Below are 41,712 nucleotides of genomic sequence, written 5' to 3'. Positions count from 1 at the left end.
GGGCGGGGGGCGGGGCGCCCCGCCCCCCCCGCCGTGCCGCCAGCGCCCGCAGCAGCGGCAGGGCGCGGGCGGCGGGGTTGCCTTCGGCCAGGGCATCCAGCGCGTCCCCGGGCGGCGCGGCCGGCGTCGGCGCGGCGACATGGCGCAGCGTGATGCCGGCCAGCGTGCCTGCATCACGCTCCGGCCGCAGCACGAGGGCGGCGGCGAAGCCCGGCCCGGTCGGCCGCACCGCGGCGAGCGGCACCGGCAGCGGCAGGTCATAGGCGCAGAGCAGCACCGAGGCGCCCCGCGCCGCGACCGCCATCACCGCCGCCAGCAGCCCCGCGGCGAAGCTGCCGTCATGCCCGCCGAGGCTGACCGAAGGCGCCGTGGAGCCGACCGAGATATGCCAGTAGCCCGCCGCCGAATTGTGGACGGAGTTGTGGAACTGCGTCGGCGAGAGGGCGACCCCCGCTGGGTCGTGCAGCGCCTCCAATATGCCGCCGACCACCGCGCCATCGCCATTGCTGCTCGCGAAGACGGTCTCGAGCGCCGCCCGGTCCCCGATCCCCGCCGTCGCCTCCGCCGCAACGGCGAGGGCCAGCCGCACCGCCGGGCTGGTCCGGCGCCGCTCCGTCGGTGGCAGCAGGGCAGGGGGTGGCGGCACGACCTCGCACGCGCTCCAGGGCACGATGCCGGCCAGGGCGGCCTCGCTCGCCGCCCAGCCCGGCAGGCCGGCGCCGAGGACCGCGACCCCCGCGATCCAGCAATTCACGCGGCTCGGCCGATCAGCAGGCAGCAATTGCTGCCCCCGAAGCCGAAGGAGTTGCTGGCGACGCGCCGCACCGGCCGGGCCTCGTTGGCGATGGCGACGGCGCTGCGGAATTCCGGGTCCCGCTCGGCGACGCCGAGGCAGCCGGGCACCAGCCCGTCCTCCAGGCAGAGCATGGCGATGACCGCTTCCACCGCGCCGGAGGCGCCGAGCGCATGCCCCGTCCAGCCCTTGGTCGAGCTGCAGGGCACGCCATCCCCGAAAAGGTGGTGGACGGCGCGGTCCTCCATGGCGTCATTGGCGCGGGTGCCGGTTCCATGGAGGTTCACATAGTCGACCTCCCCCGGCGTCAACCCCGCCGCGTCGAGGGCTGCCCGCATGGCCCCGACGGCGCCGAGCCCCCCGGGATGCGGCGATGACATGTGGTGCCCGTCGCTGCTCGCCCCGGCGCCGAGCAGCAGCGGCGCGCCGGGCGGGGCATGCTCCGGCCGGGTCAGCAGGACGAGTCCGGCCGCCTCGCCGATGGAGATGCCGTCGCGGTCGGCGGCGCAGGGCCGCGTAGGCCGCCCGCGGCTGAGCAGTTCGAGCGAGGCGAAGCCGTGCAGCGTCAGCCGGCAAAGGCTATCGACGCCCCCCGCCACCACCGCATCGGCAAGGCCCGAGGCGATCAGCGAGGCTGCCTCCAGCATCGACCGCGCGCCGGAGGTGCAGGCGGTGGAGACGGCGAAAGCCGGGCCGCGCAGGCCGAGCCGCGCCCGCACATAGGCTGGCAGGCTCTGCAGGTCATGCGAGCCGGCGTAGTCGAAGCTGGCCGGAAGGGCGCCCGCGCCGTCGCGCCGGCGATAGGCCTGCTCCGTCTCCTCGATCCCCGCCGTGCTGGTGCCGAGGACGACGGCGACGCGCTCAGGCCCATGCCGCGCCACGGCGGCGGCGACCGCCTCCGCGAAGCCATCGCTGCCGAGCGCCATCTCCGCCAAGCGGTTGTTGCGGCAGCTGAAGCGGGCGAGGCCGGGCGGCAGCTCCACCGCCTCCACCCCCGGCACCTGGCCGACCCAGATATTCTCCGGCCCGCCGGGGAATTCACTTGGCCGCAGCCCGCCCTCCCGCGCGTGCAGCGCCTGGCGCAGCGGCGCGACGCCAGCGCCGAGGGCGGTGACGGCGGTAGCGGCCGCGAGGCTCAGCGGCCAAAGGCGGGAGCGGTCAGGCATGGGGAAGGGGCCTCGGAGCCATGGCGCAGGCGAGGAGGAAGGCGCTCGCCACGCCGAGCGAGACCGTCAGCCCAATCCCGTGCAGCACCGGCGTTCCACAGAAGGCGAGCAGCCCGAAAGTGAGCAGGGTGGAGACGGCGCAGTTCAAGATCGCTCCCATTGTGTCGTCGGTCGCGTCACCGGCGAGGAAAAGAGAATAGTCAATCGCCAGCCCCGCGAGCAACAGCAGGGAGGCGAGGTGGAACAGCGTCAGCGCCTCGCCGAGCAGGGTGAGGGCGGCGAGGGTGACGAGCAGCGCCCCGCCGATCGGCCCGGCGACCCGCAGCGCCCGCCCCGGCGAGCGGAGGCCGAGCGCAAGCAGGCCGAGCACCAGCACGCCTCCGGCCAATGCCCAGAGCAGGGTCGCGCGGCCATAGGCATCGAGCAGCCCCTCCGTCTCTGCCTTGACGTCGATGAAGAGGATGCGCGGGTCGCCGAGGCGCTGCGCCACCGCGGCCAGCGCCGCCGTGTCCCGCGCCCCCTCGGCGAGGGCGACGCCCACCATTGCCTCGCCCCGGCGGGAAAGCAGGGGGGAGAGGCGGGCGGCGAGGGTCGGCGCCCCGGCGGCGAGGCCGGCGGCGTCAAGCGGTGGCAGGACGCGGCTCTCGCCAAGGGCGGCGAGAAAGGGGGCGAAGGCGGTCGGGCGGAAGGGCAGGCCCGTCATCGCCTCGCGGAGCGCCGCTTCCGCCGCTTCGGGCGTAGGCAGTGCGGCCTGCCGGGCACGCTGCGTCGCCTCGGCGGGCAGGTAGCGGCTGGGAAGGTCGATGCCCTTGAGCGCGGTGCCGAGCAGCGGCGCCAATGCCTCGCCCAGCCGCTCCGAAGCGGCCAGCACGTCGCCCTCCGTGCCGGGCCCGAGGGCGAAGAGCACCCGCACATCCGGCGCGCCGAGCTGGCGGCGCAGCGTGGCATCCAGCGCCTGGGCCTCGCGCGGCACCGGGCTGAGCGCCGAAAGATCGCGCTGCCAGGCCGGGCCGCCGAGCGCCGCCAGCAGTAGCCCCGCGCCGACCGCCACCCCAGCGGCAAGCCGCCTCCGCCCCCGTAGCGCGCCGAGCACTGCGCGGACCGGCCAGGGCAGCGGCCGCGCCGCGATCCGCGCCCCGGGCAGCAGCCAGGGCAGCACCCAGCGCGTCGTGGCGGCCGCCGCCAGCAGCCCCGTCCCGGCGAAGACGCCGAGCTGGACGAGGCCGGGGAAGCCGGAGCCGAGCATCGCCGCCAGCCCCGTCGCGGCCGCGGCAGCGGCGAGGCGGAGCGTCGGCCAGATGCGCCGCGCGGCCGCCGCCAGCCCTTCCTCCGGCCGGCGCAAGCTCGCCAGCAGAATTGGATAGTCGACGGTGACGCCGAGCATCGTCATGCCGAAGCCAAGCGCGATGCCCTGCACCTTGCCGTCGAAGGCCAGTGCCGTCATTGCGAAGCCGGCGACGGTCCCCGCCGCCAGTGGCACCGCGACCAGGCCGAGCAGCATCAGCGAGCGGTAGCGCCAGAGCAGGAAGGTCGCGAGCAACCCGCCCGAGGCCAGGGTGATGAGCCGCACATCGGCCCGGATCGACGCCGCTGCCTCGCTGGCGAAGACGCCCGGCCCGCTCAGCAGCAGCCGCGCCGGGCCTGGCTTCGCCGCATCGAAGGCGGCGCGGAAGGCGGCGACGGCCTGGCCCTGGGCTTCCGCATCCAGCCCCGCCCCGCCGCGGGCGCGGGCGATCAGCAGGGCCCGTGGCGGCCCCTCGGCGGCAAACCAGGCGCCATCCCGCACCTCCAGCCGGCTTTCGGCCAGGAAAGCACGGGCCAAGCCGAGGAAGGCTCCGGTCGGGTCGGCGAAGCCGAAGCGCGCCAGCAGCGGCGAGGCGGCACTACGCAACCCTTCCAGCAGCGCCTCCAGCTTCGGCCGCAGCGCGGCGGCGGTGAAGGCCTCGGGCCGCGTTTCTGGCGAGAGCAGGTAGCGGTAGCGGAAGAGCAGCGCCTGCTCCGCCTCGTTGAGCGTCACCGTCCCGTCGCCGACGAAGTCGAACAGGCCGGAGGCGCGCAGCCCCGCCGCTGTTTCCCGTGAAACCCTCGCAAGCTCCGCCGGCTCGGCGCCCTCGATCCCGGCAAGCAGCAGGGTAGTGGCTGCGCCGCTCTGCAATTCGCGGAACAGGAAGGCGCTGGCCGGGCTGCGGCCGGCAGGCAGGGACTCGGCGAGGTCGGCCCTGACGCCGACCAGCGCCCCAAGTCCCCCGCCCAGCGCCGCCAGCAGCAGCAGCGCCGTAAGGAGGCGCCTCACGGGCCGATCTGCATGCGCGTCACGCCGCCGCCGCCCTCGGTCTCGATGCTCCGCACCTGCGGGCCGCGGCCGCTGACGGTGATGCGCTGCACCGCCGCCCGCAGCCGGAGGGAAAGCGGGCTGAGCACCATCCGCCAGGGAGTCTCCACCCCTTCCGGGGTGAAGCCGATCTCGTAATAGCGATGCAGCGCGGCCAGGTCGCCGGCCAGCGTGCCGCGCACCGCCTCGACCAGCGCCCGCATCTCCGGCTGCTCCTCCAGGCCGAATTCGCGGCGGATGCCCCGGTCGGGCCGCTCGTAGAGCAGCCGCCCGCCCTCGACCCGCAACACCTCGTCGATGGGGGAGGTGGTATGCTTCTCCAGCCGGTCCGGCGCCTGCCAGCGCAGCGTTCCCTCGCTCGGCAGCGGCAGGTCGAGTTCGGGGATGGCCTTATCCTCGGTGAAGCGCGCCTCGGAACGCGGCTGGGCGGCGAAGCCCTGCATCAGCCGCGCGAGCGCCGGGTCCTCCGCCCGCGCTGGCGTCGCGAGCGCGAGGAGCAGCAGCAAGGCCCATCTCACCGCCCACGCTCCTGCCAGAAATCGTAGAAGTTGAACCAGTTGTACGGATGCCGCCGGCAGACCGCCTCGACCCTCGCTGCGAAACGGCGGACGCGCTCCTCGACCAGCGCCTGCCGCCCGGCACGGCCGGGCGGCGTGGCATCGGCGAAGGGCTCGAACCGCACCTCGTAGTGCCGCGGCCCGCGCCAGAGGCCGAAGGCGAGCATCACCGGTGCGCCGAGCACGGCAGCCAGCACATGCGGCCCGGTCGGCAAGGGCGCCTCCTGCCCGAGGAAGGAGACGGGCTGCATCCGCTCGCCGCGCGGCGCCCGGTCGGCCAGCAACCCGACCAGCCCGCCGCGTTCCAGCACCTCGCGTGCGCGCAGCATCGCATCGGTGGTGCCGAGGGGGATCACGACCTCCTGCCGCTTCGCTCCGCCGAGCGCGTCGAACACGGCCTTCAGCCGCGCCGCATTCGCCTCATGCATGAGCACGGCGACCTCGACCGGGCTGCCGGCATCGGCGACAGCCCGCAGCGCCTCGAAGCTGCCCATATGCGCCCCGAGCAGCAGGCAGCCGTGGCCCTCGGCGATGCGCGCCTTCAACGCGTCGAGTCCATGGACATCGATGCGGTAGCGTCCGGTGCGCCCCGTCACCAGGAAGGCGCGGTCGAGGATGGTGGAAGCGAAGGCGAAATAGAGCCGGAAGACATCGCCGAACCCTGCCTTGCGCCCCAGCGCCCGGCCGAGGAAGCGCCGCGCCACCCGCCGCTGCCGGGGCGAGAAGAGCATGAAGTAGAAGGCGATGGGGTAGAGCAGCGCATGGCCCGGCCACCAGCCGATGGTGTGCACCAGCCAGACCATGAAGCGGGCGAGGCGCACGCTGCCCCGCTCCGGCGCATCGACCCATTCTAGGGCGCCGGTGCGCATGCCAGCTCCCCGGACAGCACCGTCCTGCCGCCGCTCACGCAGGTGAAGCCGACCCGTCCGCCGACGCGCGGGACGAGGCTGATCTCGACCGCATCTCCTGGCAGGACCGGGGCGGTGAACTTCGCCCGCAGCAGATGCGCCTGGCCGAGCCCCGCCGCCTGCAGCACCGCATCGAGCAGCACGACGCCGGGCAGGATCGGCCGGCCGGGGAAGTGCCCGGCGAAGGCCGGATGGTCCGCTGGCGCCTCGAAGCGGGTGGTCACGGCGCCGCCATGGCCAGGCGCAGCCCGTCCAGCGCCGCGCGGGTCAGCTTGCCGAGGCCGTTGCGGGGCAGGGCGGGCACCAGCACCAGCGGCCGGGGCAGGAAGACCGGCTCCAGCCGCAGCCGGAGCGCGGCCAGGATCTCCTCCGTGGTGCGTCCCGGCGCCACCGCATAGGCGCTGAGCCGAGCGGCCGGGTTGCGCTCGATATCTTCCGGCGCGACGAAGACGCCGTCCTCGACGCCCGCTACCTCCGCCAGCACGCGGTTGAGCTCGGCCAGCGAGGCCCGCCGGCCGCCGAGCTTCACGAGGTCAGCCCGCCGCCCGAGCAGGCGGAAGCGGCCGCCCGGCGCCGGCTCCACCGCATCGGTGAGCGGCACGGCACCGAGGCCGGGCACATGGACGTCGCCTTGCCCCATGCGGATGCCGGAATAGGGCAGCCAGTCCGGCTCCAGCGCGGTGCGGCGGCTGGCCATGGAGCCGGCCTCGCTGGCGCCGTAGATCTCGAGCATCGGCGCGCCCCAGTCGCGCTCCACCGCCTCGGCCATGTTCATGGCCAGGGGGGCGGTGGCCGAGATGACGGCGGCGAGCGTCGCCGGCCGGCGATGCTCGGCCAGCAGGGCGCGGAGGTGCAGCGGCGTCGTCACCAGCAGCCGGCGCTCCGGCAGAGCATCCAGCGCATCCAGCACGTCGGATGGGAAGAAGGCTTCCCCCGCGTGGCAGGCGAGCGCGGCCTGCAAAGGCAGCATGATGGTGGTCTCGAAGCCGTACATGTGCTGCGGCGGCACGGTCGCCAGCACGCTGCTCGCGGCTCCGTCGCCGGGGCGGAGGGCGAAGCGCTCGGCGGCGGCCAGCGCCGCGGCGACCAGCGCGTCCCAGGGCTTGAGATGCGCCGTCGGCTGGCCGGTGGAGCCGGAGGTGAAGGCGATGGCGGCCAGTTGCCGGGCGGGCAGCATCGGCGCCGGCCCCGTCCACTCCTCCGCTGTGTCGTCCTCGACGAGCACCAGCGGCAGCCCTGAGGCGACCGGCTTGTCCGTCAGCAGATAGGCCCCTGGATAGGCCTCGGCCAATGCCCTCAACCGGTGCGGCGAGGCATCGGCATTGAGCAACGTCGGATGCCCCCGCATCAGCGCGGCGACGAAGCCGAGCAGCATGCGGTAGCGGTCGGCGCAGAGATTGATCGCATGCCCCGTCGCCGGCAGCCGCGCGGCCAGCGCCCGCGCTTCGCCGAGCAGGCGGCCGACCGTCATCGGCCCAGCCGGACGGTAGCAGATCACCTCTGCCGTCCCGCGGTTGACGAGCGGCAGAGCCGCCTCAGGCCGCATGGCGGACCAGCCCATGCGCGAGCCCGATCGCCCGCAGTGTCCGCAGCGGCGTCGCCCGGCCGAGTTGCGGGAAGCGCCGGTTGCGCAGCCCATGCTCGCCGAGGAAGAACAGCGCGCAGACCAGCAACTCGGCGAGGGCGAGCGGCGTGTCGTTCCGTTCCATGGCGGCGAGGGCGGCATGGGCCAGGGCGAAGCCGCCCAGCAGCAGCGCCCAGGCCAGCGTCAGCGCCCGCGTATAGCTGCCCTCCGGCGGCCCAGCCCAGTCGAAGCGGCTGTAACGGGCGATCAGCGGCTCCCGCCCCGGCAGCAGCGTCAGGCCGAAGCGCAGCGCGACGGCCGCATTGCCGAGCGCCGCCGCCACCGGGTTGCCCATGAGCAGCACTGCCAGGACGACCGAGGCGGCGGCCAGCAGCAGCAACCGGAGGAGGCTGCGTCCGCGCGGCATGCGCTCAGCGCGTCCGGTGCTTTTCGATATGCGCCGTGAGGCTCCGCAGGGAGGCGAAGATGCGGTGGTTGCGCTCGTCGTCGGAACGGAGCTTCACGTCATAGGCCTTGGAAACGGCCAGCGCCATCTCCAACGCGTCGATGGAGTCGAGGCCGAGCCCCTCGTTGAAGAGCGGCGCCTCCGGCTCGATCGCCTCGGGCGCGACCTCGAGCGACAGCGCGCTGACGATCAGCCGCGCCACATCGAGCTCCTGCGGGGTGAGGCCGGAGGCAATGGCAGTCGGGGTCATGGTGCCGTCAGGCATGGAGCCGTGAAACCTTGCTGGTGCGCTGGTGTTAACGGGCGTTGCTCAATCTCACACTCGATATCAGACGGTTACCCGCCGAGGCAAGGAAGTGGGCGACACAGTTCGCGGAACATCCGACACGAAACCGTCTGCCTCACCGTTCCGCCGCCAGCAGCACGTTCGGCAGGGGCGTCCCTTCCCAGCAGGGTGTGACGGAGACGGCGAAGCCCGCCGCCCGGAAGGGTGCCGCCAGCACCTCCATCGGCAGCGGGGCGATGGCGTTGCCGTCGCCCCGGACGAGGCGCCCGGCCCGCTCCATCGCGAGGCCAAGGATGCTGCGCCAGCCGCGGGCCGGGTCGAAGGCACGGATCAGCACCTGCCGCCGCGCCCGCGCCGCCACCGCCGCCAGTACCGGCCGCTGCGCCTCGGCGGGGAGCTGGTAGAGCACGTCGATCAGCAGCGCCGTATCGCAATCCGGCACGCTGTCCGCAGTGAGGTCAGCTGTCGTGAAGCGGGCCGGCAGCCCCGCCGCCGCCGCTTGGGCTTCGGTGATCTTGCGCGCATCGCGGTCGAGGCCGATCACCTCCCGCGCCCGCCCCGCCATCAGCAGGGCGAGGCCGAGTTGCCCCCGGCCGCAGCCGAGATCGGCCACCACCCCGAAAGGCTTGGCCGCCGCCCGCTCCAGCACCGCCCGGCTCACCGGATCGGTGCGCAATTTGCCGCCGACATAGCCGCGGGCGAAGCGCGAGGCGCCGGCGTAGAGCCCCGCCACCTCCCGCGCCAGCGCGGCGCTCATGCCGGACGCTCGGCCATATAGGCGCGGAACAGGCCGAGCTGCGTTTCGCAGCGCGCGCCCTCGAGTCCGGCCGTCCGCAGCGCCTGGAGGATGGTCGCGGGCGGCACGCAGGCATCGATGGTGTCCCAGTAATACTGCATCATCAGCCCGGCCCGCGCCCCGCCTCCGGTCAGGCGGCTGAGCGCCGGCACCACCCGGCCGAGATAGAAGCGCGCCGCCCGGTAGGCGAGCGGCCCCTCCGGCCGGCCGATCTCGAGTAGCAGGAGCCTGCCCCCCGGCCGCAGCACGCGGCGGTATTCGGCGAAGGCCGTGACGAGGTCCGGCACATGCCGCAGCGCATAGCCCATGCTGAGGAAGTCGAAGCTGCCATCGGCGAAGGGCAGCGCCTCCGCCCGGCCGCGGATGAGTGAAATGGCGAGGTTCTGCCGCGCCTCGGCCAGCATCCCGGCGCTGAGGTCGATGCCCGTCACCGCCTCCGGCCGGCCGAGGATGCGCACCCCCTCCCGCGCCACGAGCCCGGTGCCGATGGCGACATCCAGCATCCGCTGCCCCGGCCGCAACCCGGCCTGCCACAGCGCCCGCCGCCGGTACCAGGCTCCGGAGCCGAGGGAGAAGGCGGTGTTGATCTGGTCGTAGGAGCCCGCCGCCTGGTCGAACAATTGCCGGACGAAGCCGTCACGCGCCTCGGCGTTCTGGTAATATTCCGTTAAAGTCGGATGCGGTACGGGCCGGGCCTCGTCCGCCAGGGCACCTGGCATGCTAGTCTCCGCCGGCGGTCGAACCGCAGCCTGCAACCCCTGTTTTCCTGTCACGGCCTGTCCCTTGTCACAGCTTGGCCGGCTCCTGGACGTTAAGCATCACGATAAACTATATTACGCGAGCAGGGAGGCATGGAAAAGATGCAGCCGACGAGTCTGCGGCAGCCGCGCGCAAGCCTCTCCGCACTTGATTGGATCGCCGCGGCCTATTACCCGGTCGCCTTCTATTTCTGCTTGCTGATGTTCGGCCTCGGTTGCTTCTTCTGGAGTGTGCCGGCGGGGCTTCTCTACCGAATCTTGCCGCGGCGTTCCGGCGAGGCCTTCGGCCAGTTCATGATCATGTTCGGCTTCCGGTGGTTCATCGGGTTGATGCGGCTGACCGGCGTGCTGCGGGTCGATTTCCGCGAATTCGACCGGCTGGCGCGGGAGCGGGCTATCGTCATCGCCCCGAACCACCCGACCATGCTGGATGCGGTGCTGCTCACCTCCCGCCTGCCGCGCGTCGTCTGCATCACCAAGGCCGCGCTGTGGGACAATGTCTTCTACGGCGGTAGCGTGCGGCTCGCGGCCTATATCCGCAACGACGCGCCGCTGCCGATGATCCGCCGCGCCGCTCAGGCCATCCGCGACGGGGCGCAGTTGCTGATCTTCCCCGAGGGCTCGCGCACCGCCCGGCCGCCGGTCGATGCCTTCCACCGCAGCTTCGCCGTCATGGCCCGCGCCGCCGGGGCACCGGTGCAGAGCGTGCTGATCGAGGCGGACAGCCCCTATCTCCGCAAGGGCTGGCCGCTCTTCCGCCGGCCGCAGCTGCCGCTGGTCTATCGCATCCGACTCGGCCGCCGCTTCGAGGTGGGGGAGGACCCGCAGGGCTTCGTCACCGGGCTCGAGGCCTATTTCCGCGAGGAAGTGCCGGGGCAGGCCCCGCGTTGATGGCGGCGGAGACGCGGCTGGTTCTGATCCCCAGCTACAATACCGGGCCGCGCGTGCTGCAGACCGTGCGCGAGGCCCGCGCCGCCTGGACCCCGGTTTGGGTCGTCGTCGACGGCAGCACGGACGGCACCGATGCCCTGCTGCTGGAGGAGGCGGCCCGCGACCCGGGCCTCGAGGTGATGGTCCTGCCGAGCAATGCCGGCAAGGGCATGGCCGTGCTGCACGGCCTCCGGGAGGCGGCGCGGCGCGGCTTCACCCATGCGCTGACCATGGATGCCGATGGCCAGCACCCGGCCGACCGTATCGGTGCCATGATGGAGGCGTCCCGCGCCGCGCCGGAGGCGATGATTCTCGGCCGCCCGGTCTTCGGGCCGGAGGCACCTTCGCTCCGCGTGCAAGGGCGGCGCATTTCCAACTGGCTCGCCAATGTGCAAACGCTCGGGGGCGGCATCGGCGACTGCCTCTTCGGCTTCCGCCTCTATCCGGTGGCGCCGCTGGTCGCGGTGATGGAGCGGCATCGCTGGATGCGCCGCTTCGACTTCGACCCGGAGGCCGCCGTACGTCTCTGCTGGCGCGGCCTGCCGGTGGTGAACCTGCCGGTGCCCTGCCGCTACCTGTCGAAGGAGGAGGGCGGCGTCTCGCATTTCCACTATGCGCGGGACAACCTGCTGCTCACCTGGATGCATACGCGGCTGGTGCTCGGGATGCTGCCGCGCCTGCCGGCCCTGCTGTGGCGGAGGCGTCGCACAGCGCCTCCTCCGCTGGCGGCAGCGCGACGGCGCTGAGCCCGGCGGCCGCGATCCGGCCCAGCAGCACCGGCAGCACGTCCAGCACCACGGCCCGGCCCGCATAGCCCCAGGCCGAGCGCCCGTCATGCAGCAGCAGCACGTCGCCCGGCCCGAGGCCGCGGCTCAGCCGGGCCAGCACCCGCCCGGGATGCGGCGAGACCGTGTCATAGCCACGCCGCGTCCAGGCGACGAGCGAGAGGCCAGCGAGCGACAACACCGGGTCGAGCAACGGGCTGCGCAGCCCCGCCGGCGGGCGGAAGAGGCGCGGCGCCTGGCCGCAGGCATCGCCGATGGCGGCCTGCGCCGTCTCGATCTCGCGCAGCATCGCGCCCGGGCCGAAGGCGGCGAAGCCGAGGGGATGGCGATGGGTATGGTTCTCCACGCCATGGCCGCGCCGTAGCATCTCGCGCAGCAGGGCCGGGTGCCGCGCCGCCCGCTCGCCGATGACGAAGAAGCTGGCCTTGGCACCCCAGGCATCGAGCAGGTCGAGGACCTGCGGCGTCACCTCAGGGTCCGGCCCGTCATCGAAGGTGAGGGCGATGCGCGGCTCCGCCCCGCCGAGCCGCGTCAGCACCGGCCCGAGCAGGCGGCAGCGCGGATGCATGCAGCCGGCCAAGGCCAGATGGTTGGCACCAAGGGCCGAGAGCGCCTCCTGCCAACAGCCCGGCTCCGCGGCCATGGCGAGCAGCCCGCCGGCATGCAGCCCGAGCGAGGCGCGGATCGCGGGGCTCGGCGACCAAGCGAGCAGGCCACGCCACCGGCCCGCCGCGGCGAGAGAGGCGGGCGGCATCACCGGAACCTCTCCCACGGATGCCGCCCGCGCTCAAGCAGCGACGTTTCGGACCCGAAGATTTACTGTGCCGAGGCGATGATCTGCCGGGCGGCCTCCGCCTGCCGCTCCGAGGCGGCCATCTGGCCACGATGCAGGGCGGCACGGGCCTGGTCGAGCGGCTTCATCGCACCCTCCGGCACCGCCTCGCCCGCCGCCTTGCCGTTCAGCAGCGCCATCTCCGCCCGCTCCAGGATGAGCTCGGCCTGCTGCCTGTCACGCGCACGGATGCGGGCCTCCGCTTCTTGGATCAGCGAATCCGCATCATGCAGCACGTTCATGCGGGTCGGGACGGGGGCCGGTGTTGGCGGGGCGACGGGCGGCGCCGGCGCGGCGGCGGTCCGCGGCGCGGCCCGGTTCATGAAGGGCCGCATCTCCGGGTTCTCGTGCATTGGCCGCTCGAAGGTCGCCGTATGTCGGTTGATGCCCGGGATGTCGCTGTCAGCCGCAAAGGCCTTGCTGCCGGGCAGCATGGCGGCGAGCAGGGCCGCCGCGCCGACCGAGGCCATGGATGCGAAACGCATGGTCGCTCTCCCTGTTGCTGGTGAGGCGCCTGGCGCCCGCCAGGAGCTTGCGACTGCCCGGATGGAGGGGTCCTCCACGCCGGGTGACGCATTGGTCAGGCAGGGACACGCTGTCGCGACCGCGCCTCAGGCCTCCGCCAGCATGTCCGCCAGCGTCTCTCCGTCATACCGGGTGCGGAAGCGGCCGCGCCGCTGCAGCTCCGGCACCAGCAGGTCGACGATGCCGATGAGGTCGAGCGGCATCGAGACCGTGTGCCCGAGCATGAAGCCGCCGCGTTCCCCCGTCGCCTCGAAGGCCTCCTCCAGCCGGTCGGCGATCTGCCGTGGCGAGCCGGCGAGGGTGGTGTCGTAGGCCGTCGCCTCGCGCCGCCCATGCTCGAAGAACTCGCGCCGCGTGATCTCCGTGTCGCCGCCGATCTCGGCTGCAAGCTCGTGGATGAAGCCGACCGGCGAGGCCTGGCCGGCGACGATCTCCGCATGCAGCGCGCGGAGGGTGAAGCGCTCCGGCAAGGTCGAGAAGTCGTAGCCCGAATTGTAGGAAAGGTAGGCGCCCACCGCCTCGTCCGGGATGGCGGCCAGCATCGCATCCCGCCGCGCCAGCGCCTCCCGCTCCGTCTCGGCGATGACCATCGGCGTCTGCCAGAGGATGCCGACCGTCTCCGGGTCGCGGCCCTCCGCCCGCAGCGCCTCGTCGAGTGCCCGGCGCTGCTTCACCTGCAGGTCGAGCGCCATGTCGGCGCCGAAGACATGGTCGGCGACGCGGGCCGAGGCGCGCACCCCGCGCGGCGAGCCGCCGGCCTGGATCAGCACCGGCCGGCCCTGCGGCGAGGGCGGCGTGTTCAGCGGCCCGTCTACCTTGAAGAAGCGCCCCTCATGGTGGACGTCATGGATCTTGCGCGGGTCGCCAACCCGGCCGGTGGCGCGGTCCCAGAGCATCGCGTCCGGCTCGGCGCTGGCCCAGAGTGCCTTGCAGACGGCGACGAACTCCTCCATCCGCGCATAGCGCGCCTCGTGGTCCACCAGCCCGTCATGGCCGAAATTGCGGAAGTCCGAGCGCCGCGTGGAGGCGACGAGGTTCATCGCGATCCGCCCGCCGGTGACGTGGTCGAGCGTGTTCATCAGCCGCGCGATGTAATACGGGTGCATGAAGCTCGACGAATAGGTCAGGCCGAAGCCGATATGCCGCGTCACGCGGGACATCGCGACGGCGATCGGCTGGATGTCCTGCCGCGGCCAGTTGATCCCCCATTCGATGGCGGCGTCGCGCGAGCCGCGCCAGGTATCCGGCACGCCGGTGCCGTCGCCGGAGAAGAGCAGGTCGAGCAGCCCGCGCTCGGCGATGCGGGCCATCTCCTCGAACATGGCGATGTCGGGGAAGGTACGGTCCGGCCAGGAGCCCGGCATGCGCCAGCGCCCGCCCATATGCGAGTAAGAGAAGTCGAACCCGAGATGCATGCGGCGCCTGGCCATGCGCGTGTCCCCTGGCGATGGTGCCCGGCGGCTTCTTCCCTGTGCGCAGCTTACGGCATCAACGCCGGCCGAACAGCCGCTCCAGATCGGCATTGCCGAGACGGAGGAAGGTCGGCCGGCCATGCGAGCAGGTGGCGGCCCGCGGCGTCGCCTCCATCTGGCGCAGCAGCGCGTCCATCTCCGGCGGGGTAAGCCGCCGCCCGGCCCGCACGGAGCCATGGCAGGCGAGCCGCGCGACGGCGGCATCCAGCTTGCGGTCGAGCGCCGTCGCCTCGTCATAGGCGGCCAGCTCCTCGGCGAGGTCGCGCAGCAGCGGCCCGGGATCGGCCGGGCCGAGCAGGGCAGGGAGCGCGCGGACCAGCACCGCGCCGGGTCCGAAGCCCTCGATCTCGAGGCCGAGCCGCCCGAGATCGACGGCGAAGCCGAGCAGCCGCGCCGCATCCGCGGGCGGCAGGTCGACCACCGAGGGCAGCAGCAGCGGCTGCGCCCGCACCCCGCCCTCGATGAGCTGCGCCCGCAGCGCCTCATGCGTCAGCCGCTCATGTGCCGCATGCTGGTCGACCAGCACGAGCGCCCCATCCGGCGCCTCGGCGAGGATGTAGGTCTCCATGATCTGCGCCAGCGCGCGCCCGAGCGGATGCTCCGCCGGTGCCGGCTCGGGCGCCGGGGCAGGCGGCCGCGGCGGGGCGAAGCCGAGCGGCAGGGCGGGCGCCGGAACGGGCACCAGCTCCCGCGGCGGCGGCGTCAGGGCGAGCTGCATCTCGGCGAGGCCGATCCGGTCCGGCAGCGGCGCCGGCTCCGGGCGCCGCCACCCGCTAGACCAGCCGGTGCGCGGCGCATAGGCGGTCAGCGCCGGGGCCGGCGCCGCCACCCCGGCGCCTGCCGAAAGCGACCGCCGCAGCGCCCCGATCAGCAACCCGCGCACCCCAGCCTCGTCGCGGAAGCGCAACTCGGTCTTCATCGGATGGACATTCACGTCGACCGCCTCATGCGGCAGGTCGAGGAAGAGCGCCGCCACCGGATGCCGCCCCGCCGCCACCAGGTCACGATAGGCCACCCGCAGCGCCGTCCGCAGCAGCTGGTCCCGCACCGGGCGGCGGTTGACGACGAGGTGCTGCTCCATCCCCGTCGCCCGCGTATAGGCCGGCTGGGCGGCCAGGCCGGAGAGGGCAAGGCCGCCTCCCTCCGCCGCCACCGGCAAGCTTGCCCCGGCGAAATCCACCCCGAGCAGGTCGGCGATGCGCGCATCCCGCTCGGCGGGGGTGAGGGCCAGCACCTCCCGTCCATCCTGCGTCACCCGGAAGCCCACCTCCGGCCAAGCGAGCGCCAGGCGCCGCACCGCCTCCACCGCCTGGTCGGCCTCGGTGCGGGTGGATTTCAGGAATTTCCGCCGGGCCGGGACGGCGTAGAACAGGTCCCGCACCTCGATCCGCGTGCCCGGCGCGCCGGAAGCCGGCACCACCGCGCCCTTCCGCCCGCCCTCGACAGTCAGCGCATGGGCATCCCCACCCTGCGGCCGGGTGGTGATGGAGAGCCGCGCCACCGCACCGATCGAAGGCAGCGCCTCGCCACGGAAACCAAGCGTGGCTATGCGGAACAGCATCGCCTCCTCCGGCAGCTTGGAGGTGGCATGCCGCTCGACAGCGAGGCCGAGATCTTCCGGCCCCATCCCATGCCCGTCATCCTCGACGACGACGCGCTCGATCCCGCCGCCCTCGAGCGTGACGGCGATGCGGCGCGCCCTGGCATCGAGGGCATTCTCCACCAGCTCCTTCACCACGGCGGCCGGCCGCTCCACCACCTCGCCGGCGGCGATGCGGTTGGCGGTGGTCTCGGAGAGGAGGCGGATGGGCATCAGCGGGGGCTCGGCATGGGCGCGATCATGGGTGCGAAGCGAACCTCCACCCCGAAAGATAAGGCGCCGCCGCACCGCCCGCCAGGGCAGGCCTCAGGGATAGTCGAGCTGCCCCGTCGCCAGCGCCCGCGCCCAATCCGCCCGTCCCGCAGCGCGGGCATCCGCCGCCGCGGCGTCCCAGTCGTAGGGGATGGCGTGGAATTCGGCGCTCCACCCGGCCGGCCCGCGCTCCACCACCGCATAGCGCGCATGCGGCGTGCCGGCGAAGACGACATGCGGATGCGGCTCGGCATCCCAATAGCCCGGCTGGCCGACGCTGCCCGGATTGACCACCACCCGCCCATCCGGCAGTCGCGCCATCCGCGCCAGATGCGAGTGGCCGCAGAGGACCAGTTCCGCCCCCGGCGTCGCCCCGATGCGCCCGGCGGCCTCCGCCGCCGTCGCCGGTCGCAGGTGATGCGGCCCGGCCACCACCTCCAGCGCATAGGTCAGGTCGTCCGCGGGCGTGCCGTGGCAGGCGAGCACTCTCTCCGCCAGATGCAGCACCGCCGGCAAGGCGCCGAGCCAGCCCCGATGCGCCGCCGTCAGCCGCGCGGCGCTGAAGGCATCGGAGGGGATCATCGCCTCCACCGGCCGGTCGAGCAGCTGCCGGTCATGGTTGCCGCGCACCGTCGGCCAGCCGAGCGCCATCAGCCGGTCCGCCACTTCCGCCGGCTGCAACGGCCCGGAAAGGCAGTCGCCGAGATTGACCACGAGATCGGCCCCGCGCCGCGGCAGGTCCGCCAGCACCGCCTCCAGCGCGCGAAGGTTGCCGTGGATGTCGGCGAAGACGGCAATCCGCATCTCAGCCCGGCCGGAGCGCCGCCAGCAGGCCGAGGGTCGAGCCGTCCTGTCCCTCGGCAGTGCCGCCCTCCAGCGCCTTCAGGATCGGCCCGGTGAGTTGCTTGCCGAGTTCCACGCCCCACTGGTCGAAGGCGTTGATGTCCCAGAGGATGCCGAGCGAGGCGACCTTGTGCTCGTAGAGCGCCACCACCTGCCCGAGGGTGAAGGCGTCGAGCTGCGGCAGCATCAGGGTCGCGGTCGGCCGGTCGCCGGGGAAGACGCGGTGCGGCACCAGCCGCTCGATCTCCGCCGGGTCGGTGCCCGCGGCTGCCATCTCGGCCCGCACCTCCGCCTCGGTCTTGCCCCGCATCAGCGCCGCCGACTGCGCCAGGCCATTGGCCAGCAGCTTCCGGTGGCTGTCGGGATGCGCATGGTCCGGCCGCTTCACCAGGATGATATCGGCCGGCACCGGCCGCGTGCCTTGATGGATCAGCTGCATGAAGCTGTGCTGCGCATTGGTCCCCGGCTCGCCGAAGACCACCGCCCCCGTATCGTGCCCGACCGGCTTGCCCGCCAGCGTCACCCGCTTGCCGAGGCTCTCCATCTCCACCTGCTGGAGATGTGCCGGCAGGCGGGCCAGGCGCTCGTCATAGGGGAGCACCGCCCGTGTCGCATAGCCGAGGCCGTTGATGTGCCAAAGCTCGGTCAGCGCCAGCAGCACCGGGAGATTGGCTTCAAGCGGCGCCGAGAGGAAATGCGCATCCATCGCTCGCGCCCCGGCGAGCAGCCGCTCGAAGGCCTCCCAGCCGAGCGCGAGCGCCAATGACAGGCCGATCGACGACCAGAGCGAGAAGCGCCCGCCCACCCAGTCGCGGAAGGGAAAGACCCGGTCCGCGGCGATGCCGAATCCCTCGGTCGCCTTGAGGTTGGTGGACAGCGCCGCCAAATGCCCGCCGACCGCCGCCTCGCCGACCCCTTCGGCCAGCCAGGCGCGCACCAGCGCGGCATTGGTCATCGTCTCCTGGGTGGTGAAGGTCTTGCTGGCCACCAGTACCAGCGTCCGCCGCGGGTCGAGCCGGGGGCGGATTTCCTCCCAGGCATGGGCATCGACATTGCCGAGATAGTGCGGCCGCAGCGGCGAGGCCGGCGTCCACAGCGCCCGCGCCACCATAGCTGGGCCGAGATCGGAGCCGCCGATGCCGATGTTCAGGACGTCGGTGAAGCGTTCGCCCGTCGCCCCGCGCAGCTGGCCCTCGGTCACGGCCTGGGCGAAGTCCCGCATCCGCCCGAGTACGCCCGCCACCTCGGCCGAGGCATCCTCCGCCCCGGCGCGGAAGCCGCCCTCGCCGCGCAGCGCCATGTGCAGCACGGCCCGCCGCTCGGTGACGTTGACCGCCTCGCCCCGCGCCATGGCGTCCCGCCGGCCGGGCAGGTCGGCGGCGCGGGCGAGGCCGAGCAGCGCCGTCCGCACCGCATCGCTCACGGAGGTCTTGGACAGGTCGAGCAGCAGCCCGTCGGCGGCATGAGAGAAGCGGCGGAACCGCTCGGGGTCGGCGGCGAAGAGCGGGCGGATGGAGGCGGGGGCGCTGCCATCCGGACGTGGCGTCCGGGCCAGGGCCATCACCGCCGCCCAGGCCGCCGCCAGTTCCTGCGCCATGCGCCTTCCTCCGTTCCGACCGCTCTGGCTTAACGCAAAGCGGCCGGGCGGGGAAATCGTCGCCGGCTCACAACCCCGCCGGCTGCCCCGCCACCACGACCGAGAGCCCATCCGGCGCCAGCACCCGTGCCGCCACCCGGGCCAGCCGCTCCTGCGTCAGCGCCCGGAGCCGCGCCGGGCGGCCGGCGAGCCAGTCGGTCGGCCGGCCGTTCTGCCGCAGCATCAGCAGCGTCTCCGCCACCCGCCGGCTGTCGGTGAATTGCAGCGGCATGGAGCCGGTGAGGAAGGCGACGGCATCGGCCAGTTCCGTCTCGGTCGGCCCCTCGGCAGCCATGCGGGCCCATTCCTCCCGCGTCACCGCGAGCGTCTCGGCCACGCGCGCATTCTCCGTCGCCACCGAGCCGATGACGACGCCATGCCGGAACAGCAGGTCGAGCCCGGCGCCGATGCCATAGGAGAGGCCGCGCTGCTCCCGCACCGACTGCATCAGGCGGGAGGAGAAGCCACCCCCGGCCAGGATGCGCAGCACAACCTGCGCCGCCTCCCAGTCTGGATCGGACGAGGGCAGCCCGTCCTGGCCGAAAATCACCGCCGATTGCGGCGAGGCCACGGGCAGCACCTGCTGCCCGAAAGCGCGAAAGGCCGGCAGCGGCGCCATAGGTTGCGGCGCCCCGCCCGGCAGCCCGCCGAACAGCGCCGGCAGCAGCGCCTGCAACTCGGCCGGGGTGATGGCGCCGCTCGCCGTCACCAGGAGCCCCTCGCGGTGGACTTGCCGGGCGAGCGCCGCCCGCAGCGCCTCCACAGGCAGGCCTGCCAGGCTCTCCGCCGTGCCGCCGCTCGGCCGCCCGGCCGAATGCCCGGGATAGGCATTCGCCCAGAAGGCCCGCACCGCCTGGCCACGCGGCGTTTCCAGCGCGCGACGGGCGGCGGCGATGGAGCGCGCCCGCACCCGCTCCACCGCATCCGCATCGAGCCGCGGCTCCTGCATGGCGAGGCGGGCGAGGCGCACCGCCTCCGGCAGGGCCGTGGTGAGCGCCCGGAAGCCGCCCTCGAAACTGTCCCGGTCGGCGGAGAAGTTGAGGCTGATCGCCTGGTCGCGCAGCGCATCGCCGAACTCGATGGCCCGCAGCGAACCCGCCCCCTCGGTCAGCAGGGCGGCCGCGAGCGCCGCCGTCCCTTCCTGCCCCGCCGGGTCGAGCGCCGCCCCGCCGGCCCAGGACCAGGCGACGGAGACCACCGGCACCGACTGGTCCTCGACCAGCCAGGCGGAGATGCCATCCGCCTCGACCACCTGAATGGGGAGCGAAAACCCCTGCTCGCCGGTCATGCCGGCGCTCCCGGCAGCAGCCAGCCCGTGGTGCCGGCCGGCTGGCCAAGCACCGCCCGCGCCGCGGCCGTCACCTGGTCCCGCGTCACCGCCTTCAGGTAGCGCGGCCAGAATTCCACCAGCTCCAGCGGCAGGCCGATCGCCAGCACGCCGCCCAGCATCCGCGGCGCGGCGCCGATGCCGTCGAGCGACAGCACCGCCCCCGCCGTCAGCTGGCGGATGGAGCGGATGACCTCCGCCTCGCTCGGCCCGTCCTGCAGCAGCGCGGCGAGGGCGGCATCCACCGCCGCCTCCAGCCGCTCCGGCGCCACATCCTGCCGCGCCGTGGCCGAGACGCTGAAGCTGCCCGGCCCCACCGTCTCGCTGTCATAGGAGGCGCTGGCGCTGGTCGCGAGCCCGGTCTCGACGAGCGCCTTGTGCAACCGGCTGCCGGAGCCGCTGCCGAGCAGATGCGCCAGGACCTCGAGCGGCCAGGCATGGCGCGTCTCGCCCCAGGTGAGGCTCGGCGCCATGGCGCTGCGCATGAAGCTCGCCTCGCGCACCGCCGGGTCGTGCTGGACGAAGCGCGGCTCGGCCGCGGCCGGCACCGGCTCCGCCCGCTGGCGGGCCGTGAAGGGCCGGGCCGGCACCACGCCGTAGAATTCCTCGGCGAGCTTCCGCACCTCGGCCTCCCGCGCATCGCCGGTGACGACGAGCACGGCGTTGGCGGGGGCGTAGCGCTGCTCGTGGAAGCCGCGGAGATCCCCAAGCGTGATGGCGCGGATCTCATCCTCCCAGCCGATCAGCGGGCGGCCGTGCCAGTGCTGCGGCCCCCACATGGCAGCCTCGAACCCTTCCCAGAAGCGGCCGCGCGGGTTGCTGCTGGTGCGCTGGTTGCGCTCCTCAAGGATCACCGCCCGCTCCGGCTCCAGCGTCGCCTCGGGCAGCAGCGGATAGGCGAAGCGGTCCGCCTCCATCCGCATGACCAGCGGGAGGCGCGAGGCCTCGACCGTCTGGTAGTAGGCGGTGACGTCGCGCGAGGTGAAGGCATTGTCCTGCCCGCCCTCCCGCGCCACGGCCAGCGACAGCGCGCCCGGTGCCACGTTGCGGCTGCCCTTGAACATCATGTGCTCGAGGAAATGCGCGGTGCCGGACCGGCCCGCCGGGTCCTCCCCCGCGCCCGCGCCATAGAAGAGGTAGTGCGAGACGACCGGCACCCGCCGGCTCTCGGCGAGCACCACGCGCAGCCCGTTCGCCATGGTCCAGCTCACCGCGCCGAAGAGCGGGCGCTCGGCGATCTGTTCGGTCGGCGGGGCGATGGCCGGCTGGGCGAGGGCGGGCGGAGCGGCGGTGGCCACCGGCAGGGCAGCGGCGGAGCGGAGGGCGGTACGGCGTGTCACGCTGGGCATGCCTCCAATGTGGGGATGCCGGTGGCGTTCCGCCAGCATCGCACGAGGCCCATGGGGGCAGGGAGGCCGATCATGACGGCTCGGCCCCTAGTGTCCAAGCCGTGGGGGCCAAGCCGTGTTCAGAAGATGCTCTCGAACAGCGCCGTGACCGGGTTGCTGCTGCGGGTGCGCTGGATCACCGGCGTCTCGCCATCCGTCACCTCGCGGCCGAGCGCCGCGTTCTCGCGCAGCCGCTGCGCCTCGCGCCGCGGGTCGAGCGCGGTGCCGGCCGGCTCCGGCCCGCGCCAGAACATCAGCCGGTCCACCAGCGTGCGCTGCGGCTGGTCGAGCTTCAGGCTCTCCTCGTCCACCCGGCGGCGGATGCCGTCGCCGACCGGGCGGCCGGCCTGGCTCAGCAGCGCGCTCTCGGCGGTGCTCGGGGCGCTGGCGGCGGCCGGGCCACTGAGCACCGCGCCCGGCACCAGCGTCGCCTCCGCCGCCTGGCGGGTCGAGACCTCCTGCGGCCGGTCGGCGCCGGGGCGGGGCGCCGGCAGCGGGCCGCCGAGCGAGGGCGGCATGGAGAGCGGCGCCCGGGTCGTTACCTGGAATTCATCCGGCGCGTCGCGGGTCAGGCCGAAGGTGCGCGCGGTGTCGCCGCCGCAGCCGGCGAGGGCGGTGGCGAGCAGAATGGACAGGGCCATAGCCTGGCCCGCGGGGCGGCGCATCCTCATGCCGCCTCCTTACTCGCCGGCGGCTTGCGGAACAAGGCATCCGCGAGGAGGACGAAAACCCCGCATACGATCCCGGCATCGGCGATGTTGAACACGTACCAGTGCCAGCCCCAGCCATGCGCATCAACGAAATCGACCACCGCGCCGAAGCGCAGCCGGTCGATGACATTGCCGACCGCGCCGCCGACCACCGCACCCAGCGCGGTTGCAACCGCGCGGTTCTCCGCCCGCGCCATCCAGCGCAGCAGGAAGGCGGCGATGACGGCGGCGAGGACGGCGAGGATGATGTGGTTCAGCGGCCCCTCGCCCGAAAGCAGGCCGAAGGTGACGCCGCGGTTCCAGACCATGGTGAGGTCGAGGCCGAGCGGCCCCGCCTCGACCAGCGGCAGCGTGCGGCGGTTGGGGAGGTCCAGCACCTCCAGCACCCACCACTTGCTGAGCTGATCGGCGGCGAGCAGCAGCGCCGCCATGAGGAGGCCGATGCGCATCACTGGCCCGCCACCACGGCCTCGCAGCGGCGGCAGAGGGTGGGGTGGGCGGCGGACTGGCCGACCTCCTCCAGCACGCGCCAGCAACGGTCGCACTTGGCGCCGGGAGCCTTGGTGGCGGTGAAGCCTTCGGCCGGCACCTGCTCGACGCGGGAGACGATCAGGATTTCCTCCCAGAAGCCGGTATCGAAGCCGGCTGCTTCCGGCACCGCGACGCTGGCCTGCAAGGAGGAGCCGATCTCGCCGGAGCGCCGCAGCTCCTCCAGCAGCCCGGTTGCCTCGGCGCGGCGGGCGCGCAGCGCGGCCCAGCGCTCCGCCAGCGCCTCGTCCCGCCATTCGCCGGGCAGCACCGGGAAGTCGTGCAGGTGGATGCTGTCATCATCGTCGGGGAAGCGGGCGAGCCAAGCCTCCTCCGCGGTGAAGACCAGCACCGGCGCCAGCCAGGCGCAGAGGCAGCGATGCAGCACGTCGAGCACCGTGCGCGCGCTGCGCCGCCGGTGGCTGTCCGCGGCATCGCAGTAGAGGCTATCCTTGCGGATGTCGAAGTAGAAGGCCGAGAGATCGGTCGAGCAGAAGGCGTGGATCTCGGGATAGACGCCGGTCCAGTCGTAGTCCTTCGCCGCCTTGCGGAGCTTCGCATCCAGCTCGGTGAGGCGGTGCAGCACCCAGCGCTCCAGCTCCGGCAGCTCGGCATGGGGGACGCGCTCGGCCTCGTCGAAGCCGGCGAGGTTGCCGAGCAGCCAGCGCAGCGTGTTGCGCAGCCGCCGGTAGAGCTCCGCCTGCTGCTTCAGGATCTCCTTGCCGATGCGGAGGTCCTCGGCGGTGTCCGAGTTCATAACCCAGAGGCGCAGGATGTCGGCGCCGTATTGCTGCATCACCTCCTGCGGGGCGGTGACGTTGCCGAGCGACTTCGACATCTTCCTACCCGACTCGTCGAGCACGAAGCCATGCGTCAGCACCGCCTTGAAGGGCGCGACGCCATTGGTGCCGACGCTCTCCAGCAGCGAGGAGTGGAACCAGCCGCGATGCTGGTCGGAGCCCTCCAGGTAGAGATCGGCCGGGAAGGGCATGCCGCGGTCGCGCAGCACGAAGGCATGGGTCGAGCCGCTCTCGAACCACACATCGACGATGTCCATCACCTGCTCGTACTCGGCCGGGTCGCGCCCCGGCCCGAGGAAGCGCGCGGCCGCGCCCGGCTGGTACCAGGCATCGGCGCCCTCGGTGCGGAAGGCGTCCACGATGCGGTCCATCACCGCCGGGTCGCGCAGCGGCTGGCCGGTGCGGCGGTCGACGAAGACCGCGATGGGCACGCCCCAGGCGCGCTGGCGGCTGATGCACCAGTCCGGCCGCGCCGCGACCATGCTGCCGATGCGGTTGCGCCCCTGATCGGGGACGAATTGCGTAGCATCGATCGCGGCCAGCGCCTTCTCGCGGATGGCGTTGGCATCGTCCATGGCGATGAACCATTGCGGCGTCGCCCGGAAGATCACCGGCTTCTTCGACCGCCAGCTATGCGGGTAGCTGTGCGTGAGCTTGCCCTTGGCGACCAGCGTGCCGGCGGCCTCGCAGGCGGCGTAGACGGCATCATGCGCCTTGAAGACATGCAGGCCGGTGAAGCCCGGCGCCTGCAAGGTGAAGGTGCCGTCGTCGTTGACCGTCTCCGGCACCGGCAGGCCGTTCTCGCGGCCGAGGTTGAAGTCGTCCTCGCCATGACTCGGCGCGATATGGACGAAGCCGGTGCCCGCCTCGGTGGTGACGAAGTCGCCCGGCAGCAGCGGCACGTCGAAGTCGTAGCCGGCACCCCGCAGCGGATGCGCGGCGACGGCGCCCTTCAGCTCCTCGCCCTTGAGGACGCGCACCACCGTATGAGCGCCGAGCTTCGCATCCTTCTCGAATTGCGGCAGCAGCGGCAGCGCGACCAGCAGCCGCTCGCCGGGGACGAGGTAGCTGCCCTCGGCGACGCCCTCGACATGCACCAGCGCGTAGTCGATCTCGGCGCCATAGGCGACGGCGCGGTTGCCGGGGATGGTCCAGGGCGTCGTCGTCCAGATGACAACGCTGGCGCCGGCCAGGTCCTCGGCGCCGGCCTTCACCAGGCGGAAGCGCGCCCAGAGCGTCGGCGAGACATGGTCGTGATACTCGATCTCCGCCTCGGCCAGCGCCGTCTTCTCGACCGGGCTCCACATCACGGGGCGCAGCCCGCGATAGAGCGAGCCATTCATCAGGAATTTGCCGATCTCGCCGACGATGGTGGCTTCCGAGGGGAAGTCCATCGTCGCATAGCGCCCGGCCCAGTCGCCGAAGACGCCGAGGCGCTTGAACTCCTCGCGCTGCACGTCGAGCCAGCGCGTGGCATAGGCGCGGCACTCGGCGCGGAATTCGAGGACCGGCACGTCGTCCTTCTTGCGGCCGCCCTGGTACTTGCCCTTGGGGTCGCGGTACTCCTCCTCGACCTTCCACTCGATCGGCAGGCCGTGGCAGTCCCAGCCGGGGACGTAGTCGGCATCGTGCCCCGCCATCTGGGCGGCGCGGTTGATGACGTCCTTCAGGATCTTGTTCAGCGCGTGGCCGATATGCAGCGGGCCGTTCGCGTAGGGCGGGCCGTCATGCAGGATGAAGGACGGCCGGTCCTTCGACTGCTCGCGCAGGCGGGACCAGAGGCCGAGCCCCTCCCAGCGCTTCAGCCAGTCCGGCTCGCGCTTCGGCAGGTCGCCCTTCATGGGGAAGGCGGTCTGCGGCAGGAAGACGGTGCCGCGGTAGTCTCGGGGCGCGGGGGCTTCGGTGTCGTTCATCGGGCGGTCTCCGGCCGCCGGCGGCGCGGCGGCGGGTCAGCGGTGGCGGGTGCGCGGCGGTCCCGGCCCTCAGGGAAGGGCCGGGCGGCTAATTCGCGGATGGGCCACCGGGGGATGCATGAGGGGCTTATGGGGATCGGAGGGCCAGGGGGTCAAGTATAGGGGTCAGGTATCCTGCGCCAGCGCCGCCCGCGCATCCTCCGCATCCTGGGCGATGGCCACCTTCAGCGCCTCCAGCCCGTCGAATTTGGCATCGGCCCGCAGGAAATGCCGCAGCCGGACGCCGATCTCCTGGCCGTAGAGGTCGCCCGAGAAGTCGAAGAGGTAGGTTTCCAGCCTGGTCTCCGGGTCGCCGCCCAAGGTCGGCCGCCGGCCGATATTGGAGACGCCCTTCACCTCCCGCCCGTCCGGCAGCATCGCCGTCACCGCATAGACCCCGCGCGCCGGCTCCAGGTGCCGGCCGAGCCAGAGATTGGCGGTCGGCCAGCCCAGCACCCGGCCGAGCTTGTCGCCGTGCACCACCTCGCCGCGGATGTCCCAGGGGCGGCCGAGCATGGCCGTTGCCCGCTCCGGATAGCCGTCCTGCAGGGCACGGCGGATACGGGTGGAGGAGACAGGACCCTGCGCATCCGTGACGGGCGGCACGATGGTCAGCCCGATGCCCGCCGCCTCGGCCAGGCCGGTAAGCGTGCCGGCATCGCCGCCGCGCCGGTGGCCGAAGGCGAAATCCTGGCCGCAAGCCAGGTGCACGGCGCCGAGCCCGTCCCGCAGCACCTCGGTGAAGAAACGCTCCGCCGGCATGGTGGCGAGCGCCGCGTCGAAGGGCAGCGCCACCACCAGCGCAGCGCCTGCCGCCCCCAGCGCCTCGGCCTTGGCGGGCAGCAGGGTGAGGCGGAAGGGCGGGTCCTCCGGGCGGAAATGCTCGCGCGGATGCGGCTCGAAGGTCAGCACCGCGAGCGGCGCCGAGGGCCGCGCCGCATGCGCCGCCGCCAGCACCGCCCGGTGGCCGATATGCACCCCATCCATGTTGCCGAGCGCGACGGTCGCCCCGCGCAGCCCGGGCGGCAGGTCACGCCAGTCGGAAAGGACGAGGGGCTGGGTCATGCCTCGGCGGTCTAGAGCAAACCCCGGATGGGTGGAATCACCCGGGAGGGGTAATTTGCTCGATCAAACAACAGGCGGAGGTGTTTCCGCGAGCGCAGCCGAGCGGACGCGCTTCCGACGAGGCCAGAGCGGGTGGACAAGCGCCGCGCCATCGCCAGAGTGGATGGAGACCGCAGCAGGACCGACCTCATGCCCCAGACCGATATCGGCAGCTCCGACCGCCTCCTCGCCGAGCTCAGGACCTGGGTGGAGCATGAGACCCCGACCACCGACGCCGCTGCCGTCAACGCCCTGCTCGATCGCTGCCAGGCCGATCTCGCCGGCGCCGGCGCCGCCATCGAGCGCCTGCCCGGGCGCGACGGCTTCGGCGACACGCTGATTGCCCGCACCCCGGGCGATGGCGCGCCGGTGGTGGTCGCCGGCCATCTCGACACGGTCTGGGACCACGGCACGCTGGCGAAGTCGATGCCCTGGCGCGTCGAGGGCGAGCGCGCCCATGGCCCCGGCATCTACGACATGAAGGCCGGCAGCTTCTTCGCCTTCCATTCGGTGCGGGAGATCCTGCGCCAGGGGGTGAAGACCCGCCGCCCCATCACCCTTCTGCTGACGCCGGACGAGGAAGTCGGCAGCCCGACCAGCCGCGCCCCGATCGAGGCCGCCGCCCGCGGCGCCTGCGCCGTGCTGATCCCGGAGCCGGCCGGCGGCAGTCAGGGCGCCTGCGTCACCGGCCGCAAGGGCACCGGCGGCTTCACCCTCACGGTCGAGGGCCGCAGCGCCCATGCCGGCGGCAACTGGTCCGAGGGGCGGAGCGCTGTCGTCGCCCTGGCCGGGGCGATCCTGAAGATCCACGCCCTGACCGACCTGGAGCGCGGCGTCACCACCAATGTCGCGCCGATCTGGGGCGGCACCCGGCCGAACGTCATCCCGCCCGAGGCCGGCTGCCGCATCGACTTCCGCGCCCCGAGCCTCGCCGAGGCGGAGCGCATGGTGGCCGCCATCCGCGCCTTGGCCGGCGAGGCGGACGGCATCCGCATCACCGTGGAAGGCGGCCTGAACCGCCCCCCGCTGGAAGAGAGCCCGGCCAACCTCGCCCTCTACGAGACCGCCCGCGCCATCGCCGCCCGCCAGGGCTACGACTTGCCGAAGCAGCACCGCGGCGGTGGGTCGGACGGCAATTTCACCGCCGCCATGGGCATCCCGACGCTGGACGGCCTCGGTTGCACCGGCGCCGGCGCCCATGCGCCGGAGGAGCATATCCGCTGGCCCGACCTGGCGCCGCGCTGCGCCGTGCTCTGCGAATTGCTGGAAACCCTGGGATAGGAGAGAGGCAATGCCGAAGGCCCTGATCATCGGCGCCGGGGACGGGCTTTCCGCCTCCCTCGCCCGGCTCCTTGCGCGGGAGGGCTACATGGTGGCGCTCGCCGCCCGCAACACTGCCAAGCTCGCCGCCCTAGCCGCCGAGACCGGCGCCGCCACCCATGCCTGCGACGCCGCCGATGCCGCCCAGGTCGCCGCGCTGTTCGAGGCCGAGGGTGATGCCGAGGTGGTCGTCTACAACCCGAGCTACCGCACCCGCGGCCCGATCGCCGGGTTGGACCGGCCGAGGTGCAGAAGAGCCTCCAGGTCTGCGCCTTCGGTGGCTTCCTCGCGGTGCGCGAGGCGGCGCGGCGCATGCTGGCCGCCGGGCACGGCACCATCCTGTTGACCGGGGCCTCGGCCGGGGTGAAGGGCTATGCGCAGAGCGCCCCCTTCGCCATGGGGAAATTCGCCCTGCGCGGCCTCGCCCAGTCCGCCGCGCGGGAGCTGCACCCGCAGGGTGTGCATGTGGGGCACATTGTCATCGATGGTGGCATCCGGAGCACACTCCACCCGGATAGCGGGCAAGACAGCCTGCTTGATCCCGATGCGATTGCAGCAAGCTACCTCCAGCTCATCCGCCAGCCGCGCAATGCGTGGAGTTGGGAGATTGAAATTCGCCCATGGGTTGAGAAATTCTGATTCTCATCCCAATATCGCGACATTGACCAAGGGCCAGCGACACAACTCAAAGATGTGCCGTAACCTGAAATAGAAAAAAAGGATGCGGAGGAACGCGTCGTGGGCGATATTTACGCCCATCCCTCGGTGCTTGCGCAGGCGCGTGCAACCTCAGAACGACTCCGATGTTGCTGTGTCGCTGAGTCAATAGTATGTGTGCTGTGCAATCACATTAGCCGGAGCGTGCTGGATGCGTGCCGCGTTCAAGCCTCTCGATACCGAGTCCGAGCCTGAATCTCCCGATCAGTCTGCCCTCCGCCTGATGCTTTCCTATGTAGAAGCGGAATGCCTGCGGATCGGTGCCACCGAGGCCGCGCGCCATGTCGCCCTCGCCGTCTCCAACCTGCCGGACCCGGTGGCCGCCACCGCCGCCCCGCGCACACCGGCCCCCGCACGCCCGCGCAACGCCCGCCTGCACTGAGCCTGCCCGGCTAGCCTCGCCGCAGCAGGAACAGCGCCTGCTCGCCAAACAAGTTGGCGAGCCGCGGCGACCGCTTCCAGGGCGCCTTCAGCCCGCGCTCATCCACTGCCAGCCACTGCTCGACCGCGTAGCCCTCGAGGGTGCAGAGGTCGAAGAAGTCCTGGATGGTGCAGGGGTGGATGTTCGGCGTCTCGTACCAGGCGCGGTGCCAGGTTTCCGTCATCGGCATCCGGCCGGTTGCGAGCACCTGCCACCGCACCAGCCAATGGCCGAAATTGGGGAAGCTGACGATCGCCCGCCGGCCGATCCGCAGCATCTGCCGCAACACCTCGCGCGGCCGCTCCACCGCCTGAAGCGTGCGGGAGAGCACCACATAGTCGAAGGCCCCGTCCGGATAGGAGGCGAGGTCATGGTCCGCATCGCCATGGATCACGGCGAGGCCGGCCGCCACGGCACGCGTCGCCTCTGCCATGTCGATCTCGATGCCGCGGGCATCGGCGCCCTTTTCGGCCGTGAGGTAGGCAAGCAGCGCCCCGTCGCCGCAGCCGATATCCAGCACGCGCGCGCCCGGCGTGATCATCTCGGCGATCAGCCGGAGATCGAGCCGCATGTTCTTGGCGACGTAGCGGATCGGGTAGGGCGCTTCGGGCATGGTCCCTTGCGATAGACCCGCACCGCCCCGGCCGCAACGCTTCCTTCATCTCTTCCATGGCCCCATGCCGCTCCTCTCCATCGAGAGGCGAGGAACCCACGCATGACCCGGCCCCCATGCCGGCCCTGACGAACGCCCTGGCCCGGTTCATCCGGCCCGGCCAGGGGCGCGGCTTCGCCGGCTTGCTGCTGGCGGCGGCCGACCGCCTGCCGCTCCGCGCCGATGCGGAGGCCCCCAGCCTCGCCCCGCTGCCGGAGGGCCCGGCCGCCGCCACGCAGGACCCGGCCGAAAGTCTTGCCCTCGCCCGCATCGCCTGAGCCGAGCGGCTCTGGGAGGAAGGCTGCCTCATTCCCGGCGGGCCGGCGGAGATCGAGCGGCTGTCCGGCCTGCTCCCCTTGTCGCCGGCGACAACGCTGCTGCTGGTCGGCCGCGATGCCGGCGGGGCGGCCGGAACCATCATCAGCCGGCGCGGGGCCTGGGTTGCCGCCTACCAGCACGACCCGTTCCTGGCCGGGCGAATGGCGCTCCGCCTCCGCCCCTTCGGCCGCCGTGCCCTGGTGCTGCCCTGGGAGCCGGACCAACCTGCCTTCCGCCCCCGCTATCACCACCACGCCCTGGCCTTGGAGCCCTTGGCCGGCGGCGGCGCCTTCGACAGTACCATCGAGGCCCTGGCCAAGGCGCTGAAGCCCGATGCCCAACTCGTCCTGCTGGAGATCGTTCGCGGCGGCGGCTCCGCCTCCCGCCCGATCCTCGACCGCTGGCTCGCCCTTGAAGGCCGCGCGGTTTCGCCGCCGGACCGCGGCGCGGCCGAGGGCGCGCTCCAGGCGGCCGGCTTCCATATTCGTGTCGCCGAGAATGCCGCGCCCCGGCAATGCGCCGCCGTCATCGAGAACTGGACCCGGCTGATCCGGGAACTGCGTGCCGCCGGCGCTGGCCCCCTGCGCAGCGGCGCCGCCGGCCTGATCGAGGAGGCGGAACTCTGGCTGCTGCGCCACCGGCTGCTGAGCAGCGGCGCCATCGGCCTCTGCCGCTGGCATGCGACGCTCAGGCGGTGAGTACCGCATTCCCCGCATGGCTGGGGGGATATCCCGCCGCTGCTGGGCGGCGCCCGCAAACCCCAGATGCAGTCACGCAAGATGCAAAAGGAGAGAGTGATGTTGTCCGCAGTCTTCGGCGTTCTCGGTCTCGGTGCCGGCATGGCGCTGGTGCTCTGGGGCGCTGCGGTTCGCCGCGGCATGGAGCGGGACGGTGTCCTGCACGGGGCCGGGCTGATGCCGGCCGGTGCGGCGCAGGACGTGGTCTGACAAGATGTGACCGGGGAGCCGCGAAACCCCCGGCCGCCTGCCCGGTTGGTTCTGAACGCGATCCGGGCGGCGCTTCATACCATCCGGCACGAGCGGGGGTGATCCCCGCCGCGTGGTGGGGGCGTATCCCTCACCCGGCCGGACGCCGGGCCGACACGTCAAGGCATAGAGCCGCCCGCCGGGGGATTGCTCCCTCCCGGCGGGCGGCTTGCCGTTTCAGGCAGCGACCCGCTTCGGCCGCAGGAAGATGCGCGTCACCTCCGGGTGCTGGTCCTCGATGCGGCGGGTCAGCTCCCGCGCCGCCTGCTCCACCCCGGCGCCCGGTAGCTCGTCGGCCAGGTCGATGGTCACCGCCATCAGCACCTCCGCCGGGCCGAGATGCATGCTGAGCAGCTCATCCACTGCCTTCACCCGCGGGTCGGCGGTGAGCGTCGCGCGCACTTCCGCCACCAGCCGCGGCGAGGCCGCCTCGCCGGTGAGCAAGCTCCGCGTCTCGTTTGCGAGGAAACCCGCCGTCAGCACCAGCAGCAGGCCGATGCCGATGGAGGCCGCGCCGTCCAGCGCCGGCATGTCGAGCCATTCCGCAAGGCCAAGCCCGACGAGCGCAATGGCGAGCCCCGCCAGCGCCGCCGCATCCTCAAGCAGAACGGCGAAAACGCCTGGGTCCTTGCTTGCCCTGATCGCCTGCCAGAAAGGCTCGCCCGCATGGCTCCGGCGGAACTCCCGGAAGGCGACGCGGAAGGACAGGCTTTCGAACAGGACCGAGGCGCCAAGCACGAGGAAGTTGACCCAGGCGTTCTCGACCGGCTCAGGCGCCACGATCTTTCGCCAGCCCTCGTAGATCGACACTGCGCCGCCGAGCGCAAAGATCATCAGCGCGACGACGAAGGCCCAGAAATACAGCTCCATGCCATGGCCAAAGGGATGCCGCGGCGAAGGCGGCCGCGCCGCACGCCGCAGCCCGACCAGCAGCAGTCCCTGGTTGCCGGTATCGACGGCCGAATGGATCGCCTCGCTCAGCATGGCGCTGGAGCCAGTGTAGAGCGCGGCGGCCAGCTTGGTGGCGGCGATGGCGAGGTTGCCCGCCAGCGCCGCCAGAATCACCCGGCGGGAGCCGCCATGGGCCATGGACTAGATGAGGCCTTCCTTGTCCGGGTTGACCGGCTTGTCCTCGCGCAATTCGCGCTTCCGTCGCCGCAGCTGCTTCGCCACATGCTCCAGCGCCTCGTTGAAGGCGATCGGCGCTTCCGCCGCCTCGGCCGAGCCGTCAAAGAACAAGCCCTTGCCGGCATGGATCCGCACCGAGCAGGAAAAGCCCCCATGGCCGGTGCGGGAGAAGCGCGCCGTCATGTCCTCGGCGCCGAGATACTTCTCCGCCACCGCCGTCAGCTTGTCGGTCACATGGGTGCGCAACGCCTCGCCCACATCCATCTGGTGGCCATGGATGGCGATGGCCGGGCTGTCCGCCGCATTGTTTTCGTCGGGGCGCATCGATCTCCCTCTCGTCTCTGTGGTGCCGTGGGCGAACGCCGCCCGGGCGGGCCCGTTGCACCGTGGCGCGGAACCAGAGCGGCCTTCGGGCTGTTGGCGCCTCCGTGACTCTTGATCAGGCCCTCGCCTTCGGCATCCTCGGTGTGACCGTAGGCCTCTTCGCCTGGGGCCGGCTGCCTTATGACTTGGTGGCGATGCTGGCCCTGCTCGCCGGCCTCGTCACCGGCATCGTGCCGGCCGAGGCGGCCTTCACCGGCTTCAGCGACGACATCGTCATCATCGTCGCCTCCGCGCTGCTGGTCAGCGCCGCCGTCGCCCGCTCCGGCGCGGTGGAGCGGCTGATGCGGCCGCTGCTGCCGCACCTCACCAGCGTCAGGACGCAGGTGCCGGCGCTGGTCGCAGCCGTCATGGCCGCCTCGGTGGTGACGAAGAATATCGGCGCCCTCGCCATCTTCATGCCGGTCGCCTTGCAGCTCGCGCGGCGCACCGGCACGCCGCCTTCTGCCCTGCTGATGCCGATGGCCTTCGCCTCGCTGCTCGGCGGGCTCGTGACGCTGATCGGCACCTCGCCCAACATCATCGTCTCCCGCGTCAGGGAGCAGGTCACGGGCGAGCCCTTCCGCATGTTCGACTATGCACCGGTCGGCGCGGCGATCGCGGTGGCGGGCCTTGTCTTCCTCAGCGTCGGGTGGCGGCTGCTGCCGCGCGGGCGGCAGGGCAGCGCCGGCCAGGCGACGGTGGCGATCGAATCCTACACCACGGAGACGCGCGTCCCCGCCGAGAGCCCGCTCATCGGCCGGACCATCGCCGACCTCGTGGCGATGGGCGAGGGGCGAATCACCGTCGGCACCATGCTGCGCGACCGCTTCCGCCGCGAGAACCCGCCCAGCGAGGTCGTGCTGAAGTTCGGCGACCTGCTGATCCTCGAGGGCGATCCGGAGGAGCTGGAATCCCTTGTCGCGCAGGCCGGCCTCACCCTGGTCGGCGAGAAGCCGACCGGCGGCGAGGAGGTGCCGGAGGACGAGAAAACGGTGGTGGAGGGCGTCATCACCGCCGAATCCCCGTTGGTCGGCGCGACGCCTGCCGGCGCCTCGCTCGCCGGGCGCTTCGGCGTCAGCCTGCTGGCCGTCAGCCGCCGCGGGTCACGCATCGCCGAGCGGCTGAACACGCTGAAGCTTCGCCGCGGCGACGTCGCCATCCTGAAGGGTGAGGCGGCGCGCCTTCCCGACACCCTGGCCGCGCTGCGCATCCTGCCGCTGACGGAGCGCGGCATCGCCCTCGGCCGCAGCCGGCGGAGCTGGCTGCCGGCGATCATCCTCGCCGTAGCGATGGCGGCCGTGGCGCTGAACCTGGTGCCGGTCGCCGTCGCCTTCTTCGCCGCCTCGGTCCTGCTGCTGGTGATCCGCGCGCTGACGCCGCAGGAGGCCTACAACGCCGTCGAATGGCCGGTGATCGTGCTGCTCGGCGCGCTCATCCCCGTTTCCGAGGCGGTGCGCAGCACGGGCGGGACGGAGCTGATCGCCGGCTGGCTGTCGGGCGCCGTCGAGCACCTGCCGCCGATGGGGTCGCTCGCCCTCATCATGGTGGCGGCGATGGCGGTGACGCCCTTCCTCAACAACGCCGCGACGGTGCTGATGCTCGGCCCCATCGCCGGCAGCCTGGCGCAGCGGCTGGGGATGAGCCCGGATGCCTTCCTGATGGCGGTCGCGCTCGGCGCCGCCTGCGACTTCCTCACCCCCATCGGCCACCAGTGCAACACGCTGGTGATGGGGCCCGGCGGGTACCGGTTCGGCGACTACTGGCGGCTCGGCCTGCCGCTCTCGCTCATCGTGCTGCTGGTCGGCGTGCCGATGATCGCCCTGGTCTGGCCTCTGCACGGGCCTTGACGACGGAGGCCAGCAGCGCCTCCGCCGCCGCCAGCCGCTCCGCCTGGGTTTCGCTCGCCCGGCGCAGCAGCAGCCTGCCCTTCTCCTGCCCGCGCCACGTCGCCGCCGCGGCGAGCGGCCCCACATCGAGCTTCCCGATGCCGAGCCGCCGGCAGCGCGCCGAGACCCGGGCCAGGGCGAAGAGCTGGGCGAGCGGCGTCGGGGCGGGGCCGAAGCGGTCCTCCATCTCATCCTCCAGCGCTTCCACACCCGCCGTATCCCCGGCGCGCAGCAGGCCCGCGATGCGTCCGTGCAGGGAGACGCGCAGCGCCTCCTCCGGCACATGCTCCGGCGGTACATAGGCATCGACGCCGATGGCGAGGTCCGGGCTCCAGGCCTCCGGCGGCGCCTCTCCGCGCGCCACGGCCAGCGCCCGGTCGAGCAGGTGGCGGTAGAGCTCCAGCCCGACGAGCTTCAGATGCCCCGCCTGCTCCTCGCCCAGCAGGTCGCCGGCGCCGCGCAGGTCGAGGTCGCGCGCGCTGATGGCGAAGCCGGCACCGACGCGGTCCAGCGCTTCCAGCATCGCCAGCCGCCGCTCCGTCGCCGGGCCGATCCGGGCCTTCGGGTCGGTCAGCAGATAGGCGACGCCCCGCACCCGCCCGCGCCCGACCCGGCCGCGCAGCTGGTGGAGCTGCGCCAGGCCGAAGCGGTCTGCTTGGCAGACCAGCATCGTATTCGCCCGCGGTACGTCGAGCCCCGCCTCGACGATGTTGGTCGAGAGCAGCACGTCGCCCTCGCCCTCGGCGAAGCGCACCATGGCGGCATCCACCTCCGCCGCCGGCATGCCGCCATGCGCCTCGATCAGGGTGAGGTCCGGCACCAGCCCGGCCAGGCGCTCGCGCATCGGCGCGATATCCTCGATGCGCGGGCAGACGCAGAAGCTCTGCCCGCCACGCCCGGCCTCGCGCCGCAGCGCGCCGGCCAGCAGCGCATCCTCGATCGGCGCGCGGATGGTGCGCACCGGCTGCCGCCGCGCCGGCGGCGTGGCGATGACGCTCAGCTCCCGCAGCCCGACCAGCGTCGCCTGCAAGGTGCGGGGGATGGGCGTCGCCGTCAGCGTCAGCGTGTGCAGGCCGTCGACGCGGCGGAGGCGCCGCAGCTGCTCCTTCTGCGCCGCGCCGAAGCGCTGCTCCTCGTCGACGATCATCAGGGCGAGGTCGCGGAAGCGGATGCCGCGGGCCGCCAGCGCCTGGGTGCCGATGACGATCGCCACCTCGCCCCGCGCCATCGCCGCCTTGATCTCGCGCGCCTCGGCGGGCGGCGTCAGCCGCGACAGCGCCTCGATGCGGAGATCGAACCCGGCGAAGCGCCGGCGGAAGCTCTCCAGGTGTTGCCGCACCAGAACCGTGGTCGGCGCCAGCAGCGCCACCTGATGCCCGCCGAGCGCCGCCACCGCCGCGGCGCGGATCGCCACCTCGGTCTTGCCGAAGCCGACATCGCCGCAGACCAGCCGGTCCATCGGCCGGCCGGAAGCGAGGTCGCCCAGCACCGCGGTGATGGCCGCCGCCTGGGCCTCCGTCAGCTCATGTGGGAAGCGCGCTGCGAGCCGGGCGTACTCATTCGGCGGCGGCCGCAGCGCCGGGGCGCGGGCCTGCTCCCGTGCCCGCACCAGGGCGAGCAGCGCCCGTGCGCTCTCGGCCACCGCTGCCTCCGCTTCCGCGCGCCGCTTCGGCCAGGCCTCGCCGCCGAGCCGGTCGAGGGAAAGGCCCTCCGCTTCCGCCCCGTAGCGCCAGATGCGGTCCAGCTCGCCGAAGGGCACGATCTGCGTCGCATCGGCGTAACGCAGCCTGAGGCAGTCGAGGCGGGCCTCGCCGGCCTCCACCTGCTCCACGCCCTCCAGCGCGCCGAGCCCGTGGTCGAGATGGATCACCGCGTCGCCCGGCTGCAACCGCGCGCTGGCGGCGAAGAGAGCCTCCGCGCCGGGGTCGCGCCCCGCCCCGGTGGCGGCGCGGATCGAGGCATAGGGCACCACCACCGCCGGCTCGGCCTCGAAGCCCCGGACATCGGCGGCGAGCAGGGCGATGCTGCCCGGCGGCAGGGCGAGCAGCGCCGGCCAGTCGGCGACCGTCACCGCCTCGCCGAGCCGCCGGGCGAGCCTGCGCGCCCCGCGTCCCCCCCCACTGGCGATGGCGATGCGGCGCCCAGCCGCGCGCTGCGCCTCGGCATAGTCGAGGAAGGCGGCCTCAGGATCCTCTGCCTCGGCGAAGCGTGGTGGAGCAGCGCCCTTCTCCGGCGAGATGCGTTCCAGCCGGCGGCCGCCGAACAGGTTCTCGCCGCCATGGAGCGCATCCGGCGGCGAGCCCGCCGGGCCGAGCGCGATGCGGGTGCGGAAGGCCTCCGTCACTTCCGCCCGGCGCTGCGTCAGGGCCGCCTCCGCCTCGGCATCCAGCAGCACCGTGGCCTGTGGCAGCAGGTCGAGCGGCGCGATCAGCGATGCGGCATGCTCGGGCAGCGCATGCTCCAGCCCCGGCGGGCGGGATTCGAGCAGCGGGTCGTCCGCCGCCAGCACCACTTCGGAGGCGGGGCCGAATTCCAGCGCCTCGATCTCCTCGTCGAGGCTGCGCTGGCTCAGGATGTCGAGCCGGTGGATGCCGGCGATGCGCCCCTCCTCCAGCCGCAGCCGCCAGGCCACCTCCGCCTCGGCGGGCCAGAGGTCGATCACCTCGCCATGCAGCGCTGCCTCGCCCGGCTCGTCGACGCGCTGGTCGAGCACGTAGCCGAGGCGGAGCAGGTCGCGGCGCAGGGCGTCCATATCCGGCGCATCGCCGCAGGCGAGCCGCAGCCGCTCCGTCACCCGGGGCAGGCGCTGACCGATCGTCTCCGCCGAGGCGATCAGCAGCCCCGGCGGCAGCCCGGCGGCGAGCGCCATCCGCTGCCCCATCACCGCCCGCGACGGCGAGACACGGTCATAGGGCAGGCAGTCCCAGCCCGGCAGCAGCGAGACCGCGGCATCCGCCGGCGCCAGCGCCCGCACCGCCCGATGCAGCCGCGCGGCCCGTCCCTCGCTCCGCGCGACGAAGACGAGTCCCGCCTCTCCCGCCGCCAGCATGCGCTCGACGAGGCAGGCGGCCAGCATCCCTTCCGGTTCCGCGATCACACGGCGATCCCCCAAAGCGGATGCGGAGAACGCCGCTCACGGCGGAAGGCTGCTTGCCCACGGCCGCAACGCTTGGCCCCTGCGATCGCGCCCTGTTCATCCGGTCCCGTGCCACCACCCGCGTTACCGGCCTGACCCAGCCTCGAAGGACACCGCCCGCCATGGAGATGCCGCATGTCCGCTAGCACGCCCTTCCGCGTCGTCATCATCGGCGCCGGCTTCGGCGGGCTGGAAGCGGCGCGCGCCATGGCCCGGGCACCGGCCGAGATCACCCTGATCGACCGGCACAACCACCACCTCTTCCAGCCGCTGCTCTATCAGGTGGCGACGGCGGCGCTGTCGCCGGGCGACATCGCCTGGCCGGTCCGCACCATCTTCCGCCGCCAGCGCAATGTGCGGGTGATGATGGCCAAGGTGACCGGCATCGACACCGCGGCGCGCGAGGTTTCGGCCGGCCCCGGCCACCGCATCCCCTATGACGCGCTGGTGCTGGCGACGGGCGCGACCCACTCCTATTTCGGCCGCGACGACTGGGCGCCCGTCGCGCCCGGCCTCAAGACCATCGAGGATGCGACGGATATCCGCCGCCGCCTGCTGCTCGCCTTCGAGCGGGCCGAACTCACGGAGGACGAGGCGGAGCGGCGGCGCCTGCTGACCTTCACCGTCATCGGCGGCGGGCCGACGGGGGTGGAGTTGGCCGGCGCCATGGCGGAGCTCGCCCGCCACGCCATGCCGCGCGAATTCCGCCGCATCGACCCGGCCATGGCACGCATCGTGCTTGTCGAGGCAGGGCCGCGCGTGCTGCCGAGCTTCCCGGAGGAACTCGGCGCCAAGGCGCGGCAGTTGCTGGAGCGGATGGGTGTGCAGGTGCTGACGGGCCTCCGCGTCACCGGCTGCGATGCGACGGGCCTCGATTGCGGCGAGGAGCGGATCGCCGCCAGCACCATCGTCTGGGCGGCGGGGGTCGTCGCCTCGCCGGTCGGGGCCTGGATCGGGGCAGAGCGGGACCGCGCCGGGCGGATCAAGGTCGGGCCTGACCTGTCGGTGCCCGGCCGGGCGGACGTCTTCGCGCTCGGCGACACGGCCGCGGTCACGGATGGCAGGGGCAAGCCGGTGCCGGGCAATGCGCCGGCGGCGAAGCAGATGGGGCGCCATGTCGGCCGGTTGCTCGCGGCCCGCGCGGCGGGGCAGGCCGAGCCGCCGCCCTTCCGCTACCGGCACCATGGCGACCTCGCCACCATCGGCCGCCGCTCCGCCGTGGTGGAACTGGGCCGCATTCGCCTCACCGGCCTGGTCGGCTGGTGGTTCTGGGGCCTCGCCCATGTCTGGTACCTGATCGGCTTCCGCAGCCGGATCGTCGTCTCCTTCGAATGGCTCTGGAGCTACCTGACCTTCCAGCGCGGCGCCCGGCTCATCACCGGGCGCGAGCCGAAGGGCGGCAACGCAACGCCCGTGCCGGGGCAGGCACGGGCGCTGGAGAGGGTGTAGCGGCCGCTCAGGCCGTGCCGCCCGAGCCGCCCATCGGTGCGTCGGCCGGCAGGGTCTGCATCGCCGCCGGGTTGACCTCCTGCTCGGCGATCCGGGTCAGCAGCTCATCGGTATCCTTCTCCTCCTTGAGCGTCTGGGAGAGGAGGTCGGCGGCCTTGGTCTGGCCCATGGCTTTCAGCATCGAACACAGCGTGCCGTAGGCCGCCATCTCGTAATGCTCGACCTTCTGCGAGGCGGCGATGAGGGCGGCGTCGAGCACCGGGCCCCCCTCCAGCTCCTCCATCAGGTCGTCGGCCTCCTCGACCAGCCCTTCCATGGCGGCGCAGCTCTCGCCGTCCGGCTCCATGCCGAGCATCCGGCAGACTTCCTCCAGCCGCTCCACCTGGCGCTCGGTCTGCTCGCTGTGCTCGCGGAAGGCCTGCTTCAGCGTGGGCGAGGTGGCGGCCTCCTCCAATTCCGGCAGGGCGGCAAGGATCTGGTTCTCGGCGCTGTAGGTGTCCTGCAGCGAGAGTTCGAGCAGGTCCATGATGGTATCGGCCATGGTCGCATCCTTGGGAAACAGTTCCGGGACTACGAACGACCCCCGGGCCGGGCAGGTTGCCCGCCCGGAGCGGAACGTCATTCAGCCGACGCCGACCACGCGGAAGCCGTAGTCGCGCCCGTTCGGCTCGCGGATGGTGATGTATTCCCCGGGCCGGAGCTGCCCTGCCTGGACGATCTGCACATGCGGGGCGGCATCCGCCGCCTCGCCCTCGGCCGGGGAGAAGGCGAGCGACCAGCCGGTCTGCTCGTTCCACTGCACCGTGCCGGGCTGCGGCGGCCCGTCCGGGCGGAAGCGCACCGCCGGCCAGGGCGCCGGATCGGCAAGCCAGGCATCGGGCTCGAGGTGCCCGCCCGGGGTCAGCGTCACCGATATCTCGTAGCGATGGTCCGCGCTGCCCTGCGGGAAGCCGGGGCCATTGGCCAGCACCAGGGTCACCAGGGGCATCGGCGGCATCATCCTCACAAGCTGCGGCAACGAATGACGTAACGCCCAGGCATCGGACGGGTTCAAGACGCCCCGTCGCGCGGCGGCGCGCGATCAGATGGCGACCCGTACCCCGAGCTCCACCACCCGGTCGGAGGGGATACGGAAGAACTCCGTCGCCGGCACCGCATTGCGCGACATGAAGGTGTAGAGCCATTGCCGCCAGCGCGACATCTTCGGCACCACCGCCTGCACCAGCGTTTCCCGCCCAAGGAAGTAGCTGGACTGCATCGGGTCGAAGGCGACGCCCGCGTCGCGCAGGCCTTCCAGCTCGCGCGGGATGTGCGGGCTTTCCTGGAAGCCGTAGCGCAGGATCACCCGGTGGATGCCGGCCGCGAGCTCCTGCACCTCGCGCCGCCGGTCCGGCCCGACCTGGGGCACGTCCTCGTTCAGCACGGTGACGAAGAGCACCCGCTCATGCAGGACCTTGTTGTGCTTCAGGTTGTGCAGCAGCGCGCCTGGCACGTAATCGGCCTGGCCGGTCATGAAGACGGCGATGCCGGGCACGCGGATCGTCCGGCTCTGCGGCAGCCGGGCGAGGAAGCTCTTCAGCGGCAGGCTGTCCTGGCGGAAGCGGGCGAAGAGCAGCTGCCGGCCGCGGTACCAGGTGTTCATCAGCAGCATCAGGATGCCGCCGAGCACCAGCGGGACGTAGCCGCCATCCGGGATCTTCAGCACGTTGGCGATGAAGAAGACGAGGTCGAGCAGCAGCAGCGGCCCGAAGACCAGCGTCACCAGCGCGATCGACCAGCCGAACTGCCGATGGAAGACCAGGATGGCGAGGCCCGAGGTGCAGACGAAGGTGCCCGTCACCGCGATGCCGTAGGCGGCCGCCAGGCTGTCCGAATTCTTGAAGGCCAGCACCAGCACGAGCACGCCCGCCAGCAGGGCGAAATTCACCTGCGGCAGGTAGATCTGCCCCTCCTCCGTCTCGCTGGTGTGCCGCACCTCCAGCCGTGGGGAGAAGCCGAGCTGCACGCATTGCCGCGCAATGGAGTAGGCGCCCGAGATCATCGCCTGGCTGGCGATGATGGTCGCAGCCGTCGCCAGGATCACCAGCGGCAGCCGCAGCCACTCCGGCGCCAGGAGGAAGAAGGGATTCTCGAGCGCGGCCGGATCCGAGAGCAGCAGCGCCCCCTGACCGAAATAGTTGAGCGCCAGGCAGGGCAGCACGAAGAACAGCCAGGCCAGCTTGATCGGCCGTTTGCCGAAATGCCCCATATCCGCATAGAGCGCCTCCGCCCCCGTCACCGCCAGCACGACGCTGCCCATGGCGATGAAGGCCGCCAGCCGGTAGGCGGCGCAGAAATGGATGGCATAGGTCGGCGAGAGGGCGACGAGCACCTCGGGCTCCCGCACGACCTCGATCAGTCCGAGCACGCCGATGGTGGCGAACCAGAGCGCGCAGACCGGCCCGAAGATCGCCCCCATGCTCCCGGTGCCGCGATACTGCACGATGAAGAGCGCGATCAGGACGAGGATCGAGAGCGGGATCACCGCCCCGTCGAAGCCGTCGGAGACGACCTTCAGCCCCTCCACCGCCGAGAGCACGGAGATGGCCGGGGTGATGATGCCATCGCCGAAGAAGAGGCAGGCGCCTGCCATGCCGACGAGCGCCACCCACCATCGCCCCTGTTCCGTCCGGGCGCTGCGTTGGGCAAGGGCCATCAGCGCCAGGATCCCGCCCTCTCCCTTGTTGTCGGCCCGGAGGACGAAGACGACGTATTTCACCGTGACGGTGAGGATGAGCGACCAGAAGATCAGGCTGAGCAGCCCAAGCACCTCCCACCGCTCCACCCCATCGGCGGCGAAATGCAGGACGGAAGCCTTGAGGGCATAGAGCGGGCTGGTGCCGATATCGCCATAGACGACGCCGAGCACGCCCAGGATCAGGGCGGGGGTCATTTCGCGCCGGGGGGCGGCGTCTGTGGGAGCGTGCAAGGATATGGGCCCGGGGGATCAGGGAGGCGTAACGCATAGGCCCGGTCCCGGTTGGCAC

41 protein-coding genes are annotated in these 41,712 nt (G+C 72.5%); 11 read left to right on the top strand and 30 right to left on the bottom strand.

Annotation, left to right across the window (positions count from 1 at the left end; genetic code table 11):
• From LH62_RS29125 to LH62_RS07575, 11 genes are all read right to left on the bottom strand, one after another.
• Positions 1 to 754 (bottom strand): beta-ketoacyl synthase chain length factor (locus tag LH62_RS29125; RefSeq protein WP_236552500.1); only part of this gene is annotated, 754 nt, incomplete at its 3' end.
• Positions 751 to 1,959, bottom strand: a complete 1,209-nt coding sequence (locus LH62_RS07615; protein ID WP_043360342.1) for a beta-ketoacyl-ACP synthase — start codon at positions 1,957 to 1,959, stop codon at positions 751 to 753. The genes LH62_RS29125 and LH62_RS07615, both read right to left, overlap by 4 nt.
• A complete protein-coding gene (locus LH62_RS07610) occupies positions 1,952 to 4,252 on the bottom strand; it encodes an MMPL family transporter (protein ID WP_052213914.1) in 2,301 nt (766 codons plus the stop codon). Before LH62_RS07610 ends, LH62_RS07615 begins: the two co-directional genes overlap by 8 nt.
• The gene (locus LH62_RS07605; RefSeq protein WP_144404415.1) at positions 4,249 to 4,809 is read right to left on the bottom strand and encodes a LolA-related protein; all 561 of its coding nucleotides are present in this window, start codon (positions 4,807 to 4,809) and stop codon (positions 4,249 to 4,251) included. Before LH62_RS07605 ends, LH62_RS07610 begins: the two co-directional genes overlap by 4 nt.
• Positions 4,806 to 5,717 carry a hypothetical protein gene (locus tag LH62_RS07600; protein ID WP_043360338.1) on the bottom strand — a complete coding sequence of 304 codons (912 nt, stop codon included), beginning with the start codon at positions 5,715 to 5,717 and terminating at the stop codon, positions 4,806 to 4,808. The genes LH62_RS07605 and LH62_RS07600 overlap by 4 nt, the downstream gene beginning before the upstream one ends.
• Positions 5,699 to 5,980 (bottom strand): 3-hydroxyacyl-ACP dehydratase FabZ family protein, encoded by a 282-nt coding sequence (locus LH62_RS28155; RefSeq protein ID WP_052213910.1) that lies wholly within the window; start codon positions 5,978 to 5,980, stop codon positions 5,699 to 5,701. Before LH62_RS28155 ends, LH62_RS07600 begins: the two co-directional genes overlap by 19 nt.
• On the bottom strand, positions 5,977 to 7,302 hold the full coding sequence (locus tag LH62_RS07595) for an AMP-binding protein (protein WP_160299795.1): 1,326 nt from the start codon (positions 7,300 to 7,302) through the stop codon (positions 5,977 to 5,979). Before LH62_RS07595 ends, LH62_RS28155 begins: the two co-directional genes overlap by 4 nt.
• Positions 7,292 to 7,747, bottom strand: a complete 456-nt coding sequence (locus LH62_RS31055) for a hypothetical protein (RefSeq protein ID WP_052213903.1) — start codon at positions 7,745 to 7,747, stop codon at positions 7,292 to 7,294. Before LH62_RS31055 ends, LH62_RS07595 begins: the two co-directional genes overlap by 11 nt.
• Positions 7,748 to 7,751: 4 nt before the next feature.
• Positions 7,752 to 8,036: a phosphopantetheine-binding protein gene (locus LH62_RS07585; RefSeq protein ID WP_052214948.1), complete on the bottom strand. Its 285-nt coding sequence runs from the start codon at positions 8,034 to 8,036 to the stop codon at positions 7,752 to 7,754.
• A gap of 151 nt (positions 8,037 to 8,187) precedes the next feature.
• On the bottom strand, positions 8,188 to 8,829 hold the full coding sequence (locus LH62_RS28145) for a class I SAM-dependent methyltransferase (protein ID WP_052213901.1): 642 nt from the start codon (positions 8,827 to 8,829) through the stop codon (positions 8,188 to 8,190).
• The gene (locus tag LH62_RS07575; protein ID WP_043360336.1) at positions 8,826 to 9,587 is read right to left on the bottom strand and encodes a class I SAM-dependent methyltransferase; all 762 of its coding nucleotides are present in this window, start codon (positions 9,585 to 9,587) and stop codon (positions 8,826 to 8,828) included. The genes LH62_RS28145 and LH62_RS07575 overlap by 4 nt, the downstream gene beginning before the upstream one ends.
• Positions 9,588 to 9,728: 141 nt before the next feature.
• Here LH62_RS07575 and LH62_RS07570 point away from each other — a divergent pair, with 141 nt between their 5' ends.
• Entirely contained in the window at positions 9,729 to 10,517 is a 789-nt protein-coding gene (locus LH62_RS07570) for a 1-acyl-sn-glycerol-3-phosphate acyltransferase (RefSeq protein ID WP_160299794.1), read from the top strand.
• The gene (locus LH62_RS07565) at positions 10,517 to 11,302 is read left to right on the top strand and encodes a glycosyltransferase family 2 protein (RefSeq protein ID WP_043360333.1); all 786 of its coding nucleotides are present in this window, start codon (positions 10,517 to 10,519) and stop codon (positions 11,300 to 11,302) included. The genes LH62_RS07570 and LH62_RS07565 overlap by 1 nt, the downstream gene beginning before the upstream one ends.
• Here LH62_RS07565 and LH62_RS07560 read toward each other — a convergent pair.
• The 12 genes from LH62_RS07560 to LH62_RS07505 all read right to left on the bottom strand — a co-directional run bounded on the left by LH62_RS07560 (position 11,190) and on the right by LH62_RS07505 (position 26,271).
• On the bottom strand, positions 11,190 to 12,095 hold the full coding sequence (locus LH62_RS07560) for a polysaccharide deacetylase family protein (protein ID WP_043360331.1): 906 nt from the start codon (positions 12,093 to 12,095) through the stop codon (positions 11,190 to 11,192). The genes LH62_RS07565 and LH62_RS07560 overlap by 113 nt on opposite strands.
• A 62-nt stretch (positions 12,096 to 12,157) precedes the next feature.
• Positions 12,158 to 12,658, bottom strand: coding sequence for a hypothetical protein (locus LH62_RS07555; RefSeq protein ID WP_043360329.1), 501 nt, complete (start codon positions 12,656 to 12,658; stop codon positions 12,158 to 12,160).
• Between the two features lie 126 nt (positions 12,659 to 12,784).
• Positions 12,785 to 14,128, bottom strand: coding sequence for an NtaA/DmoA family FMN-dependent monooxygenase (locus LH62_RS07550; RefSeq protein WP_144404414.1), 1,344 nt, complete (start codon positions 14,126 to 14,128; stop codon positions 12,785 to 12,787).
• A 58-nt stretch (positions 14,129 to 14,186) separates the two neighbouring features.
• Positions 14,187 to 15,983: a DNA mismatch repair endonuclease MutL gene (gene mutL, locus LH62_RS07545; RefSeq protein WP_043360327.1), complete on the bottom strand. Its 1,797-nt coding sequence runs from the start codon at positions 15,981 to 15,983 to the stop codon at positions 14,187 to 14,189.
• Between the two features lie 93 nt (positions 15,984 to 16,076).
• The gene (locus tag LH62_RS07540; protein WP_043360326.1) at positions 16,077 to 16,826 is read right to left on the bottom strand and encodes a metallophosphoesterase; all 750 of its coding nucleotides are present in this window, start codon (positions 16,824 to 16,826) and stop codon (positions 16,077 to 16,079) included.
• Position 16,827: 1 nt separating this feature from the next.
• Positions 16,828 to 18,462, bottom strand: a complete 1,635-nt coding sequence (pgi, locus tag LH62_RS07535; RefSeq protein ID WP_043360323.1) for a glucose-6-phosphate isomerase — start codon at positions 18,460 to 18,462, stop codon at positions 16,828 to 16,830.
• 67 nt (positions 18,463 to 18,529) lie between these two features.
• Positions 18,530 to 19,789, bottom strand: coding sequence for a pitrilysin family protein (locus LH62_RS07530; RefSeq protein WP_043360320.1), 1,260 nt, complete (start codon positions 19,787 to 19,789; stop codon positions 18,530 to 18,532).
• Complete coding sequence (locus tag LH62_RS07525; RefSeq protein ID WP_043360318.1) at positions 19,786 to 21,177, bottom strand: pitrilysin family protein; 1,392 nt, start codon at positions 21,175 to 21,177, stop codon at positions 19,786 to 19,788. Before LH62_RS07525 ends, LH62_RS07530 begins: the two co-directional genes overlap by 4 nt.
• 119 nt (positions 21,178 to 21,296) lie before the next feature.
• Positions 21,297 to 21,881 (bottom strand): DUF3035 domain-containing protein, encoded by a 585-nt coding sequence (locus LH62_RS07520; protein ID WP_043360316.1) that lies wholly within the window; start codon positions 21,879 to 21,881, stop codon positions 21,297 to 21,299.
• Positions 21,882 to 21,883: 2 nt separating this feature from the next.
• The gene (gene lspA, locus LH62_RS07515) at positions 21,884 to 22,375 is read right to left on the bottom strand and encodes a signal peptidase II (protein ID WP_043360312.1); all 492 of its coding nucleotides are present in this window, start codon (positions 22,373 to 22,375) and stop codon (positions 21,884 to 21,886) included.
• Positions 22,375 to 25,167, bottom strand: coding sequence for an isoleucine--tRNA ligase (ileS, locus tag LH62_RS07510; protein ID WP_043360310.1), 2,793 nt, complete (start codon positions 25,165 to 25,167; stop codon positions 22,375 to 22,377). The genes lspA and ileS overlap by 1 nt, the downstream gene beginning before the upstream one ends.
• Positions 25,168 to 25,332: 165 nt before the next feature.
• Positions 25,333 to 26,271: a bifunctional riboflavin kinase/FAD synthetase gene (locus LH62_RS07505; RefSeq protein ID WP_043360308.1), complete on the bottom strand. Its 939-nt coding sequence runs from the start codon at positions 26,269 to 26,271 to the stop codon at positions 25,333 to 25,335.
• Positions 26,272 to 26,460: 189 nt separating this feature from the next.
• On the opposite strand from LH62_RS07505, the gene LH62_RS07500 reads away from it, so the two are divergent.
• From LH62_RS07500 to LH62_RS07490, 4 genes are all read left to right on the top strand, one after another.
• Positions 26,461 to 27,591 (top strand): M20 family metallopeptidase, encoded by a 1,131-nt coding sequence (locus LH62_RS07500; RefSeq protein WP_043360307.1) that lies wholly within the window; start codon positions 26,461 to 26,463, stop codon positions 27,589 to 27,591.
• A 10-nt stretch (positions 27,592 to 27,601) separates the two neighbouring features.
• On the top strand, positions 27,602 to 27,976 hold the full coding sequence (locus LH62_RS32315; protein WP_255359986.1) for an SDR family NAD(P)-dependent oxidoreductase: 375 nt from the start codon (positions 27,602 to 27,604) through the stop codon (positions 27,974 to 27,976).
• Entirely contained in the window at positions 27,877 to 28,269 is a 393-nt protein-coding gene (locus tag LH62_RS32310) for an SDR family NAD(P)-dependent oxidoreductase (RefSeq protein ID WP_255359985.1), read from the top strand. Before LH62_RS32315 ends, LH62_RS32310 begins: the two co-directional genes overlap by 100 nt.
• 229 nt (positions 28,270 to 28,498) lie before the next feature.
• The gene (locus LH62_RS07490) at positions 28,499 to 28,729 is read left to right on the top strand and encodes a hypothetical protein (protein ID WP_043360305.1); all 231 of its coding nucleotides are present in this window, start codon (positions 28,499 to 28,501) and stop codon (positions 28,727 to 28,729) included.
• A 10-nt stretch (positions 28,730 to 28,739) separates the two neighbouring features.
• On the opposite strand, the gene metW is transcribed toward LH62_RS07490, so the two are convergent.
• Positions 28,740 to 29,339 carry a methionine biosynthesis protein MetW gene (gene metW / locus LH62_RS07485; RefSeq protein WP_043365358.1) on the bottom strand — a complete coding sequence of 200 codons (600 nt, stop codon included), beginning with the start codon at positions 29,337 to 29,339 and terminating at the stop codon, positions 28,740 to 28,742.
• 158 nt (positions 29,340 to 29,497) lie between these two features.
• On the opposite strand from metW, the gene LH62_RS07480 reads away from it, so the two are divergent.
• The 3 genes from LH62_RS07480 (at position 29,498) to LH62_RS31050 (ending at position 30,685) form a co-directional block, all read left to right on the top strand.
• Entirely contained in the window at positions 29,498 to 29,698 is a 201-nt protein-coding gene (locus tag LH62_RS07480; protein WP_043360303.1) for a hypothetical protein, read from the top strand.
• A 78-nt stretch (positions 29,699 to 29,776) separates the two neighbouring features.
• Positions 29,777 to 30,436, top strand: coding sequence for a hypothetical protein (locus LH62_RS07475; RefSeq protein WP_043360301.1), 660 nt, complete (start codon positions 29,777 to 29,779; stop codon positions 30,434 to 30,436).
• Between the two features lie 99 nt (positions 30,437 to 30,535).
• On the top strand, positions 30,536 to 30,685 hold the full coding sequence (locus LH62_RS31050) for a hypothetical protein (protein WP_160299793.1): 150 nt from the start codon (positions 30,536 to 30,538) through the stop codon (positions 30,683 to 30,685).
• A gap of 216 nt (positions 30,686 to 30,901) precedes the next feature.
• Here LH62_RS31050 and LH62_RS07465 read toward each other — a convergent pair whose 3' ends face one another.
• Positions 30,902 to 31,813: a cation diffusion facilitator family transporter gene (locus tag LH62_RS07465; RefSeq protein ID WP_043360297.1), complete on the bottom strand. Its 912-nt coding sequence runs from the start codon at positions 31,811 to 31,813 to the stop codon at positions 30,902 to 30,904.
• Between the two features lie 3 nt (positions 31,814 to 31,816).
• On the bottom strand, positions 31,817 to 32,176 hold the full coding sequence (locus LH62_RS07460) for an HPF/RaiA family ribosome-associated protein (RefSeq protein ID WP_052213894.1): 360 nt from the start codon (positions 32,174 to 32,176) through the stop codon (positions 31,817 to 31,819).
• Between the two features lie 104 nt (positions 32,177 to 32,280).
• Between LH62_RS07460 and LH62_RS07455 the strand changes: the two genes are divergently transcribed.
• Entirely contained in the window at positions 32,281 to 34,062 is a 1,782-nt protein-coding gene (locus LH62_RS07455; RefSeq protein WP_043360296.1) for an SLC13 family permease, read from the top strand.
• Here LH62_RS07455 and LH62_RS07450 read toward each other — a convergent pair.
• Positions 34,001 to 37,198 carry a DEAD/DEAH box helicase gene (locus tag LH62_RS07450; RefSeq protein WP_052213891.1) on the bottom strand — a complete coding sequence of 1,066 codons (3,198 nt, stop codon included), beginning with the start codon at positions 37,196 to 37,198 and terminating at the stop codon, positions 34,001 to 34,003. The two genes, LH62_RS07455 and LH62_RS07450, sit on opposite strands and share 62 nt — an antisense overlap.
• 174 nt (positions 37,199 to 37,372) lie before the next feature.
• Between LH62_RS07450 and LH62_RS07445 the strand changes: the two genes are divergently transcribed.
• Positions 37,373 to 38,686 (top strand): NAD(P)/FAD-dependent oxidoreductase, encoded by a 1,314-nt coding sequence (locus LH62_RS07445; protein WP_052213886.1) that lies wholly within the window; start codon positions 37,373 to 37,375, stop codon positions 38,684 to 38,686.
• A 7-nt stretch (positions 38,687 to 38,693) separates the two neighbouring features.
• Here the strand turns inward: LH62_RS07445 and LH62_RS07440 are convergent, their stop codons facing one another.
• The 3 genes from LH62_RS07440 to LH62_RS07430 form a co-directional block, all read right to left on the bottom strand.
• Positions 38,694 to 39,227 carry a ferritin-like domain-containing protein gene (locus tag LH62_RS07440; RefSeq protein WP_043360295.1) on the bottom strand — a complete coding sequence of 178 codons (534 nt, stop codon included), beginning with the start codon at positions 39,225 to 39,227 and terminating at the stop codon, positions 38,694 to 38,696.
• 81 nt (positions 39,228 to 39,308) lie between these two features.
• Positions 39,309 to 39,674 carry a hypothetical protein gene (locus LH62_RS07435; protein WP_043360294.1) on the bottom strand — a complete coding sequence of 122 codons (366 nt, stop codon included), beginning with the start codon at positions 39,672 to 39,674 and terminating at the stop codon, positions 39,309 to 39,311.
• A 93-nt stretch (positions 39,675 to 39,767) separates the two neighbouring features.
• The gene (locus tag LH62_RS07430; protein WP_043360292.1) at positions 39,768 to 41,618 is read right to left on the bottom strand and encodes a potassium transporter Kup; all 1,851 of its coding nucleotides are present in this window, start codon (positions 41,616 to 41,618) and stop codon (positions 39,768 to 39,770) included.
• Positions 41,619 to 41,712: the final 94 nt, after the last annotated feature.

This window comes from Belnapia sp. F-4-1, assembly GCF_000802185.1.
In the GTDB taxonomy this organism is placed as follows: domain Bacteria; phylum Pseudomonadota; class Alphaproteobacteria; order Acetobacterales; family Acetobacteraceae; genus Belnapia.
Note: the sequence above shows the minus strand (reverse complement) of the source record. Positions and strands in the feature narration are given on the sequence as shown.

Excerpts from the sequence above, each read along its gene's own strand:
- LH62_RS07505 (WP_043360308.1), bottom strand. The coding sequence starts at position 26,271 with ATGACCCAGCCCCTCGTCCTTTCCGACTGGCGTGACCTGCCGCCCGGG.
- LH62_RS07600 (WP_043360338.1), bottom strand. The coding sequence starts at position 5,717 with ATGCGCACCGGCGCCCTAGAATGGGTCGATGCGCCGGAGCGGGGCAGC.
- LH62_RS07465 (WP_043360297.1), bottom strand. The coding sequence starts at position 31,813 with ATGGCCCATGGCGGCTCCCGCCGGGTGATTCTGGCGGCGCTGGCGGGC.
- LH62_RS28145 (WP_052213901.1), bottom strand. The coding sequence starts at position 8,829 with ATGAGCGCCGCGCTGGCGCGGGAGGTGGCGGGGCTCTACGCCGGCGCC.
- LH62_RS07460 (WP_052213894.1), bottom strand. The coding sequence starts at position 32,176 with ATGCGCCCCGACGAAAACAATGCGGCGGACAGCCCGGCCATCGCCATC.
- LH62_RS07445 (WP_052213886.1), top strand. The coding sequence starts at position 37,373 with ATGTCCGCTAGCACGCCCTTCCGCGTCGTCATCATCGGCGCCGGCTTC.
- LH62_RS07440 (WP_043360295.1), bottom strand. The coding sequence starts at position 39,227 with ATGGCCGATACCATCATGGACCTGCTCGAACTCTCGCTGCAGGACACC.
- LH62_RS07550 (WP_144404414.1), bottom strand. The coding sequence starts at position 14,128 with ATGGCCAGGCGCCGCATGCATCTCGGGTTCGACTTCTCTTACTCGCAT.
- LH62_RS07530 (WP_043360320.1), bottom strand. The coding sequence starts at position 19,789 with ATGACCGGCGAGCAGGGGTTTTCGCTCCCCATTCAGGTGGTCGAGGCG.
- ileS (WP_043360310.1), bottom strand. The coding sequence starts at position 25,167 with ATGAACGACACCGAAGCCCCCGCGCCCCGAGACTACCGCGGCACCGTC.
- LH62_RS07490 (WP_043360305.1), top strand. The coding sequence starts at position 28,499 with ATGCGTGCCGCGTTCAAGCCTCTCGATACCGAGTCCGAGCCTGAATCT.
- LH62_RS07520 (WP_043360316.1), bottom strand. The coding sequence starts at position 21,881 with ATGCGCCGCCCCGCGGGCCAGGCTATGGCCCTGTCCATTCTGCTCGCC.
- LH62_RS07435 (WP_043360294.1), bottom strand. The coding sequence starts at position 39,674 with ATGCCCCTGGTGACCCTGGTGCTGGCCAATGGCCCCGGCTTCCCGCAG.
- lspA (WP_043360312.1), bottom strand. The coding sequence starts at position 22,375 with ATGCGCATCGGCCTCCTCATGGCGGCGCTGCTGCTCGCCGCCGATCAG.
- LH62_RS07560 (WP_043360331.1), bottom strand. The coding sequence starts at position 12,095 with ATGCCGCCCGCCTCTCTCGCCGCGGCGGGCCGGTGGCGTGGCCTGCTC.
- LH62_RS32315 (WP_255359986.1), top strand. The coding sequence starts at position 27,602 with ATGCCGAAGGCCCTGATCATCGGCGCCGGGGACGGGCTTTCCGCCTCC.
- LH62_RS07575 (WP_043360336.1), bottom strand. The coding sequence starts at position 9,587 with ATGCCAGGTGCCCTGGCGGACGAGGCCCGGCCCGTACCGCATCCGACT.
- mutL (WP_043360327.1), bottom strand. The coding sequence starts at position 15,983 with ATGCCCATCCGCCTCCTCTCCGAGACCACCGCCAACCGCATCGCCGCC.
- LH62_RS07595 (WP_160299795.1), bottom strand. The coding sequence starts at position 7,302 with ATGCGGCCTGAGGCGGCTCTGCCGCTCGTCAACCGCGGGACGGCAGAG.
- LH62_RS07615 (WP_043360342.1), bottom strand. The coding sequence starts at position 1,959 with ATGCCTGACCGCTCCCGCCTTTGGCCGCTGAGCCTCGCGGCCGCTACC.
- LH62_RS07500 (WP_043360307.1), top strand. The coding sequence starts at position 26,461 with ATGCCCCAGACCGATATCGGCAGCTCCGACCGCCTCCTCGCCGAGCTC.
- LH62_RS07540 (WP_043360326.1), bottom strand. The coding sequence starts at position 16,826 with ATGCGGATTGCCGTCTTCGCCGACATCCACGGCAACCTTCGCGCGCTG.
- LH62_RS07585 (WP_052214948.1), bottom strand. The coding sequence starts at position 8,036 with ATGACCCCGACTGCCATTGCCTCCGGCCTCACCCCGCAGGAGCTCGAT.
- LH62_RS07565 (WP_043360333.1), top strand. The coding sequence starts at position 10,517 with ATGGCGGCGGAGACGCGGCTGGTTCTGATCCCCAGCTACAATACCGGG.
- pgi (WP_043360323.1), bottom strand. The coding sequence starts at position 18,462 with ATGGCGCAGGAACTGGCGGCGGCCTGGGCGGCGGTGATGGCCCTGGCC.
- LH62_RS07555 (WP_043360329.1), bottom strand. The coding sequence starts at position 12,658 with ATGCGTTTCGCATCCATGGCCTCGGTCGGCGCGGCGGCCCTGCTCGCC.
- metW (WP_043365358.1), bottom strand. The coding sequence starts at position 29,339 with ATGCGGCTCGATCTCCGGCTGATCGCCGAGATGATCACGCCGGGCGCG.
- LH62_RS07480 (WP_043360303.1), top strand. The coding sequence starts at position 29,498 with ATGCCGGCCCTGACGAACGCCCTGGCCCGGTTCATCCGGCCCGGCCAG.
- LH62_RS31050 (WP_160299793.1), top strand. The coding sequence starts at position 30,536 with ATGTTGTCCGCAGTCTTCGGCGTTCTCGGTCTCGGTGCCGGCATGGCG.
- LH62_RS31055 (WP_052213903.1), bottom strand. The coding sequence starts at position 7,747 with ATGCCGCGCGGACGCAGCCTCCTCCGGTTGCTGCTGCTGGCCGCCGCC.
- LH62_RS07525 (WP_043360318.1), bottom strand. The coding sequence starts at position 21,177 with ATGCCCAGCGTGACACGCCGTACCGCCCTCCGCTCCGCCGCTGCCCTG.
- LH62_RS07570 (WP_160299794.1), top strand. The coding sequence starts at position 9,729 with ATGCAGCCGACGAGTCTGCGGCAGCCGCGCGCAAGCCTCTCCGCACTT.
- LH62_RS07430 (WP_043360292.1), bottom strand. The coding sequence starts at position 41,618 with ATGACCCCCGCCCTGATCCTGGGCGTGCTCGGCGTCGTCTATGGCGAT.